Genomic DNA, 56,854 nt, shown 5'->3' on the forward strand with positions numbered 1-56,854 from the left:
CCGTTCGGCCCGGGACGACCACACCTATGTGCGCGACCGCGAATGGGAAGCAGCCCACACGGTGTGGCTTTGGGCCGACCCATCGCCCTCCATGCTCTACAAATCGACTGGCGCCAGCGTTTCCAAGGAATCGCGCGCGCTGGTGCTGGCACTGGCCATGGCCGAATTACTATCTCGCAGCGGCGAGCGCATCGCCTGGCCCGGCCTGACCGATCCGTTCACCGCCCGCAACGGCGCCGAGCGCATCGCGGCGCAATTGATGCACGCCGCCGACCCGCCGGCAAAGCCTGACCTGTCCGCCATCCGCCGCTTCTGCGACATCGTCGTCGTCAGCGATTTCCTCGACCCGGTCGAGGAGACCATGGAATGGCTCGATGTGCTGGCGCGGCATGGCGTGCGTGCGCATCTGATCGAGGTTGCCGATCCGGCGGAGGAGACCTTTCCCTATGCCGGCCGCACCGAATTCACCGATCCCGAGACCGGCGACAAGCTGACCGCCGGCCGCGCCGAAATGCTCGGCGACGAATATCGCCTGCTCTACACCGCCCGCCGCCAGGAGCTGGCCAGCTGGTGCAAGCGCCTCGGCTGGAGCTATACCGTCAACCACACCGACCGCCTCGCTTCCGAGGCGCTGGTGCGCATCCACATGGCGATGACCGCCGATGGCGCATTCGTGGGAAGGGCCGGCGCATGAGCTGGCTGCCGCTCTCCTTTGGCGCTCCCATGGTGTTGTGGGGCCTGCTGGCGCTGCCGGTGATCTGGTGGCTGCTCAGGCTCACACCGCCCAAGCCGCAGTCCGAAATGTTTCCGCCGCTGAAGATCCTCGCTCGCGTGCTGAAGCGCGAGGAAACGCCGCAGCAGAGCCCGTGGTGGCTGACGCTGCTGCGGCTGTTGATGGCAGCCCTTGTCGTCGCGGCATTAGCCGAACCCGTTTTCAATCCGCGCGAAAAATTGCCGGCCGAGGGCGCCGCCCTGGCACTCGTCATCGACAATGACTGGGCGAGTGCTGCCGACTGGGGCAAGCGCGTCGCCACCGCCCAGCGGCTGATCGCCGATGCCGGTTCGAACGGCGTACCGGTCGTCATCGCCTTCACCGCCGAAAAGCCGAACGCCGAGATCGGCCCCTTCGATGGGGCGGCTGCCCTCGACCGGCTGCGCGCCGCCAAGCCGAGGCCGATCCCGACCGACCGACCCGCTGTCTATGCCCGCGTCGCCGGCGTGCTGGAAACCTTGCCCGGCGCCAGCGTTGCCGTTCTCACCGACGGCCTTGCGGCAAAGGGCGACGAGGCCGCCTTCAACACCCTGCTGTCGAAAAGCGCCGCCCGTGTCGTCTGGGCCAATTCCGACCGGCTGGCGCTGACTGGGCTCACTGGCGCCGAAAATCAGGTCGACGGCTTCGCCCTGACCGCCATCCGCGCGCCCGGCGATCCGGCGCCGGCCCAAGTCACCGCCGGCGCCTTCGACGATAAGGGCCGCCGCATCGCCGACGCGACGCTGACCTTCGCGCCGGGTGAGACCACCGCCACCGGCACGATGGCGGTGCCGTTCGAACTGCGCAACGACTTCGCCTCGATCGCGCTCGACGGCGAACGCCAGGCAGGTGCGGTGCGCGTGCTCGACGAAAGCTCCAAGCGCCGCCGCGTCGGACTTTTATCGCAGGCCGAGGCCGACCAGGCGCAGCCGCTCCTGTCGCCGCTCTATTACATCAGGCGCGCGCTGCAGCCTTTCGCCGATCTGGTCGAACCGTCGAGCGTCGATCTCGCCGACGCCATCCCGCAGCTTCTCGACCAGAAGCCGGCGATGATCGTCATGGCCGATATCGGTACCATTCCGCCGCAGGTCCATCAGCGGCTGGTCGACTGGGTCGACAATGGCGGCACGCTGGTGCGCTTTGCCGGTTCGCGGCTGGCCGCCGCCGGCAATGACGATGATCTGTTGCCGGTCAGGCTGCGCACCGGCGAGCGCTCGCTTGGCGGCGCGCTGTCATGGACGACGCCGCAAGCGGTGACCGAATTCCCGAAGAACGGCCCGTTCGCCGACCTCGCACCGCCGGCCGAGATCACGGTGAGCCGGCAGGTGTTGGCCGAACCGACGCCGGACATCGTCGAACGCACCTGGGCAACCCTTGCCGATGGCACCCCGCTGGTGACCGGGTTGAAGAAGGGCAAGGGCACGCTGGTTCTGTTCCACATCACCCCGGAAGCGACATGGTCGACGCTGCCGATCTCCGGCAGCTTCGTCGAGATGCTGCGGCGCATTGTGCAGCTGTCGCGCCACCAGGGTGCGGCGGTCGCCAACGCTGAAGCCGCTGCTACGTCGCTGGCGCCTTATCGCATGATAGCCGCCGACGGCACTTTGGTGCCGCCGACGCCGGACGCACGACCGCTGGTCCCCGGCGCCGGCTCGCTGCCGGTGACGTTCGAGAACCCGCCCGGCCTCTATGGCTCGGAAACCGGCGTTTTCGCCCACAATCTGCTCGACCCGGCCACCGCCTTCGCGCCGCTGGTGCGCCCGCAATTCACAGTGCCGGTGACCAATATCCAGTACGCTTTCGATGAATCGCGCGACCTCAAGGGATCGCTGGTCACAGCGGCACTTGTGCTTATGCTGCTCGACACGCTGGCGGTGTTCTGGATGGGCGGGCTGATCTCGCGCCGGCCGCGCCGCGCCCGCTCGGCTGCGGCAACGACGGCTGCGCTGCTGCTTGGCCTCGGCATGCTGTTTGGCCATGCCGACCTCGCCCGCGCCGACGATGCCAAGCCCGGCGATGCCGCGGCTATCGAGGATATTGCCAAGACCCGCATCGCCTATGTGCTGACCGGTGTGCCCGGTGACGATTCGATCAGCCGCGCCGGGCTCGAAGGCCTGACCCGCTTCCTGATCGAGAAGACCGCGCTCGAGCCGGGCGCGCCGGCGGGCGTCGATATCTCGAAGGACGAGCTTTCCTTCTATCCGCTGATCTACTGGCCGATCGACCCCTCCGCGCCGATGCCGAGCCAAGCCGCGATCGCCCGCATCGACGCCTATATGCAGCAGGGCGGCACGGTGCTGTTCGACACGCGCGACCAGTTCGCCAACGGCATCGGTGCGGATTCGGCGAGCCCGGCGACGGAACGGTTGCGCGACATTCTCGGCAATCTCAACGTGCCGCCGCTGGAGCCGGTGCCCGCCGACCATGTGCTGACCAAATCCTTCTTCATCCTGCCCGAATTTCCCGGCCGCTTCTCCGGCAGCCCGCTCTGGGTGGAAGCCTCGCTCGAGGCCAGCAATGCCGAGAATCGGCCGGTACGCGTCGGCGACGGCGTCTCGCCGATCCTGATCACCGCCAATGATTTTGCCGGCGCCTGGGCCGTCGACGAGAATGGTGACCCGCTTTTGCCGACCGTGCCATCGGATCCGATGCAGCGCATCTATGCGCTGCGCGCCGGCGTCAACATCATGATGTACATGCTGACCGGCAACTACAAATCCGACCAGGTGCACGTGCCGATCCTGCTCGAACGGCTGGGGCAGTAAGCCTATGAACTGGTCGGTTTCCTTCGAACCGCTGCTGTCCTGGCCCTTGCTGGCTTTGGTGCTCGCACCGCTGCTGGTGCTGGCGGCTGTCGGCTTGTGGTTTCGCCAGCGCGGCGCGATCTTCCGCTTCGCGGCGCTGATTGCGCTGGGCGCAGCACTCCTCAATCCGGTCTTCCTCGATGAGGAGCGCGAGGCGCTGAAGAGCGTCGTTGCCGTCATCGTCGACCGCAGCCAGAGCCAGGATATCGGCGACCGGACCAAACAGACCGACGAAGCGCTTGCCGGTTTGCAGCAGCGCCTTGGCCGCTTCAAGCAGTTCGACGTCCGCGTCGTCGAGGCCGGCAAGTCGGAAGCTGCCGACGAGCTCACCGAGACCAAGCTTTTTGCAGCGCTTGAAGGCGCCTTCCGCGACGTGCCGCCCTCGCGCATCGGTGGCGCCATCATGATCACCGATGGCGAGGTGCATGACGCACCGGCCGCCCCCGACTTCAATGCGCCGCTGCACGCGCTGATCACCGGCAACGAGCACGAGAAGGACCGCCGCATCCGCTTCGAGAACGCGCCGCGCTTCGGCCTCGTCGGCAAGCCGCTCGACATGACCTACCGCGTCATCGCCACCGACGGCGAAACCGGCCCGGTCGATGTCCGCGTCTCGGTCAATGGCGAGCAGGTCGCGGTCGAAGAGGCGACCATCGGCCAGGCGATGCCGCTGCAGGTGACCATCCCCGGCGCCGGCCGCAACATCGTCGAACTCTCCATTGACCGCGAGCCGGGCGAACTGACCGACGCCAACAACCGCGCCATCGCGCTGATCGACGGCATCCGCGAGAACTTGCGCGTGCTTTTGGTTTCCGGCGAACCGCATGCCGGCGAGCGCACCTGGCGCAATCTGCTGAAATCCGACGCCTCGGTCGATCTCGTCCATTTCACCATTCTGCGGCCGCCGGAAAAGCAGGACGGCACGCCGATCAACGAACTGTCGCTGATCGCCTTCCCGACCCGCGAGTTGTTCGTCGAGAAGATCAAGGATTTCGATCTCATCATATTCGACCGCTACCAGCACCGCGACGTGCTGCCGATCCTCTATTACGACTACATCTCCGAATACGTCGAAAAGGGCGGCGCGCTGCTGATCGCCGCCGGGCCGGAATATGCCGGCGACTCCTCGATTGCCCGCACCCCGCTAATGTCGTCGCTGCCGGCAATGCCGACCGGCGAAGTCATCGACAAGGCCTTCTATCCGCGCCTCACCGATCTCGGCCAGCGCCATCCGGTGACGCGCGGCCTCGACGGCTCGGCGACCGAGCCGCCGCGCTGGAGCCGCTGGTTCCGCACCATCGGCGTGCAGAACCCCGAAGGCGAAGTGGTGATGAAGGGCGCCGACAACCGCCCGCTGCTTCTGCTCGATCATAAGGGCGAAGGCCGCGTCGGCATGCTTCTGTCCGATCAGGGCTGGCTATGGGCGCGCGGCTTCGAGGGTGGCGGGCCGCATGTCCAGCTTTACCGCCGCATCGCCCACTGGCTGATGAAGGAACCTGAACTCGAGGAAGAGCGGCTGACCGCCGACGGCCGCGGCATGATGCTGGAAATCCGCCGCCAGACGATGAGCGACGATCCCGGCCCGGCGCAGGTGATCACCCCTTCGGGCAAGGCGCTGATCGTCAAGCTGGAGAAGTCCGAACCCGGCGTTTTCCTGGGCAGCATCGAGACCAAGGAGATCGGCCTCTACCAGATCGGCAATGGTGACCTGACCGCACTCGCCCATGTCGGCCCGGTCAACGCGCCGGAATTCTCCGACGTCGTCTCTACCGAGGACCGCTTGAAGGCTCCGACTGAGGCCACGGGCGGCAGCGTGCGCCGGCTGGCGGCCTCCTCCACCCTTGGCCAGCTCACCGGCAGCGTCGCCCTGCCCTCCATCGTCCCGGTCCGCGCCTCCGGTGCGGCCTCGGGCGCAGACTGGATCGGCCTGCGCAGCACCGACGACAGCGTGCTCAAAGCCGTCTCGCGCGTACCCCTGTTCGGCGGCTTCCTCGGCCTTTGCCTGCTGCTGCTGGCCATGGGCGCGATGTGGTACAGAGAGGGAAGGTAAGGATCCCTTCTCCGTCACTATACGGGGAGAAAGACGCTCAACCTACTCCTCCGGCTCCGTCGTAAACAGCAGCGGGTACCCCTTGGCCTTGGCCGCGTCGACGGCCCGTGTCGCCTTGGTCTCGGCGACATCCCTGGTGAAGACGGCAACGACGCAAACGCCGAGCCGGTGCGCGGTGATCATCACCCGGTTAGCCTGGTCTTCGCTGAGCTTGAACTCGCCCTTCAGCACCGTCACCACGAATTCGCGCGGCGTAAAATCGTCATTGATGAGGATGACCTTGTAGAGCTTCGGCCGCTCGGTCCGCGGCTTGGTCTTGGTGCGGGGTTTGGAACTGATTTCAGGCATCGGGAACCGGTATCGCGCGAGGGGTCGCTCTCACTTTGTCATGGGGGAAAGCCGTCGTCCATTTTGATCGGCGCGCCAAACCGGCTTCCCGGAAGTGCTGCCGTTCACAAATTTAGGAACTGTACGCTGCGGTTCAACGGCTCTGGCGATCGGCGACGCGACGAGCCTGGAATTGCCGTGCGCTGGATGCCGCATCCGGCCTTGATCCGGCCGCCTTGTATTCGACCCAGGCGACCGCGAGCCAGCCGAAGAAGCAGGCCAGCGCCGCGCCGGTGATCACGGTAAGCAGCAGGCTTTGCCATGGTGTGATGTATTGCCAGCTGCTGGAGATTGCCGGTGCAAACAGCGACGGCTCCGTGCGCCCGCTCACCGGATCGGGCACCGGGCTGGCGGTGAACTGGATCAGCACCCTGACCATTGCCGAGGCCACAAGGCCGCCGATGGCCATCGAGCGCAGAATGGATGAAAGCCGCTTCTTCATGCGGGCTATCCTACCGGACCGGCATTGCAAACGGGTTAAAGTCCTGGGTGGCCGGCACCCATCAACGGGTAATCATGCACTCACACGACAAGGCCGCTCCAGCCGGGGGGGTGCTGGAGCGGCCTTGTTACAGACAAGCCTGTTGGCTGTCTGGATCAGGCCTTCGGGGCGTCCGTCTTGACGACCTTCTTCGCCTTCTTGTGCTTCTTGACGGGCTTCTTGGCGACGACCTTCTTCACCGGGGGCTTGGCGGTCGTGGTCGCCGGAGCGGTGGTCGTGGAAGCAGCCGGAGCAGCGGTCGTGGTGGCAGCGGCATTGCCCAGAGCCGGCATTGCGAAAGCGAGAGCGACGGCGAGACCGGTGGCGGAGAGGATGGACTTTTTCATGGCTTCATTTCCTTCTTTGTGCGGGTCGAGTTTCGAGTGTCACTGAACCGGGTCGATCGGTGTCACTCCAAGCAGCTTCAAAGCGTTCGCGAGCATCCGGATACCCTGTGCCTGTTTCTTGTTGGCGCAGAACCGGTTTCCCTTTCTTTGCAGTGCTTTCGCCGCGGTGACCTGCGTTGCCGCGGCATGGGTTTCAAGGGCTTCGTCTACCTGGCGATTGAGATCGATGCAGCGCTCGCTCCTTGTGATCGGCGTCACCTTTGCGGTTGTGGCTCCGACCGCGGCTGTGACGAGCGGAATGCTGAGCAGCGCACCCATCAAGCTGATCGTGAACCTGTGCATTGGTGATGTCCGTTACTCCGGAGACTTCGCGTCGCAGCCGATGTCCTGACCGCCACGGCACCTTTTATGCCCTTGATTTTTTTCGGGAGTTTTTCCGGACTATAGAATTTTGTTTCTGGATTGTTTCTGGCAAATCGGCTTTGCGGGCGATCATCGCCGCTGGCCAACATGTGGCCAGAATTCTATCGTGTGGGTGACGCCACAGAAGCAGACTCAGAAGGCAGCCGCCGACCGGCCGCCAGCAATGACAGGATCGCCGTGAAATCCGATGCGCACATACTGATCGTCGACGACGACAAGGGCATTCGCGACCTGCTTCAGGAATTCTTCCAGAAGCGGGGCCTGCGCACTACGGTTGCCGCCGACGGCGTCGAGATGGAAGACATACTGCGCCGCACGCAGGTAGACCTGATCGTGCTTGATGTGATGCTGCCGGGAAAGAGCGGGCTGGAGCTCTGCCGCGACCTGCGCGCCAGCTACTCGACGCCGATCATCATGCTGACGGCGGTGACCGAGACCACCGACCGCGTCGTCGGCCTGGAGATGGGCGCCGACGACTATGTGCCCAAACCCTTCGATCCGCGCGAGCTGCTGGCCCGTATCCGCGCCGTTTTGAGGCGCAATGGTGCTGCCGAGCCGAAGCGCGCCACCACCAAGCAGATCTATCATTTCGCCGGCTGGACGATGGACTGCTCGCGCCGCCGGCTGATGGCGCCGGGCGACGTCAGGGTCGAGCTGACGATGGCGGAGTTCAACCTGTTGCAGACCTTCGTTAAAAGCGCGCAGCGAGTGCTCACCCGTGACCAGCTCATCGAGCTTTCCGGCGGCGACAGCGACTATTCCTTCGATCGCAGCATCGACATCCTGGTCAGCCGCCTCAGGCGCAAGATGGAAGACGACCCCAAGACGCCGAAACTGATCCTGACCGTGCGCAGCGGAGGCTACCAGTTTCTGCCCGAGACCACCTCCGAATGAGACGTTTCCTGCCGCAAACCCTGCCGGTCTGGGTTTTGCTCATCGTCATTGCCGGCCTGCTGATCAGCCAGGTCGCTACGCTCTATATCGTCTCGCGCGATCGCGCCGTCGCCAATGACGAGGTCGATCTCTACCGGCTTAACGACCGCGCCTATTCGCTGGTGCAGCTGATGCATGACGACACGCCGGAGCAGCGCAAGCTGACGGCCTCCGGTCTGTTCAACGCCACCTATGCGCTCACCGTTTCGGACACGCCCGCGGTCACCTCGTCGATCGCCGGCGACGACGAACTGGCCGAACTCGAGGACATCCTGGTCGGGCGGCTGTCGAAATTCGGCATCACCGACGCCCGCGTCCGGCGCGATCCGGCAACCCAGGCAGCCAACGCGCCTGGCGGTGTGGCCGTGACCAAGGATGTCGGCGCGGTGGAGCGTGACCTGCTATCGCTGGCGGCCAGCTTCGCCCAGAGCGACAAGCTGACGGCATCTGTCCGCTTCGCCGACGGCCAATGGCTGAATTTCACCGAGCCCAACACGCCGGTCGGACCGATATTGAGCTTCGACAGCCTGCCGCTCTATTCGCTGATCGCGGCCCTGGTGGTGATCATGTCGATCTGGTCGCTGCGCCGGCTGACAGCGCCCTATCGGATGATGGAAACGGCGGTCAACCGGATCGGCACGGACCTGAAGAGCCCGCCGATCGCCGAGACCGGCAGCCGCGAAATCCGCGCCGCGGCCAAAGCCGTCAACGCCATGCAGGTCCGGCTGCGCGACTATGTCGAGGACCGCGAACATCTGGCCGCCGCGCTCGCCCACGATCTGCGCACGCCGCTGACCCGCATGCGGCTGCGCCTCGAACTGTTGCGCAGATCGACGGCCCGCGAGGCGCTGGCCCACGACCTCGCCGACATCGAGAGCATCGCCAGCTCCGTCATCGACTTCGCCACCTTCGAAGTCACCGAGGAGAAGAGCGAGCGGATCGATTTCTGGTCGCTGGTGGAATCGATCGCCGACAGTTTCGAGGACGTCACGTTCGACCATGACGGCGCCAGGCCGCGTGGCATGATCTGCATCGCGCGACCGGTGGCGCTGAAGCGCTGCGTCAACAATCTGGTCCAGAATGCCGTGACCTACGGCAAGAAAGCCCATGTCAGCCTGCGGCAGTCGGACGGCACGGTCACGCTGGTCATCCGCGACGAGGGGCCGGGCATACCGCAGGCGCAGCTCGACCAGGTGTTCGGTTCCTTCGTGCGGCTGGAGCAATCGCGCAACCGCCAGACCGGCGGTCTCGGCCTCGGCCTGACCATTGCCCGCAACATTGCGCGTGCCGCCGGCGGCGATGTCAACCTGTCCAACCGTCCCTGCGGCGGCCTGCTGACGGAGCTCAGCCTGCCGCTGGCGGCATGAGGCAGCAGACTAGCGTCTCGATGGGCACCGGGGGTGGATCAGCCAACCCAACCTTGCAATAGTGCAGCCGCTCGAACAGGAGGAGATCGCCGCATGTTTTACGCCATCCTGGCCTATCACGTCGAACAGACCATCCAGTCCCTGACGCCGCAGCAGGATGCGGCGCTGATGCACGACCTGCTCGAAGTCAACGCCAGGCTGACCCGCGAAGGCAAGCTCGGGCCGGCGGCAAGACTGGGCGCGACCGCCGACGCCGTGACGCTGCGCGGTCCGGGCGAAGGCATCGTCATCGACGGGCCGTTTGCCGAGACCAAGGAACAATTGCTGGGTCTTTATGTCCTCGACTGCGCCACGCAGGAGGCGGCGATTGCAGCCGCGCGCGACTTGCGCCGCGTGAATCCCTCGGCAGTCTACGAAATCCGGCCGATCACATTTTACCTTCCCGGCCTGGCGTTCCCCGTGACGAAGGGCGATTTCCAGGAGGCCGCCAGCGGCTGAGAGCCGCTTGCTCTACCCCATGGCCGGTCAGGCAGAAGCGATCTCGTTGCCCAGGCGGACCGTTTCGGCGACGAGAAGGTCGAGATCCTCGCGCCGGGTCCGGTGGTTGTTGATCGCCACCCTGAGGCAATGCCGGCCTTGCACCGTGGTATCGGAAATGGCGGCGGTTCCGTCTTCCTGAAGCCTCAGCATGATCTCGGTGTTGAGCGCTTTCGCGCGCTCGCCATCGAGACCATCCGCGCGATAGCGGAAGCAGACGATGTTGATGCTGGTCGGCGCCGTCAGTTCGAGCGCTGGTTCGGCCGCGATCAGCCCTGAGAGATACTGCCCCTGCGCAATGTTCTGGTCGATCAGGCGGCCGAATTTTTCGACGCCGTGTTCTCGCAATGCCATCCACACTTTGAGTGCCTTGAAGCCGCGTGACGTCTGCAGGCCGTAATCGTGCAGCCATTGGCCGGAGGCGAGGCCGCGCGGTGTCGACTCCAGATATTCCGGCGTCACCGCGAAGGTCTTGCGATGCGCCGAGGCATCCCGCACCAGCGCGCAGCCTGCCTCGAAAGGCGCATGCAGCCATTTGTGCGGATCGAGCGCGATGGAATCGGCCCATTCGATGCCGGCGACGCGATGTGCATTCTCAGGCGCGATCGCGATCAGCGCGCCGATGCAGCCGTCGACATGGAACCAGAGGTCCTCCTCATGCGCCAGCTTGACCAGCGCCTGCAGATCGTCGATGGCGCCGGTGTTGACAGTGCCGGCGTTGCCGATGATGCAGGCCGGCTTGAACCCGGCCGCGCGATCTTCCGATATCGCAGTCCTCAAACCTTCAATGTCGATGCGCAGGCCGGCGTCGCTGGCAATGCGGCGCAGCGCCTTGTTGCCGAGACCGAGCGCTTCCATCCCCTTGCGGTGACAGGAATGGACCTGGTCCGAGCCATAGAAACGCAAAGGCTTTTCGATTGCTCCAACGCCGTGCTCGCGCACGCCGATGCCGGCCTTGGTGTTGCGCGCCACGGTGAGCCCGATGATGTTGGCCATCGAGCCGCCGCTGACCAGCGTGCCGCTGGCCGAAGCCGGCATGCCCATCATCTGCTTGCACCAGTCGACCACCTGGCCGTCCATCAGGGCGGCGGCATGGTTGCCGCCGCCGAGATTGGAGCCCTGGATTGCCGCCAGGAAATCGCCGATCGCGCCGGTAAAATTGCTCGACCCCATATACCAGGACCAGAAGCGCGGATGGATGTTGCCCATCGGATAGGGCATCACCTTGTCCACGACATCGCCATAGATGTCGGCAAGCGCGGTCGGCGATTGCGGCAGCGAGGCGGTGAAGAAATCCCTCACATCTCCAGGCATCTCCTGCCACACCGGCCGTTGCCTGACATCGCGCAGGTAAGCGACGGCATCGTCAACGATCCGATGCGACAGGCTTTGCACATCGGCCCAGTCCGAGGGGTCAAGCGTTTCCTCGGTACTGGTAGCCGAGTGTCCAGGCATCGCGTCCATGCAATTTGCTCCCGCGTCATCATGCCGGGAACTGGCAACCGGGCGTCGAGCGCGAGAGAGCAAGCTCTTCCGCATTCATCTCGGCCTCGATGCCGTCGAACAAAGGCGTGGTCATGTAGCGTTCACCGGTATCGGGAAGCATGCACAGGATCACCGATCCGGCCGGCGCTGTGCCGGCGATCTGGCGCGCCACGGCAAAAGCCGAACCGCCGGAAATGCCGGTGAAGATGCCTTCCTGCTGCGCCAGCGCCTTGGCCCATTTCATGCCCTCCGGCCCGGCGATCGGCATCACCTCGTCATAGAAGTTGCCATCGATGGCCTCCTGCAGGACGTGCGGGATGAAATCCGGCGTCCAGCCCTGGATCGGGTGCGGTTCGAAAGCCGGATGGCTGGCGGCCGGCGCTCCGCCGGCGCCACGCATCTGCCGCTTGCCGCTGCCGACAAGCTGCGCGTTGGCCGGTTCGGTGAGCACGATCCGGGTCTCAGGCCGCTCGCGGCGCAGCACCCGCGCCACGCCGACGACGGTGCCGCCGGTGCCGTAGCCGGTGACGAAATAGTCGAGCCGCGAGCCGGCGAAATCGTTGACGATCTCGCGTCCCGTGGTAGCTTCATGAATGTCGGCGTTGGCCTTGGTCTCGAACTGGCGGGCCAGGAACCAGCCATTCGCTTCGGCCAGTTCCACCGCCTTCTTGTACATGCCGAAGCCTTTCTCGGCGCGCGGCGTCAGCACCACCTTGGCGCCCAGCATCCGCATCAGCTTGCGGCGCTCGACCGAGAAACTGTCGGCCATCGTCACCACCAGCTTGTAGCCCTTCTGCGCACAGACCATGGCAAGACCGATGCCGGTGTTGCCGCTGGTCGCCTCGACAATGGTTTGTCCAGGCTTGAGCGCGCCGGTGCGTTCACCTTCCTCGATGATGTTGAGCGCCAGCCGGTCCTTCACCGACGCCGCCGGATTGAAGAACTCGGCCTTGACGTAGATGGTGGCGTGCGCCGGTCCGAGATTATTGACGCGGATGACCGGCGTGTCGCCGATGGTGTCGAGAATGCTGTCGAACAGGCGGCCGCGGCCGGCCGTGGTTCTGATTTTCTGCTGATGCAACATGGTAGACTCCTGGTTCTTGCTCACGGGCCGGTTACACACCGGCGGTTTGGGCGGCGAGATTTCGACACCTTGCCGCACTACAGGTCCTTGACGTGCGGCACTGTGGTAAACACCACATTCGGCGCACAAATTTTGCGAGCCGGGTGCACTTTGTCGTGCTCGGTGGTAAAGCAGGGGCCGGCAGGTCAGCGTGGGAGCAGGCGTGGTATCTGGCGTGGAATCGAGCCTGGCGAGCAGCCATCAAGGTGTTGTCGTGCGCCTGTTTGGGCCGCCGACGATTGCGCGCGACGGCGTCCCGGTGGTCTTGCCGGCATCGCGCAAGCTGCGCGCGCTGCTGGCCTATCTGGCGCTGGCGCCCCATCCGGTCGGACGTGGCAGGCTCTGCGAGTTGCTGTGGGATGTTCCAAATGATCCCAGGGGTGAGCTGCGCTGGTGCCTGAGCAAGCTGCGGGCCGCGCTCGACGAACCGGGCCGCTGCAGAATCGAAACATCGGGCGATACGATCGCGCTCGATCTCGACGGCATCTCAGTCGACGTGCTGGATGTCGCGGCGGCGGCTGCCGCAGGCATCGAAACGCTCGAGCCGATGCGACTGCAGTCGCTCTCCGGCCTGTTCGTCGGCGACTTCCTCGAAGGGCTGGAGATCGACCGCAGCCCTCTCTTCAACAGCTGGCTGACCGCGCAGCGCCGCCGTCTCGGTTCCTGCCACGCGGCTATACTGGAACATTTGGTCAAGACGCTGCCGGCCGATTCCGAAGCCGTCTCCGCCCATCTCGAAAAATGGCTGGAACTGACCCCGTTCGACAGCAGCGCCCATGTCGCACTCCTGGTGAGGCTGGCGCGGCGCGGCCAGTTCGGCGCCTGCGAAGACCATCTTGCCGCTGCGGCGCAGTTGTTCCAGTCGGAAGAGCTGGATTTCGGCCCGGTGCGCGAGGCATGGCTGTCCATCCGCAGCGAACGGCCCTGCGCGATTTTGCCGGCACAACCGGCAGCTCCGCCCGGGCCGAACCAGGCGTCAGTCATGCTTGCCGGTTTAGAAGCCGCGACGCCGCACAAGGCTTCGCTGGCCGTGATGCCATTTGCCGAAGACGCCGGTAGCGGCGCTCGTGGCGGGCTGGCCGATGGCTTGACCCACGACATCATTACCCGCCTCGCCAAGCTCAGGGACTTCTTTGTCATCGCCCGGGGCTCGGTCTTTGCCCTGGCGGAAAGGAACATCGCGCCGGAAGATGCCGGCCGAAGGCTGAATGTCGACTATGTCGCCACCGGCACGGTGCGCAGCGCGACGGGTCGCCTGATCGTCACTGTCGAGCTTGTCGAGGTTCGCACGGCCAGGATCGTCTGGGCCGAGACCTTCGAGCGCAAGGCCGAGGACATCTTCATTGTCCTCGACGATATCGGCAACAGCATCGTGGCCTCTATCTCATCCGAGATAGAGATGGTCGAGCGCAACCGCGCCATGCTGAAGGCGCCCAATTCGCTCAATGCCTGGGAGGCCTACCATCGAGGACTCTGGCATATGTATCGCTTCACCCGCAGCGAAAACGAGCAGGCCAGGCATTTCTTCGGCATCGCACTGCAGCAGGATCCGACCTTTACCCGCGCCTATGCCGGCCTGTCCTTCACCCATTGGCAGAGCGCCTTCCAGCGCTGGGGCGACCGCGACCAGGACAGCGCGCTTGCCTTTGAGGCGGCCGGCCAGAGCGTTTTGGTCGACGATCATAATCCCGCCGCGCACTGGGCGATGGGCCGGGCGCTGTGGCTGCGCGGCGAGGGTGATGCGTCCGTGCTAGAACTGCAAAGAGCCGTCGACCTCAGCCCGAACTTCGCGCTTGGCCACTATGCGCTGTCGTTCGTGCATTCGCAGTCGGGCGACCCGCAAGCGGCGATCGGGTCGTCGGATCATTCGCGCCATCTGTCGCCGTTCGACCCGATGCTGTTCGGCATGCTGGGCGCACGCGCCATGGCGCATGTCCGCCTCGGCCAGTTCGACGAAGCAGCCGATTGGGCACTGAAGGCGGCCGCCCGCCCCAACGCACATGTCATCATCCTGTCGATCGCCGCCCACTGCCTGGCGTTGGCTGGGCGGCTGGACGAGGCGAAAAACTTCGCCGCCGCCATCCGCAAGACGCTTCCGGATTACCGAGCCGACGACTTCATCGACACCTTCCGCTTCGACCGGGATGCCACAGCCCTGTTCAAGCTCGGGGCCACGCGCATCGGTCTGGCTTAGAGCATGATCCCAAAAAGTGGGTACCGGTTTTTGGAAAAGATCATGCTCCAACAAAGGGTTAGATCATGATGAGATTTCAACCAAATCTCATCATGATCTAGCGCCGCAACACCGCGCTCAGCACATCGCGTATCCCGATCGCGCCGACAAAGCGGGACTGGTCGTCGAACAGCGCCACCGGTGCCGTCTGCGAGCGGTGCATGGCCAGCATCACCGTCTTCAGCGACGTGCCGGGGTTGGCCCAGAACACTTGCGCCGTCTCCTCCGGCTGCGCCTCGACATCGGCGCATGAAACCCATACCGCCGGTTTGCCGTCGCGTTCCGCCGCCGCCACCAGCCCGTGCTCGTCGATCTTAAAGCGCGTCGTCTTGCGCCGGTCGAGCCACACCCAGCCATTATCGCCGTGCTCGAGGTCGCGGCTGTCGCGCATGACGTTCCAGGCGGTCAGCACCGACAACGGATTCACATTGGCGATGAAGTCGCGGACATAGTCATTGGCGGGCTTGAGCACGATGTCTTCCGGCGCCCCGGTCTGCACGATGCGACCGCCCTCCATGATGGTGATGTGGGTGCCGATCTTCAGCGCCTCTTCCAGATCATGGCTGACGAAGATGATGGTCTTCTTCAGCTCCGCCTGCAGCTGCAGCAATTCGTCCTGCAGCTTGGTGCGGATCAGCGGATCGAGCGCAGAGAACGGCTCGTCCATCAGCAGGATCGGCGCCTCGGTGGCGAAGGCACGGGCCAGGCCGACGCGCTGCTGCATGCCGCCGGACAGCTCATGCGCGTATTTCTTCGACCACTGGTCGAGATTGACCAGTTTCAGCTGGCGTTGCACGCGCTCCTTGCGCTCTTGCTCCGGCACGCCGGCGAGTTCGAGGCCGAGGCCGACATTCTCCTCCACCGTACGCCAAGGCAGCAGGCCGAACTGCTGGAACACCATCGCCACCTGCTTCTGGCGCAGCCGCCGCAGCGTCGCCTGATCGCAGGTCACGACATCGACGATATTGTCGCCGTCCTTGACCAGCACCTGGCCGCGCGACACCACGTTGAGCCGGTTGACCGCCCGCAGCAGCGTCGACTTGCCCGAGCCGGACAGGCCCATCAGCACCGAGATTTCGCCCTCATGCACGGTCAGGCTGGCGCCGGCGCAACCCAGCACATTGCCGGTCTTTTCGAGGATTTCGGCGCGCGTGGCGCCGCCGTCGATCAGCGCCAGCGAACCGGCCTGGTCGGACCCGAAGACGATATCGACATTTTTGAAATCGACGGCGACGGTCATTTCTTGCCTCCAACGCCGATACGCGTCATCCGGTCGAGCACGATGGCGAGTACGACAATCGCCAGGCCCGCCTCGAGCCCGAGATCGATGCGGCGCGAGCCGAGCGCGCGGTTGATTTCAGTGCCGAGGCCGCCGGCGCCGATCAGTGCTGCAAACACCACCATCGACAGCGACAGCATGATCGATTGCGTCAGCCCGGCCATGATGGTCGGCAAGGCCGAGGGCAGCTCGACCTTCCACAGCAGCTGCTGCTTGGTGGCGCCGAACGCCTCGCCGGCCTCGATGATCGACTTCGGCACCGAGACGACGCCGAGATGGGTGAGCCGGACCGCGGTCGGGATGACAAAGATGATGGTGACGATGAGGCCGGGCGCGTTGCCGAGACCGAACAGGGTCAGAACCGGGATCAGGTAGACGAAGGTCGGCAGCGTTTGCATCAGGTCGAGCACCGGCAGCATGATGCGGTAGACCTTCGGCTTGTGCGCGGCCCAGATGCCGAGCGGCACGCCGATGGCCATCGCCATGGCGGCGGCGGCCACGACCAGCACCAGCGTCTGCACCGTCTGCTTCCAGAGGTTCTGGTTGATGATGAAGATCAGGCCGAGAAAGACGCCTATGGCCAGCGGGCGCGAGCGCTGCAGCAGCCAGGCGATGATGGCGATGATCAGCGCCAGCAGCACCGGCGGCACCATCAAAAGGATGCCAACCAGCCCGTCGAGCAGGAAATTGAGGCCATTCGAGAAGGCCCTGAACACGGTGTCGAAATTGTCGGTGAGGAAACCGAAGAACGCCTTTCCCCAGGCGCCGATCGGTATCTTGTGATCGACCATGAATTTCGAAATCGGATCCATATCGCCCCTCTCATGCGAGAGACCGCCTGCTTCCGGCCTCCGCTCTCATTAGGTCATCTTCTCACAGGATATGAAAAAGGGCAGCCTTTTCTAGATTGGCTGCCCTTCCTGGTTCGGCTTGGCCGAATTAGTCGGCTCAGCTTCCGAGCGCGGTCTTGACCGCCGCTGCCGCATCGCCGCCATCGAAGGTGGTGACGCCGGCAATCCACGGCGCAACCGCGTCAGGGTGCTTCTTCAGCCAGTCGGCTGCGACCGTGTTGGCGTCGCCGCCCTTCAGGATCGCGTCCATCATCTCGCCTTCCATGTCCAGGTTGAACTTCAGGTTGGCGATGAACTTGCCGGCATTCGGGCATTCGGTGGTGTAGCCCTTGCGCACATTGGTGTAGACGGTGGCGGCGCCGAAGCCGCTGTCGCCCATGCCGTCGAGATAGGTGAGCTTCATGGCGCCCATCACCGGATGCGGCGTCCAGCCGAGGAACGCGATCCACTCATTGTTCTTGATCGACTGCTCGGCCTGCGTCAGCATGCCGGCTTCCGAGGACTCGACCAGCTCGAAGCCTTCGAGATTGTCCTTCGGGTTCTTGATCATGTCGAGGATGATGCGGTTGCCGTCATTGCCCGCCTCGATGCCGTAAATCTTGCCGTTGAACTTGTCCTTGAACTTGCCGATGTCGGTCAGCGACTTGACGCCGGCCTCCGCGACATAGGTCGGTACGACGATGCCGTAGCCGGCGCCGGTCAGGTTGGTGCCGATCGTCTCGACCGAACCATCGGCGGTGTAGTCCTTGATGTCGTTGGTCATCGACGGCATCCAGTTGCCGAGGAAGACGTCGAGATCCTTGTTTTTCAGCGACGCCATGGTCACCGGTACCGATAGCTGGATCGTCTGCGGCTCGTAGCCGAGCGCGGTGAGCAGCACCGAAGCGACGCCGGTGGTTGCCTGGATGTCGGTCCAGCCGACATCGGAAAGGCGCACCGCCTTGCAGCTCTCCGGATCGCCGGCAAGTGCAGCGCTCGTGGACAGAAAAGTCGCCAGGCCGAGGCCGGCGACGAAGGTGTTCATACGCGACATTGGCAGTCTCCCATTGTGATTCTTTGGCGAAGCGTAGTTACGGTTTCTCTGCCCGCCTTGTTTCGTCAGCCAAACACCATTCTGGTGTGGTTTCAAGCGCTAAGACAATCACGATCAACGGCGCGGACTGGCCAAACAGCGACACGCCCGCCGCTTTTTCGATTGCAGACGGCTTTTCCCATGAAATGCAGCGGTGCCCTCTCCCCGCGCCGCGCCAACTCGGCTTAAAAGGACGGCATGGCCAAGCTCTACTTCCACTATGCGACGATGAATGCCGGCAAAACGACAATGCTGCTGCAGGCGTCCTACAATTATCGCGAACGCGGTATGACGACGATGCTGTTCGTCGCCGGCCACTACAGAAAGGGCGACACCGGGCTGATCTCGTCGCGCATCGGCCTGGAGACCGAGGCCGAGATGTTCCGCGACGGCGACGATCTCTACGCTCGCGTCGCCGAGCATCACGAACATACGACGGTGCATTGCATCTTTGTCGACGAGGCGCAATTTCTCGAGGAAGAGCAGGTCTGGCAGCTCGCCCGTATCGCCGACCGGCTGAACATCCCGGTGATGTGCTACGGCCTGCGCACCGATTTCCAGGGCAATCTGTTTTCCGGTTCGCGAGCGCTTCTGGCCATCGCAGACGATCTGCGCGAAGTGCGCACCATCTGCCGCTGCGGCCGCAAGGCGACGATGGTCGTGCGTCTCGGCGCTGACGGCAAGGTGGCCAGACAAGGCGAACAGGTGGCGATCGGCAAGGACGTCTATGTCTCGCTCTGCCGCCGCCACTGGGAAGAGGAAATGGGCCGCGCCGCGCCCGACGATTTCATTGGCTTCACCAGAGGCTGAACGCCGGGCAACATGAAAATTCTGCAGTTCACAGTCGATTGCCCGTTTCCGCCGATCTCCGGCGGCGAGATCCGGAACGCCGTCAATGCACGCGCTTTGGCAACGATGGGCGAAGTCCTGACGGTAAGCCTGACTGGCGCCCCGGCACCCTCCACACCGCCGAACATCCGTCACCGGATCATCGAGGCAGCGCGCGGCAGGGCGCCTTGGGGCAGGCGCAGCCCGCACCCGACCGTGCATATGATGCCGGACGACGAGCTGGCCGAAGCCGACGCCATCTGGAGGGAATTCGCGCCCGATCTCGTGGTGATCGAGGAAATTGTGCTTTCGCAGCTGCTGACGCTGGCGCCGAAGCATCGCGCGCGCACCGTCCTTGACCAGCACAACATCGATTCCCGGACGGTGTCCGACCGGATCGCCGGCCTGACGCTGTGGCAGCAAATTCGAGACTGGCGCCAAAACAGGCGAAGGAAGGCAGAGGCGCGCGAAGCCGACAGGTGTGCGGCTGCCCTGGCCGACCAGGTCTGGGTTTGTTCGCGGGCCGACGAAGCGCTTCTGTCCGCTCTCGGCCCCGTCAACGACGTCAGGTTCGTCGCCAACCCCATTCCAGACGAGAGCGTGCTTTCCCTGCCGATTGCTGCCGAGCGCTTCAGTGAGCTCAGCCTGTGCTTCATCGGGCATCTCGGCTACTTCCCAAACATCGACGCCGTCAAGCAGATCGGCCGCGCGATGGCGCCGCGCCTCGCCGCCTCCGGCCGGCCCTGGTCGATCACCGTCGCCGGCAGAAACCCGCGCGATGTCGTGCGCGGTCTATGCACCAGGCATGGTCTGCGGTTGATCGAGAACCCACCGCATCTGCCGGAATTGCTTGGGCGTGCCGGCTATGCGCCGATCCCGCTGCGCTTCGGCGGCGGAACCCGCATCAAGGTGCTGGAGGCGATGGCGGCGGGCCTTGTCGTCGCCGCCACCGAAAAGGCCGTCGAAGGGCTTGGCCTGCAGGCGGGCAGGCATTTCCTGTCCAGCGACGATGCCGGCAAGTTGGCATTGAAAATCATCGATCTCGCGACACGCCCGCAAGCGGCCGCCGAGATGGCGGAGATCGGCCGCGCTTTCGTGCGCGACAATCATTCGTCGGCGGCGATTGAAAAGCAGGTCAAGCAGGCGGTCGCGGCGATCCCGCGCACGGATTGAGCCCGGCTGCTATCCACCGGCATACGGCGTTTGTTAAGGCCTGCAGCCTATTTTGCCCTCAGCCAGAGCCAGCCGGGAACCGCCATGCTTCGAGCCATTTCATCAGGCCTTGTCATTTACTTGGCCGGTATCCTCGCCGCGCTGGCCGATGGCGATGCAGCACTTGGCAAGAAAGTGTTCTACCGCTGCATGGCCTGTCACGAGGCGGCAAGCGACCGCGACAAGGTCGGCCCGCATCTCCTCGGTATCGTCGGCCGCACCGCCGGCACCGCCCAGAACTTCAACTATTCGCAGGCCATGAAGGACGCCGGCGCGGCCGGCCTCGTTTGGGACGAAGCCAACCTCAAAGCCTATCTCGGCGCTCCCAAGCTGAAAGTACCCGGCAACAGGATGGGCTTCTCCGGCCTGAGCAGCGACGAGGACATCGCCAACGTCATCGCCTATCTGAAGGCCGATCCGAAGCCTTGAACAGCGCGATGCGTAGCGTGATGGCGACGGCTTCCGCCAGCTGTCTCGCACTTGCAACTCATTGAGCCCTCTGTCGAATTCAGCACACCCACACTGTCCGAGATCGACTTCTTCGCAGCCGTCAAAGTTCAATGACAATTGAACAATACTTGGCCGGCTGGTTAATCACGCCATGACCCCGCCTTCATTGCCTTTCAAGACGACCAGGCATTTTTTTGTTTTCGGGGCGGGTCTTGTCTTGCGTCTTTCAATCCCCTGATACCCCACATATATTCGCCGCTGTTCGCAGCCAGCGACCGGAAGCCGAAGCGGGAGGCCCCTATGGCGACATTGCAGAATTTCGATGCCGAAATTGCCAAGACCAGGCAGGTCGTGCAGGACATGCGCTCCAAGATCGAGCAGTCGGGCACGGTGCTTGATACGCTGGCCACCGCCGACAAGAAGATCGGCGACGCCAATTTCGACATCGAGAATGCCCGCATTGAGGACGTGCTGAAGCAGCAGAAGGTGATGGAAGGCAACATTGCCGACCTGATCATCGGGCTGGAAGACGCCACCAACGTCTTCGGCACTGAATTCGAGAGCATGAAGAACTACACCGGCTGGGAAAGCTTCGTCGGTGTCTTCTCGGCGCAACGCAAGCAGCGCATGCGCACCGACCGCGTCCGCAACATGTCGCTGGCCGGCAATCTGCAGGAGCTTCTGGTCAAGTCCGACACCATCGTCGGCATCCTGAAAGCGCAGAAAGAGGTCCTCGACCAGCGCTACAAGACCTCGGAAAACAGCCTGTCGCAGGTGATCGAGCGCCGCAAGGTCACCATGACCAACCTCGAGGCGGTGCAGAAGCGCATCGAGGAGGTCAATCCGCTGCTGCTCGACATCGAAAACAAGATCGCCGCTTCTACCAGTCAGAAGGAGCGCACGCAGCTTGAGGGCGAGCGCTCGAAACTGGCGACCGAATACAATGAAAAGCAAGCCAAGGAGCAGGAGCTTCTGGCCGAGAGCCAGACGCTGGAACGCTACACCTCGATGTTCCAGACCTTCGTCGATTCGCTCAACAATCAGATCGCAGCGCAGTCGACGCTTATCAACAAGCTGACCATCGATACCGAGCAGCGCATCGTGCTCTACAAGGCACTGGAAGATTCCTTGAAGACCGCCGCCCAGCAGGATGTCGCCCACAAGATCAACACGCTGGGCAGCCAGGTCGACAACACCGCCGAAGAGACCATGGCCGGCATTGGCGCCGCCTCGCAAAAGCACATCGGCGATCTTCTCGAAATGCACGAGAAGAACATGGTCGCCAGCTCCGACATCCAGCGCCGCAAGAAGCTCGCCGACGACGCCTTCGCCCGCCGTTTCGACGACGTGATGAAGAAGCACAATTCGGCCAACTACGTGCAGTCGTAAGGAGCGGCTGCACGCGGGCACACCGGCATGACTCCCGAAAACGAAGCGGCGGCGCGCTATTTTTCCGCCATCACGGCGGCACTCAGCGGCCTCGAAGTGTTCATGCGCGACGACCGCTCGCCGCTTTACCGGCACGGCATCGTCGCCAAGATTGTCGCCGAATACATTGCCCGGCTGGACAAATCGTTTTCCTGCTGGCGCAACCGGCTCGGCTTCATGGACACGTTCCGCATTTCGCGCGCCGACAGCGGCTATCCCGTCTTCCAGAACCTGCTCGAACTGGAAAACGACCGCCGCCAGGCCGAGGCGCGGCTGGCCAACATTCCGCTGGCCGGCGAATTGCGCGAGGAAATGGCCGACTTCATCCTGCGCCACAAGGAATTCCCCGAAGCGCTGCAGAAGTCGATGGCCGAGCGGCTCTATCTCGAGGACGTCAAGAGCGAACAGACTTTTGGCCCGTTCTCGCTGGCGCAGACGGCCAAGGTCTCGGTCAATCCAAAGACCGGGCGCCCCTATTACCTCGTGCACTGGGCGAGCTTCGACGGCAGCGCCAACCTGCCGCTGGTCTACATGGTGACGGTGGAGGATTCCTCCGAAAGCATGATCCGGCAGCTCGTTGACAGCAGCGGCAAGCTCAATGAACGGGTCGACATCCCGCTGCCGGTGGACGGCCTGCTCAACCCCGAACTCGCCCATCGCTTCGACGATTTCACCGAGAAGAATTCCGCCTACACGCTTTCGCCCGCAACGATTGCGGTCAATCTCGACAAGGATTTCGAGCCGCTGCACCCTAAGCAGCTGCGCCGCGTCGTGCTCGGCCCCTTTTATTCCGCAGGCATTACGGACAACAATTCGACCGTGACCGAGGTGCTGGCCAAGGTGCGCAAACCGGAAAATGCCTGGCTGCTCACCTGGACCATCCAGGAGGTCTACTCCAAGGGCGAGAAACCCGGCCGCAAGGGCCTGTTTTCGAGCGAGAAGACCACGCAGGAATTCTTTATCAACACCGACGATCTCGAAGCCGCGCGCCAGGGTGTGTCGAGCTACGAGAACCACGCCCTGATCCCGCACGAAGCCTATCAAGCACTCTACGCCGCCGGCGAAGCTCAAAAGATCTTTTCCGGCTACAAGGTTCACATCCTGTCAAATGGGCAGGTGATTTCAGATGTCTGACCGTCACATCGCGGAGCATCCTTCATGGACACCGGCCTGACCACCATTCCGGAAGCGGCTATCGAAAAGCACCGCGCAACCGCGCAAAGCTTCATCACTCGCGTCGTCGTGCTGGAGGATCCTTCACGCGAATCCGGCACCGCGCTTGCCGGCACCAACCGCCGCTTCGTCTCCACCGTCTCGGTCGGCTCGGTGCGCCGCACACGCGAGGTCGAGCTTACCAAGACCGTCGCCGCGATCCATCCCGACGACCAGTTGATGAGCATCCCGCAGCACACGCTTTTGTTTCGCGCCCGCCGCGGCCTGGCGATTGCGCTCGCCATTTCCGATGTCTTCGCCGAAGGCTCCGACCTTGAAAGCCTGCAGGCCAAGAACACCCGCGCACCGCTCGAAGGCGATGAAGCCGCGACCTTCAAGAAGCTTCTGTCAGCCTCTGCTTACGTTTCGGCCTTCAGCCTTGCCTCCTATCTGTTCCAGCTGATCGACAGCGATGGCGAGGCGCCCAACGATATCCCCGAACCCGACTTCCTGCTCGACACGCCGCAGGACGCGGTGAAGTCGATCGTGGCTGGGTTGGACAGGGCGATCACCGGGTCGAAGGACGATGGCGACCTGACGACCCGGGCGCGTGCTTTCGCCCGTGTTGCCATTGATGGGCTGCTGGCCCGCAAGGGCCGCTTCGACGGCATCGGCCCGTTCGAGAACGCCCATATCCGCATCGACGCCGACGATTTCACCCTCGACGGCTTCGACGTCGCGCCCGGCAAGCGCTCCAAGCCGCTGGTGATGACCTTCAAGAAGCCCGAAGAGGTCGTCGGCAACCACATCGCCAAATACCAGTCGGTCAAGCTCGCCAAGATGCTGATGGCCTATGATTTCGAGCGCGAGCTGAACCCGTTCGTCGAGCTCGGCGGCTTCCTCTTCACCTTCATCGGCGATGGCGCGCCGGGCACCGGCAAGACGACGCTGATCCAGATGATCGCCGGCCTCGTCAACAATTATTGCCAGGTTGCCGGCTATCCCTTCGCCTATGAGAATTTCGGCGTCGACCAGATCTCGTCCTACCAGGGCAAATCCGGCCAGAACTGCCGCCAGTTCATCAACAATGTCTTGAACCCACGCGTCATCGGCTTCGGCACCGTCGACGACATCGACCAGGTGGCGGCCCGCCGCTCCGACGACCGCGCCTCGGCCGGCCAACAGGAAATCACCGGCGTCTTGATGGACGCCTTTGCCGGCGCCGGCACGGTGGTGCGCGGCAATTGCTCGTTCGGCATGTTTTCCAACTATCCCGAAAATGTCGACGATGCGCTGCGCCAGCGCGCCGGCGCCCGCTGGCTGGTCGACGGCCCACAGAGCCGCGACGACTATATCGACATCTTCGTCCTGCTTGCCGGCAAGAACCACAAGATCCCACTCGGCGACCACAAGCTCTACGCCGCGCAGGAGATCCAGCGCGCGGTGACCGAAGCCTATGAGGAGCACGAGAAGCCTCAGGAAGACGGGCTGATGAAGGTCTATGAGCGCTACATGAAGGAGAATGGCGCGCCGAAATCGATGGCCGACATCGGCACTTATCTGCACCTGATCAAGGATGCCGAGCCGCGCTTCACCGGCCGAGCCATCAAGAACGTCACCGACGCCATCAAGATGCGCGCCATGGACATCGAGCTGCCCGACGACTGGTTCGAGAAGCCGGAAGCCTTCATGCACAAGGGTTACAACGAAAAGAAAGCCATGATCGAGGAACTGCGTGGGCCGTTCTCGATGGACATGGTCATGCAGGAGATCAACCGCTACGCCGACTCGGAGTTCCGCTATTCCGACAAATCCGACGACGCCGCGGTGGAGAAGCTGCTGCGCGACGCACGCCTGCGCGAACGGGCGGGACGCGAGATGGAGGAGATGAAGAAGAAGGGGCTCTGGAATGCGTGAGCTTCCTTCGCTGCCCGCGGGTGCTGAAAGGCTTGGCGCTAACGCTGACGCCCCCCTCTCCCCGTCCTTNGCGTGAGCTTCCTTCGCTGCCCGCGGGTGCTGAAAGGCTTGGCGCTAACGCTGACGCCCCCCTCTCCCCGTCCTTCACGGGGAGAGGGTAAGGGTGAGGGGCGGCGCATGCGTGGACCAGAGATCGCTACGACCATACTGGCAGCTATCGAACAGCGCCTCGATCGGCACATCCGGACCAATGATCTTCGATTTATTGACGCCAAAGGCCATGGGGAGACATGTCCTTGAATGCTAGCGCTGCCCCTCACCCTTACCCTCTCCCCGTGAAGAACGGGGAGAGGGAGGCGTCAGCGTTGGCGCTTCGCCACAACAGGCAACGCCACTCGNTGCGTGAGCTTCCTTCGCTGCCCGCGGGTGCTGAAAGGCTTGGCGCTAACGCTGACGCCCCCCTCTCCCCGTGAAGAACGGGGAGAGGGAGGCGTCAGCGTTGGCGCTTCGCCACAACAGGCAACGCCACTCGGAACGTTCTGCATGAGCCACGCCAAAAAGCCCGACCTTCTCCGCGACAATGAGCTGATCTACGGTCGCTTGCTCACCGTCGACGAGTCGCACCTCATCCAGCGCTACAACAAGGCGCTTGTTGCCTTCGGCCTCAAGCCCACCAAGCTGAAGAGCTTCCAGATCGACCGCACCGGCTTCTCGCCCGAAGTGGCCGAGGAATGCGGCGATTACGATTATCTCGACCCCAATGAGGTCAACCGCCGCTTCATCATCCTGACGCCGTCGCAGATCGATCTGCCGGTGGTGCACACCGCCTTTTCCAACACCTCGCAGCTGATGTTCGAGTTCATGTCCAAGAACCAGCGCGCCATCGATGCGCTGACCATCAAGGATGTCATCTACGGCGAGATCGAGGATTCCGTTCCCCTGGTCAACGACATCGAGGATCTGCTGTCGATCAGCCAGGTCGAGTTCAGGGTGCTTTCGGCCGAGGACGTGCTGGGCAAGGCCGCCGAACTCGGCAAGCTGGTCGACCGGCTGAAGCAGGAGCCCGATGCCTGGCGCGACAACACCATGCTGAGCCGTATGGTGGAGCTGGCGAAGGTCTGCGGCGATATCCGTGAGAATGCGCTGGTGCCCGACCAGGTGATCTTCCGCCACAACGCCTACTGGACCAGCCATTTCGGCGGCGTCTACGTCTTCGTCGATCCTGATATGACTACCGTCATCGGCGACCCGGCCGCCCCCGGCTTTCGCCGTTCGCGGCCTTGGCAGGTCAGCTATCTCTCGATCAACGATGCCGACAAGGTGTTCAAGTTCCTGGCCAGCACCGGCCGCATCGAATTGCCGCGCGCGTCATGGGTCGAAAGCTCGGGCTATCTCGAGCATCGCGCCGAGATGGTGGTGCGCTCTCTCATCCGCGACACAGAGCCGAACCGCAATTTGACCGAGGTCGACAAGGTCTGGCTGCAGACCTGGATCCATGGCCATGCCGATCTGATCACCAAGGACGGCAATTTCCCCTTTCTCAACGCCGCCAAGCGTGAGATCGCCCAGCTCGGCCATCTCAAGATCGAGGATGTGTTTCCGCAACAGCGCTTCCTGGTCGTGCGTGGCAAGCCCGACCATCCCGACGCCTGGCTGACCAACCAGCTGATCTCGGATTTCGTGCCGCAGGACTTTGTCTCGCGTTACGTCTTCAACAAGCCGGGCTTCTACAAGGACTATGACGGCTACAGCGACGCCTGGCGGTCGCATGTTGTGGACGTTCTGAAAACCACATATTTGAAAGACAAAGTGGCGTTTCGCACGCGCCTTTACGGCCTGACTGACTGAGGGGTGAACGAGAGCCATGCTTGATCCGATCGTGAATTTCTTCACCCGCATCTTCCAATGGATAGGCCGCGGCATCGGCCTCGTCATTGGCGCGATCCTGTGGCCGTTCCTCTGGGCTGGGCGCTGGTATACGCAGCGCGGCTGGATCCTGAAGGCTGTGGTCGGCCTCGCGCTTCTGGTGTTGATCGGTCTCTACGCCAATTTCTTCTACGCCACCCAGTGGTGGAACAAGTTCGATCCCAACTACGTCGACAAATACACCTTCGAGAACCGCAACATTTCCGCCGGCGAACAGGTCGCGGCCGGCGCCGGCACCGACACCGCCAAGACCTGCGGCAATTCGGGCATCGCCCAGGTGGCGGCCGACCTGACGGACTTCAACGTCAACCAGAATGCCTGGATCTCGTCGATGATCCTCTACAAAATCGGCCTGTTCGGCATCGACTGGGACAACACGCCGTTCATGGACAACAAGGCCTCGTTCCAGCGCGGCATCAACCAGGCGGTGCGGCGCACCGCCACCGAGCTTGCCGACAATCTCGGGCGTGTTCGCACCACATCGCAGATCGACGGCGACCTGCAGGATGCGCGCGGCAATCTGCAGTTCGACGAGGAGACCTGGTATTTCGGCCTCAACCCGTTCGGCCCCAAGACGCCGACGCCGAGCTATTATCGCGATGCCGTCACCAAGCTGCGCTCCTTCAACGCCCGCCTCGGCAGCTGCCAGGCGACGTTCGATGCCCGCGCCGACAATCTGAAGCAGTATATCGACCGCATCTCCTCCGACATCGGTTCCACCTCCGCGATCCTCAAGGAGCGCGCCGAAAACCATAACAATGGCTGGTTCGACTTCCGCGCCGACGACCGCTTCTGGTTCGCCTATGCCCAGCTCTATGCCTATTACGGCCTGATGAAAGGCGCCCAGGCCGACTTCGAGGACGTCATCAAGGAAAAGCATCTCGGCAATCTGTGGGACACGATGGATGCGCAATTCGTCTCGGCGCTGCGCATCCAGCCCTTCATCATCGCCAATGGCCGCGAGGATGGCTGGATCATGCCGACGCACCTGACGACGATGGGTTTCTACGTGCTTCGCGTGCGCTCCAACATGGTCGAGATCAGCAACGTCCTGACTCAGTAGCGTTCACAGCTTTCCCGGCGAGCGATGGCGAATTTGCGCCGTCGCCTCTGTCGCATTCCGTGCATTGGGCGGCTGTTTTGAGACGGCGGAACGTCGCGTCCTCTGGCTTCTATACGGCGCGGCAACGGAGCCAGGAAGAACCGGCGACAGGTCGGCCGGCCGCGGAGACACTTTCTTCATAGGAAACATAGTTGCATGCAAGTTGACGCCTCGGGAGCGACAGGGTTAGAACATGCCCGCGCCCGGGTTCAACATGCCTGCGAGTGAGATCAAACCCGTCCCCTCCACCGTCCAATCCGAAGGAAAGCCGTCATGGCCGAAGTGAAGTCCGACATCGAGATCGCGCGCGGCGCCAAGAAAAAGCAGATCCAGGAGATCGGCGCCAAGATCGGCATCCCGACCGAGCACCTTTTGCCCTACGGCCACGACAAGGCGAAGATTTCGGCCGAATTCATCAAATCGGTGAAGGCCAACAAGGACGGCAAGCTGATCCTCGTCACCGCCATCAACCCGACGCCGGCCGGCGAAGGCAAGACGACCACCACCGTCGGCCTTGGTGACGGTCTGAACCGCATCGGCAAGAAGGCGATCGTCTGCATCCGCGAGGCTTCGCTCGGCCCGAATTTCGGCGTCAAGGGCGGTGCTGCCGGCGGCGGCTACGCGCAGGTCGTGCCGATGGAGGACATGAACCTCCACTTCACCGGCGACTTCCACGCCATCACCACGGCGCACAACCTTCTGTCAGCGCTGATCGACAACCACATCTACTGGGGCAATGAGCTCGGCATCGACACCCGCCGCGTCGCCTGGCGCCGCGTCATGGACATGAACGACCGGGCGCTGCGCGAAATCATCTGCTCGCTCGGCGGCGTCGCCAACGGCTATCCGCGCGAGGCCGGCTTCGACATCACCGTCGCCTCGGAAGTCATGGCTATCCTGTGCCTTTCCACCGACCTCAAGGATCTGGAAAAGCGCCTTGGCGACATCATCGTCGCCTACCGCCGCGACAAGACGCCGGTCTATGCCCGCGACCTCAAGGCCGACGGCGCCATGGCGGTGCTGCTGAAGGACGCCATGCAGCCAAACCTGGTGCAGACGCTGGAAAACAACCCGGCCTTCGTCCATGGCGGTCCGTTCGCCAACATCGCCCATGGCTGCAACTCGGTCGTCGCCACCACGACGGCGCTGAAGCTCGCCGACTACGTCGTCACCGAAGCCGGCTTCGGCGCCGACCTCGGTGCTGAAAAATTCTTCGACATCAAGTGCCGCAAGGCGGGTTTGAAGCCGGCGGCTGCCGTCATCGTCGCCACGGTGCGCGCCATGAAGATGAATGGCGGCGTCAAGAAGGAAGACCTCGGCAAGGAAAACATCGAGGCAGTCAAGAAGGGCTGCCTCAATCTGGGCCGCCACATCGAGAATGTGAAACAGTTCGGCGTGCCTGCGATCGTGGCGATCAATCATTTCACCACCGATACCGAGGTGGAAATCCAGGCGATGAAGGATTTCGTCGCCTCGCTCGGCGCCGAGGCGATCCTGTGCAAGCATTGGGCCAATGGCTCTGCCGGCATTGAGGAGTTGGCGCGCAAGGTCGTCGAGATCGCCGAATCCGGCGCCTCGCAGTTCGCGCCGCTCTATCCCGACGCAATGCCGCTGTTCGAGAAGATCAACACCATCGTCCAGCGCATCTATCGCGGCGACGAGGCGATCGCCGACAAGTCGGTGCGCGACCAGCTGCATGCCTGGGAGCAGGCCGGCTACGGGCACCTGCCGGTCTGCATGGCCAAGACCCAATATTCCTTCTCGACCGACCCGAACCTGCGCGGCGCGCCGACCGGGCACACCGTGCCGGTACGCGAGGTCAGGCTTTCGGCGGGCGCCGGCTTCGTCGTCGTCATCTGCGGTGAGGTCATGACCATGCCCGGCCTGCCCAAGGCGCCGTCCTCGGAAAAAATCTTCCTCAACGAGATCGGCCAGATCGAAGGCCTGTTCTGAAAATTTCGAGATCGTTGCGAGATCCAAGAAGGGCGGCCACTGGCCGCCCTTTTGCTTTTCGGGGACAGATTTGCCTATGCAGCGTTGCGCGCCAGCGCGCGCTGGTTGGACGCATAGGGCGTGTCGCGTTCGGGCAAAGCACCGGTCTTCAGGCAATCGATCCATTCGGCGGTCTCGAGCACGGCCGCAAAGCGCGACTGCAGGATGATGGACACCACGCGGTGGATCTCCTCGGCCGAGGCGTAGCCGGCGCCGTTGGCGTAAGGCAGCGAACCGGTGGCGTCGGACAGGAACTCGACCGCAAAGCCGACATGCGCGGCGTGGATGATGCTCGACAGGTCGCAATTATGCGTGTAGCCGATCACCGTTATCGTATCGATGGTATTGGCGCGCAGCCACGCCTCGAGGTCGGTGCCGGCAAAGGCGCTAGGCAGTGACTTCTCGACATAGTGGTCGCGGCTTCGCCGGGCGATCTCGGGATGCAGTTCGCCGCCATGGCTGCCCTTGGCGAAGACTGGCGAGGTCTCGGGCGCCATCTGCTTGACGACCACCACCTTCACGCCGGCCGCAGCGGCGGCATCCATAGCGCGCGCGACATTGACGACGCTGTCGCGGAACGGTGGATACTGGATGGCGAGGTTGCCGCCATCATAATCATTCTGGACATCGATAACGATGAGTGCGCGGCGCGGCGTGATATTGGCGGACATGGTGTTCTCCTTCGGGCTTGAATGGGACAGGTCGAAAATAGACGGATCGCCCGACTGCCAAAAGTGGCCCGATTGACATCATTCGAAAGAATTGGGACAATTCGCTTTTCGCTTGCTGGAAACACGCATGGCCGACCCGATCATTGCCGTTCTCGCCTTTGACGGCATCAGCCCGTTCCACCTCTCCGTGCCGTGCGTGGTGTTCGGCACCGACCGCACCAAGCTTGGCTTGCCGCGTTTCGACTTTCGCGTCTGCGCGCTCGACGATGGAGCGATCCACACCGATGCCGGGCTGACCATCGCGGTGCCGTATGGCCTTTCCGCATTCGACGATGCCGACATCGTCATCATTCCGAGCTGGAAGGATCTCGAGGCCCCACTTCCGCCGCCGCTCCTGGCAGCGCTCACCCACGCGCACCGGCGCGGTGCGGTGATCGTCGGCCTCTGTCTCGGCACCTTCGCCATTGCCGCCGCCGGGCTGCTTGCGGGCCGGCGTGCGACGACACATTGGGCCTCCACCGACCGGCTGCAAACATTATACCCGGACATCGAAGTCGACGCCGACGTGCTCTATGTCGACGACGGCGACATCGTCACCTCGGCCGGCGTCGCCGCCGGGCTCGATTGCTGCCTGCACATTGTGCGCGCCCGCTATGGCGCAGAGGTAGCGCTGCGGCTGGCCAGGCACATCGTGCTGTCGCCGCACCGGCAGGGTGGGCAAGCGCAGTTCATCGAGCGCCCGCTGGCGAAAACCCCGGCCACCGACCGCTTCACCCTGGCGCTCGACACGGTGCGGGCAACGCTCGGACAAACGCACAACCTCGACCGCGTCGCGGAGGCCGCGGGCCTGACCCGGCGCACTTTCACCCGCCGTTTCCAGAAATCGATCGGCACCAGCTTTGGCGAATGGTTGGCCGGCCAACGCATCGAACTGGCGCAACGGCTGCTGGAGGCGACGGAAAAATCGATGGACATGGTGGCCTTCGAAGCCGGCTTCGGCAGCGCCACCTCGCTGCGCCAGCATTTCGCCGCACGGCTCAAGACGTCACCGGCCCAATACCGGCGTGAATTCTCGCGGCGAGCCGGTCCGGACGAGCGCATGGCACGCATGGCTTCATACTGACCGCCCACGACGAGTTCAGCCCCGCTTGACCGCCCGCGCCGGATTGCCGACCACCGTGGTGTTGTCAGGCACGTCGCGCGTCACCACCGCGCCGGCGCCGACTATGGCGCCATCGCCGATGCTGATGCCGCCGAGGATGATGGCGCTGCCGCCGATCCAGGCGTCATTGCCAATGGTGACCGGCCGGGCAATCTCCAGTCCCGCCTGACGGCCCGCGGCCTCCTTGTGGTGCTCGGCGCAGTAGATCTGCACATTGGGCCGAGAAGCGTCCGCCTGCCGATACGCACCGGCGCGGTGTCGAGGATGGTGCAGCCGGCATTGAGGAAGGCGCCGTCGCCGAGATGGATGTTGAAACCGTAGGCGCAGTGGAACGGCGCCTCGATGCGGCCGCCCTCGCCCGTGCTGCCGAGCAGCACCGACAGCGCTGGACCGATATTGCCGCGTTGCTGGGGCGGTATCGTATTATGCTCGAACACCGCATCGCGCGCGATCACCCGCAGCGCCTCCAGTTCGTCGTCGATGCAGGTGTACCATTCGCCTGCAATCATCCTTGTGCGTTCGCTATCGGCCATCACAGCGACTCCGTCCCTTCGTCGTGTTCGACTGTTTACCAAAGTACAATGCTCACTGATGGAAGAAGCACCATCGCCTACTCTCGTCAAACGCAGGACCTATGCTAGCTTGCCCTCGTGGCCCAGTCCCGGGCCTGCTTTCGAGGGGATCGACATGCTCTATTTGCTTGCACTTCTGATCGGCGTCATTGCCGGTCTTCGCGCCATGACCGCGCCGGCCGCGATCGCCTGGGGCACTTATCTCGGCTGGCTGCCGGTGGCCGACACCTGGGCAAGTTTCATGGGCCATTGGGCCGCCGTCGGTATCTTCACCATCCTCGCCATCGTCGAACTGGTCACCGACCAGCTGCCCTCGACGCCGAGCCGCAAGGTGCCGCAGCAATTCGGCGCCCGCATCCTGCTTGGCGCCTTCAGCGGCGCGGTGATCGGCGCCACTGCCGGTTCCACCATTGGCGGCCTGATTGCCGGCGCCATCGGCGCCGTCATCGGCACCTATGGCGGCGCCGAAGCGCGCGGCCGGTTGGCCGCCGCCTTCGGCAAGGATTTGCCTGCCGCCCTCATCGAGGACGCGGTGGCGATCATCGGCGGCCTGCTGATCGTGGCGGCGGTGGTATGACTGCCCAAGCCTCAGACGCCAAGACATACGACGCCATCATCATCGGCGCCGGACAGGCCGGCCCTCCTCTCGCCGGCCGGCTGACGTCAGCCGGCATGAGCGTGGCGCTGATCGAGCGCAAGCTGGTCGGCGGCACCTGCGTCAACACCGGCTGCATGCCGACCAAGACCATGGTCGCCAGCGCCTATGCCGCGCATCTGGCGCGGCGTGCCGCGGACTACGGCGTGACGTTCTCAGGCCCTGTCGGCGTGAACTACAAGAGGATCAAGGCGCGCAAGGACAAGGTCACAAACGACTCCCGCAGCAATCTGGAGACGTGGATCGCCGGCATGAAGGGCTGCACGCTTTATCGCGGCCATGCCCGCTTCGAATCCGCCAACACCGTGCGTGTCGGCGACGACCTTCTGACCGCCGAAAAGATCTTCCTCAACACCGGCGGCCGCGCCTCAGTGCCCGACCTGCCCGGCGTCAACGACGTCGACTACCTCACCAACTCCTCGATGATGGACCTCGACGTTTTGCCGCGCCATCTCATCGTCGTCGGCGGCAGCTACATCTCTCTTGAATTCGCGCAGATGTTTCGCCGCTTCGGCTCTGAAGTCACCGTCATCGAGAAGAGTTCGCGCCTGACCGGCCGCGAGGACGAGGACGTGTCGGCGGCCATCCTATCGATCCTCCAAAACGAAGCCATAGAAGTCCATGTCGGCGCCGACGACATCCGCTTTGCCAGACAGGGCAAGGACATCGCCGTGACCTTCTCGTCCGGCAAGCCGCCGGCGGTCGGCTCGCATGTGCTTCTGGCACTCGGCCGCACCCCCAACACCGACGATCTCGGTCTCGACAAGACCGGCATCGCGGTCGATCTGCGCGGCTTCGTCACCGTCGACGACCAGTTGCGCACCAGCGTGCCCGGCATCTGGGCGATGGGCGACTGCAACGGCAAGGGCGCCTTCACCCACACCTCCTACAACGACTATGAGATCGTCGCCGCCAATCTGCTCGACGACGATCCGCGCAAGGTCAGCGACCGCATCGAGGCCTATGCGCTTTACATCGATCCGCCGCTCGGCCGCTGCGGCATGACCGAGGCGGCGGTGAAGAAATCCGGGCGCAAGGCGCTGGTCGGCCAGCGACCAATGACCCGCGTCGGCCGCGCCATCGAAAAGGGCGAGACGCAAGGTTTCATGAAGATCCTGGTCGATGCCGACACCAGGGAAATCCTCGGCTGCTCCGTGCTCGGCCCCGGCGGCGACGAGGCAGTGCACTGCGTGCTCGACCTGATGTACGCCAAGGCGTCGGTCGATACGCTGGCGCGCGCCGTGCATATCCACCCCAACGTCTCGGAGCTGTTGCCAACCATCGCCCAGGAGCTGAAGCCGCTCGCCTGACATAGCCCCGCGTCAAGCTCAGCGCTTTCTGCATTGGTGCGTTGCAGCAATGTGCATTGCGCGCGGCAAGGCTTCTCGTTCAGTCTGAATTGAACCGATTCAGTCTGGATTTTCCATGCCTTTGCCGATCCTTGCGCTTGCCATTGCGTCCTTCTGCATCGGCACCACCGAATTCGTCATCATGGGCCTGTTGCCGGAGGTTGCGGCCGATCTCGGCGTGTCGATCCCCTCGGCCGGCCTGCTGGTCACCGGCTATGCGCTGGGCGTCGTCTTCGGCGCACCCATCGTCGCCATGGCCACCGCGCATCTGCCGCGCAAGCCAGTGTTGGTCGCGCTGACGGCGATGTTCGTCGTCGGCAATCTGCTCTGCGCCATTGCGCCCAATTACTGGCTTCTGATGGCCGCGCGCGTCTTCACCGCGTTCGGTCATGGCGCCTTTTTCGGCATTGGTTCCGTCGTTGCCGCCAGCCTGGTGCCGCGCAACAAGCGCGCCAGCGCCATGGCGATGATGTTCGCGGGATTGACGCTCTCCAACATTCTCGGCGTTCCTGCCGGCACCGCGCTTGGCGAAGCCTTCGGCTGGCGCTCCACCTTCTTCGCCGTCGTCGGCATCGGCCTGATCTCTGTTGCGGCCATCGCCTGGCTGGTGCCATCCAATGTCGCCGAACCGAGCGGCGGCGGCCTGCGCAGCGAACTGCGCGTGCTGGGCAAGCTGCAAGTCTGGCTCGCCATGCTGATCGCCTCGCTGGCCTCGGCCAGCCTGTTTGCCGTCTTCACCTACATCAAGCCCTACCTTACCGATGTCTCCGGCCTGTCGACCTCCGCGGTCACCTGGGTCCTGCTGCTGTTCGGCGCCGGCATGACCATAGGCAACATCATCGGCGGCCGGCTGGCCGACTGGAAATTGATGCCGACGGTCATCGGCACGCTGCTTTTGATGGCAGTTCTGTTTGTCGGCTTCACGCAGTTCGGCGCTATCGCCAGCGTCGCCATCGGCGTCGTCTTCTTGTGGGGACTGCTGATCTTCGTCGTCGTGCCGCCGCTGCAGATCCGCGTCGTCGAAGCGGCTTCGGAAGGGCCGAACCTCGCCGCCACGCTCAACCAGGGCGCATTCAATATCGGCAATGCCAGCGGCGCCTGGATCGGCGGCGTGGCTCTGTCGGCCGGCGTTTCCTATGCTCATTTGCCGCTGGTCGGCGCGGTGCTGGCCCTGCTGGCGGTCAGCGTAGCCGTTGTCTCGCAGGCGCTCGAAGGATCGGCGCCGATAACGACGGTTCCGGCCGCCGCCGAATAATTCCATTGCGCCCATGGCGGCGCGAACTGGACCAATCGACAGCCCTTCGGCAAAAGTGCATGTGTTCTGCCTCTTATCCTGGAGGCATCCCATGCAGAAATCGATCGAACGCATCGCCGGCGATACCGAAGGCGTTTCCTACGAATTCCCGGTGTTCCGCTTCGCCGGCGCCGACAAGGCAGCACCTTCGGCCTATCTCCAGGCAGCACTCCACGCCGGTGAACTGCCTGGTGTCGTCGCCATCGACGCGCTGATGCCGGCGCTGAACAAGGCCGAAGCCGAAGGCCGCATCAAGGGCAGCATCACGGTCGTGCCCTGGGCCAATCCGATCGGCCGCGCCCAATATCATTTCGGCGAGCACCAGGGCCGCTTTCATCTCGGCACCCGCAACAATTTCAACCGCGGCTTTCCGTTGCTCGCAGCACCGGACGCCAAGCTTTTGCCCGACACCACGCTTGGCACCCCCGACCAGCGATTGAAGACCCGTCTGGTGCAGCTGTCGCTCGGCCACGACATCGTGCTCGACCTGCATTGCGACGACGAGGGCCTTGCCTATCTCTACGTCCACGCCAGCCTGTGGCCGGCGATGGCCGATTGCGCCGCCGCCATGGGTATCGACGCCGTGGTGTTGTGGAGCGAGGACACCGACGGCACCTTCGAGGGCGCCACGATCATGCCCTACCAGAACGTCCCCGCCAACGTGGCGAAGCTCGACCGCCGCGTTGCCACCACGGTAGAATACCGTGGCATGCTGGATGTCGACGGCGCGCTGGCAAGTTCCGATGCCGAAGGCCTCTACCGGCTGCTGGCGGCGCGCGGCGTCATCGCCGATACCGCCCTTCCCGCACCCGGCGCGTTCAAGGGCCTCGTCGCGCCGCTGGAGAACATCGACATGATGCCGGCGCCCCGGGCCGGCGCCATCCTCTACGACGTCAAGCCCGGCGACCGCGTCGCCGAGGGCGCGCGCCTCGCCACCATCGTCCACACACCGGGCGAGGCCGGTGGCCGCACCGAAGTGCTGGCGCCGCAGGACGGCGTCATCCTGACCCGCCGCTCACGCCGCATCATCCGCGCCGGCGAGGATCTCTTGAAGCTGGTCGGCAACAAGAAGAGCGCCGACGCGAGGTCAGGCACGCTGGAGGACTGAGCTAACCCGAAATCGCCAGCCGCGCCTTGGCCTCCAGCCATTCGGCCATTTGCCGGTACGGCACCGGGCCGTGGCTGACACGGGCGACACCAAGCTCGGCCAGGCGCTGGCGCGGCGGCACATGCGCCAGCGCGATGATGTTGACCGGCAGCACGGTGGCCTTGCACAGCGCCTCGATCAGAGCCTCGTCGCCGAGCCCCGGCGCAAAGAAGCCGCTCGCTCCTGCCTTTTCATAAGCGTGCGCCCGCTCGATGGCCTGGTCGAGCAGCACGCTGTCATGCACATCCGGCTTGGCCTTGAGGAAAATGTCGGTACGGGCGTTGATGTAGGCGGGAATGCCGGAAGCCTTCACCGCCGCCGCTGCCGCCTCGATCCGCTTCACCTGTATGGCGATGTCGTGCAGGCCGGCGCCGCCGACGATCTGGTCCTCGAAATTGAAACCGATGGCGCCGGCCTGCAGGGCACGTGTCACCGTCTGGGCGACAGTCTCCGGCTCGACGCCGTAGCCGCCTTCGAGGTCCATGGTCACCGGCAGGTCGACTGCCGCGACGATGCGCCTGATGTTGTCCAGCGCCAGCTCCAGCGGGATTTTCTCGCCATCGGCATAACCAAAAGCAGCCGCGACCGGCCAGCTGCCGGTGGCGATCGCCTTGGCGCCCGCCCTCTCGACGATCTTGGCCGAGCCCGGATCCCAGGCATTGTAGAGAACGATCGGGTTGCCCCTGACGTGGAGCGCATGGAACCTGCGTGCGCGCTCGATCTGCTCGGTCATTGCTGTCTTCCCGTCTTTCCGATGTTGGACGAACAGTCTAGGCAGGACCCCAAGCCTTGGCGATGTGCCATGGGCTGCAGAAGCGGCGGCCACAAACAGGCCTTTCAAACCTGTTGCGCATCCGGCTATTCGCCGCTATGGATTTCGCCCATGAACATGCGCTCGATCAAGACCATTTGGTGGTGGGCTCGCTGACAGCGGCCTGTTCGAACGCGTGCGCGTGAAAATAGAGGGTGGCCGCAACGGAATGTCCGGGCGGCCATTTGTTTTTTCAAAGCCATTCCCGGGTCCGTTGCCCCAACAAGCCATATGGAGACGGCAATGACGATGAAGGCTCTGGAAAACGGCGCGGAAAGCTTCGTGACCGCAGGTGGTGTCACCATCACCCGCGAACGCCACGACAAGCCTTACGCCGGTGCGATCGACGCTTATGTCGATGGCTTGAACTCGCGCCGTGGTGCGGTGTTTTCTTCGAATTACGAATATCCGGGCCGCTACACACGCTGGGATACGGCCATCATCGATCCGCCGCTGGTGATTTCCGCGCGTGGCCGCGCCATGCGCATCGAGGCGCTGAACGGCCGTGGCGAAGTGCTGCTGCCGGTGATCGGCAAGACGCTGGCCGGCATTACCGAGGTGACGATTGCTGAAACCTCGAAAAAGCTGATCCGCCTCGATGTCGCCAAGCCCGGCCGCGTCTTCACCGAGGAAGAGCGCAGCCGCGTCCCCTCTGTGTTTACTGTGCTGCGCGCCATCACCGCTTTGTTCAAGACCGATGAAGACGCCAATCTCGGCCTTTACGGCGCCTTCGGTTACGACCTCGCCTTCCAGTTCGATCCAGTCGACTACAAGCTCGAGCGCAAACAGAGCCAGCGCGATCTCGTGCTGTTCCTGCCTGACGAGATCCTGGTCGTCGACCATTATTCGACCAAGGCCTGGACCGACCGCTACGACTATTCCGGCGACGGTTTTTCAACCGAGGGGCTGCCGCGGGACGAAATTGCCGAACCGTTCAAGACCGCCGACCGCATCCCGCCGCGCGGCGACCATGAGCCGGGCGAATATGCCAATCTGGTGCGCAAGGCGATGGACAGTTTCAAGCGCGGCGACCTGTTCGAGGTCGTGCCCGGGCAGATGTTCTACGAACGCTGCGAGACGCAGCCTTCCGAAATCTCGCGCAAGCTGAAGTCGATCAACCCGTCGCCCTATTCCTTCTTCATCAATCTCGGCGAAAACGAGTATCTGATCGGCGCCTCGCCCGAAATGTTCGTGCGCGTCAACGGCCGCCGCGTAGAGACCTGCCCGATCTCCGGCACCATCAAGCGCGGCGACGACGCCATTTCCGACAGCGAGCAGATCCTGAAGCTGCTCAATTCCAAGAAGGATGAATCCGAGCTGACCATGTGCTCGGACGTCGACCGCAACGACAAGTCCAGGGTCTGCGATCCGGGCTCGGTGCGCGTCATCGGCCGCCGCCAGATCGAGATGTATTCACGCCTGATCCACACCGTCGATCACATCGAAGGGCGCCTGCGCGAAGGCATGGATGCCTTCGACGCCTTCCTGTCGCATGCCTGGGCGGTCACCGTCACCGGTGCGCCGAAACTGTGGGCGATGCGCTTCATCGAGCAGAACGAAAAGAGCCCGCGTGCCTGGTATGGCGGCGCCATCGGCATGGTCAATTTCAACGGCGACATGAACACCGGCCTGACGCTCCGCACCATCCGCATCAAGGACGGCATTGCCGAGGTGCGAGCCGGCGCCACATTGCTCTTCGACAGCATCCCCGAGGAAGAAGAAGCCGAAACCGAACTGAAGGCATCCGCCATGCTCTCCGCCATTCGCGACGCCAAATTGGGCAATGCCGCAGGCGCCGAACGCACCACCGCGCGCGTCGGCGACGGCGTCAACATCCTGCTCGTCGACCACGAAGACTCCTTTGTCCACACACTGGCCAACTATTTCCGCCAGACCGGTGCCAATGTCTCGACCGTGCGTTCGCCGGTGCCGGAAGAAGTCTTCGAACGGCTGAAGCCCGATCTCGTCGTGCTGTCGCCCGGACCGGGCACGCCGAAGGATTTCGACTGCGCCGCGACCATCAAGAACGCCCGCGCCCGCGACCTGCCGATCTTCGGTGTCTGCCTTGGCCTGCAGGCGCTGGCCGAGGCCTATGGCGGCGAACTCAGGCAGTTGCACGTGCCGATGCACGGCAAGCCGTCGCGCATCCGCGTCTCCAAGCCCGGAATCATCTTCTCCGGCCTGCCCAAGGAAGTGACCGTCGGCCGCTACCACTCGATCTTTGCCGATCCGGTGCGGCTGCCCGACGATTTCATCGTCACCGCCGAGACCGAGGATGGCATCATCATGGCCTTCGAACACCGCAAGGAGCCGATCGCCGCCGTCCAGTTCCATCCGGAATCGATCATGACGCTCGGCCACAATGCCGGCATGCGCATCATCGAAAACATCGTTGCGCATCTGCCGCGCAAAGCCAAGGAAAAGGCCGCTTAGAAACGATGGCGGCGACGGACAACATGGCGGCGATCGCAGCGAAGGCAGCGGCCAGGCAAAGGATCGCCAGCCTTGCCTTCTGGTCGATTGTCATCGCCTGCGTGGTGCTCGCGCTCAAGCTTGCCGCATGGTACGTCACCGGCTCCGTTGCGCTCTATTCGGATGCGCTGGAGTCGATCGTCAACGTCATAGCCTCGGCCGCCGCCTATTGGGCGGTCCTGGTCAGCTACAAGCCGGCCGACCAGGACCATCCGTTCGGCCACCACAAGGCCGAGTATTTTTCGGCGGTGCTGGAAGGCGTGCTGATCGTGCTCGCCGCGCTTTTGATCCTCAACGAGGTCTGGCGCTCCTGGCAGACGCCGACCCCGCTCGAACAACCCTGGGAGGGCTTGGTGATCAACGGCGTCGCCACCGTCATCAACGCCTTCTGGGCCTGGACGCTGATCCGCGCCGGGCGCAGCGCAAAATCACCGGCGCTGGTCGCCGACGGCCGGCACATCATGACCGATGTCGTGACCTCGGTCGGCGTCTTCGGCGGCCTCGTCGGCGCTATCCTGACCGGTTGGCAGATCCTTGATCCGGCGCTTGCCGTCATCGTCGCGCTCAACATCCTGTGGCAGGGCTGGCACGTCATCGGCTCGTCGATGAACGGGCTGATGGACCGCGCAGTGGACACGACCGAACACATGCACATTCGCGACATCATCTCGGCCAATTGCAAGGGCGCGCTGGAGGTTCATGACCTCAAGACCCGCATCGCCGGCCGCGCCACCTTCATCGAGTTCCACCTGGTCGTCGACGCCGACATGACGGTCGGCGCCAGCCACGTCATTTGCGACCGCATCGAGGACGCGCTGAAGGCCGAAATCCCCTCGGTGCGCGTCACCATCCATGTCGAACCGGACGACGAGGCGAAGCTGCCGAAAGGCACGACGGCGGTGCCGTTCGCGTGAGGCGAGTTACCACGTTTCGATAGTGAGATCTTTGATCCGCTCGAATTCCCGGATATTGCGGGTTATCAGCGTGAGGTCCCGAGCACGTGCCTGCCCGCCAATCAGCGCATCGTAGGGACCAATCGGGGTTCCCAGTGCCGCAAGCCCAGCACGAATCTCACCGGCATGTCTCGCGTCGTCTCGGTCGAATTCAAGTACCGGGAACTGCAAGGCTTCGATGCGCGCCAGATTTTGGACCTTTCGCTGGCTCTTTTCAGCGCCGTAGTACAGCTCATGCAAAACGACCGCCGAGAGAGCAAAGTCTTGTGGTGCATGCCGTTTGAGCAAAGCCAGCAGACCCTCGTCGCCCGCGATGACCGCTATGACGGCATTGGTGTCGAGCAGGTAGGTCACTTAAAGAGGTCATCCAAAGCAGGTCGATCCTGACCATCCTGACGCTCCAGCGCTCCCTGGACGAAATCGTCGTCAACCGGTCCGATGACCTGGTCGAGCCATGCCCAATCCTGCGCAAGCGGCTCCAAGATGACAGTTTGCCCATGACGACGGATCGAAACCTCGTCTGCCTCGAACCGAAACTCCTTAGGCAAGCGCACAGCCTGTGACCGGCCTGACCAGAACACCTTTGCCTTGTCCATGTGCTATCCTCAAATGAGATATAGCAAAGATATATACCATGGTAGCGTCATAGACAAGATCGAACTCAACGAGTGCAGGTCGACTGCGGCATAGCCTCCAACCGGTAGACCTTGTCATCGGACTTGGTCTTGCCATCCGCCGAGCACAAATCGACGATCGCCAGGCTGCTGTTGGGATTGGCGAGCATCATGGTGCCGTTGGCCCCGCGCTTGAGGAAGATTTCCTTTTGCGCGATATCGCAGGAAAAGTTGCTCATCTTCGAACTGGCCGCGCAGCGCCATTGATCCGCTTCACCCTGGCAGGAATAGGTCTGCGTGACCTTCGTCCCGTTCTTCCTGGTGGTCACCGAAACGGCGACATCGGAGCCGTCGGGCCAGTTGGCGACATCGCCTGAGGCAAAGGAGGCGAGTTCGACCGGCCCGCGGAAGACCCGGATCGACTGCGTCACCTGGTCGGGATGCGAGGAGAGATGCGCGGCATCGTAGTCTCGCCCGAAACAGAAAGGCTGGTCCGGCTTCAGTCGCTCGCGCAAGGGAGCCCCAAGCGCCGGATCGATCGGGTCGATCTTGGCGAATTCAGCCTGGCAGGTTGCGGCCGGCATCGGGTCGAGGCGGAAATTGTTGTCCTCCGAGCCCAGAGCCTGCCGGTCATATTCGGCTTCGCCCAGTTCGTCTTCCGATCCGGCGTCGAGATAGAGATCGGACGAGACGTCGGTGAGGATCAGGCGGCCTTTGTCATCGAGCTTCAGCGACGCCATGGTGCGGTCGCAGTCCATGCCGCAGCGGATCGGACCTGACTTGCCGTCCTCGGACTCGTGATTGCACCAGCCGCCGGCCCATTGCGGCGCCTTGGCGCCGCGCACCATGGTGGTGAGAAAACCGTTGTAGGAGGTGTCGGCGTTTGCCATCGGCTCCTCGTTCGGATGGCTCACCGGATCATGGCCATAGAGGAAGAAGATCCGCGCCACCTTCTGCTTTGGATGCGCCTTGAGGTGCGCCGCATCATAGACGCGGCCGAAACAGGCATCGGCGCCATTCGGGCTGAGTTCGGGTAATTTAAGCACATCGTCGGCCGCGGCCGAACCCGCAAGCGCGCCGAGCAGCACGGCGCCAAATCCAGCGCTGGCAACAACCTTCCACTTCCTGAACGCCATGTGACCCCCTCCTCGCATCGACAGGACGTAACGTGAATTTATGCTAGTATCATGGCCGCAGCCACGCAATCTGCGGGGAGCGCCAAGCCGAGAGGATGCCATGCGTCGACGCGACATGTTCCGGGCCAGCCTTGCCGGTGCCGCCGGCCTGTTCGGGCTGAGCCGGGCCGCCGCCGCTGAAGACAGACCGAAGGTCGCTTATCACCTCAGCGACCTCGATAAGGTCAACTTCGTGCTCGGCAACATCAAGAACCACTATGAAGGCACCGGCGGCAATGTCGACATCGTGTTGGTCGTGCATGGTCCGGCCCTTGCCGGCTTCAAGTCGAAAGGCCTATCGGCGGCGATCTCGGGACGCTTTGCCGGCCTTGTCCAACAGGGCCTTGAGCCGCATGCCTGCGGCAACACCATGCAAGGCATGGAGATCACGCTTGCCGACCTGCTCGAGGGCTTCCACGCCGCCGACAAGGGCGGCGTCGTCAAGCTCGCCGAACTGCAGCGCCAGGGCTACGCCTATCTCCGGCCCTGAGCCGCCACGGGCTTGAACGTGAAGGCCATGAGAGCCTACGAAGGGTGGCCAAACAGCCCGAAGGAAAGTGCTCATGACTGCGACCACCCTCGTCATCCCCGATCTTGCCGGCAAAGCGGTGCTGGTCACCGGCGCTTCGACCGGCATCGGTGCCGCCCTTGCACTGGCCTACGCCGCCCAGAAATGCCGGGTCGCGCTGCACTACAATTCGAGCCGGAAGGCCGCAGAAACGCTGGCCAAAACCATCCGCGACAGCGGCGGTGAGGTGTTCCTGACACAGGGCGACTTCTCACAGGCAGCCGATGTCGAGCGGGTAGTCGAGGAGAGCGCCGAAAAATTCGGCCGGCTCGACGGGCTGGTCAACAATGCCGGCGGCATGCTCGGCCGCGTGCCCTATGCTGAGCAGACCGAGGCGCACTACGACGCGGTGATGGACCTCAACGCCCGCTCGGTGCTGACGGCCTCGCGCAAGGCGATGCCATGGCTGAAGAAGCAGGGCGGCTTCATCGTCAACACCTCGTCGATCGCGGCGCGCAATGGCGCTGGCGGCGGCGCCGGGCTGTACGGTTCGGCCAAGGCCTTTGTCTCCAATGTGACGCGCGGCATGGCCAAGGAACTGATCGGCTTCGGCATCCGCGTCAACGCGGTGGCGCCGGGCACCATCGCGACACCCTTCCATGAGCGCTATTCCACCGACGAGCAGATGAAGGGCATGGTCGCCACCATTCCTCAAGGGCGTGCCGGCACGGCCGAAGACTGCGTCGGCGCCTATCTCTTCCTGTCCTCCGATCTCCTGAGTGGTTACATCACCGGCCAGGTGATCGAGGTGAACGGTGGCCAGTTGATGCCGTGAGCCGGCAATTGCATACTGCGTCTCGCAACCATGCATGTCGTGCGCACGTTTGCTGAGGTTGGAAGAAAGGGGAGAGGCAATGTACGGATTGATCGGAAAGATGCGGGCGGCGCGCGGCCAGCGCGACGCGATCATGGATGTGCTGCTCGCCTCGACCGGCGCCATGCCGGGTTGCCTGAGTTATGTCATCGCCCGCGACCCGGCCGATGCCGACGCGATCTGGGTGACCGAAGTGTGGACCGACGCCGCAAGCCACAAGGCTTCGCTGCAGCTGCCGGAGGTCCAGGCAGCGATCGCCAAGGCCCGACCGATCATCGCCGGCTTCGAATTCCAGGTCGAGACCCATCCGGCCGGCGGTTTCGGCCTGCCCGCCATCAAGAACGAGTGAATCCCAACGCGGGGTCGGGGTCGTGAATTTCGTCCGAGACAGCGTTCGCATTTTTCTCTTCCAGGTCTAAGACCCAAACATGGACTCTTCGCCAGACCAACCGGCCGTCGAACGCATGGCGCGCATGCGTCCGGTTCGGCAGTGGCTGGTGCTGCTGATCGTCTCGCTGCTGTTCGCCGGCGCGCTGGAATACGCCGCACTGCCGGCGGCGCTGCTGATCGGCCCGATGCTGGCGGCGATCCTTTCCGGCACCAATGGCGCCACGGTGCGCGTGCCGCGGCCGCTGTTCGCCGCCGCCCAGGCCTTGGTCGGCTGTCTGGTCGCGGCGTCGATCTCCACCGACATTTTTTCGGTGTTCTACAAGGAATGGCCGCTGGTCCTTGTCGTGGTGCTGGCGACCCTTGCGGCGTCCAGCCTGCTTGGCTGGTTGATCAGCCGCTGGCGCATCCTGCCCGGCACCACCGCGGTCTGGGGCTCGTCGCCGGGTGCTGCCACTGCCATGGTGCTGATGGCCGGTGCCTTCGGCGCCGATCAGCGCCTCGTCGCCTTCATGCAGTATCTGCGCGTCATCTTCGTCTCGATGACGGCAGCACTCGTCGCCAAGATGTGGGTCGACACTTCGGGCATCGAGGTACCAGCCATCGTCTGGTTCCCGCCGATCGAACCGGCAGCCTTTGCCGCCACGCTCGGCGTGGCGCTGGTCGGCGGCCTGCTCGGCCGGTTGTGCCGGCTGCCGTCACCCTTCTTCCTCGGCACCTTCATCATCGGCACCATCGTCCATCTCGGCTTCGGCGTGGCGATGCAATTGCCGCCATGGCTGCTGGCGCTCTCCTATGCGATGGTCGGCTGGTCGATAGGGCTGAATTTTACCCGGGCGATCCTGCGTCATGCGACACGGGCGCTGCCGCAGATCGTCGGCTCTATCGTCGTGCTGATCGCCTTTTGCGGCGGGCTAGCCTGGCTGATCAGCCACGTCCTTGGTATCGATCCGCTGACCGCCTATCTCGCGACCAGCCCCGGCGGCATGGACAGCGTCGCCATCATTGCCGCCGCCGCGCAGAACGTCGACATATCCTTCGTCATGGCCTTGCAGTCGACCCGCTTCCTGGTCGTGCTCATCGCCGGGCCGAGCATAGCGCGGCTGGTGGCGAGAGCCGTCAGGGACTGAGATTCAAATATCCAGGGAAGAGGAAAAGTGCCCATGAAACGTCGTGTGAATGCCGTCGATCTCTCAGGCCGGGTCGCCGTGGTGACCGGCGGCGCGCAAGGCATCGGCCTTGCTGTCGCCCGGCGACTGCTGTCATCGGGCGCCAGCGTCGCCATCTGGGATGTGGACGAGACCGCAATGGCGAAGGCCGTTTCCGAACTCGCCCCGCTCGGCCGGGTCGAGGGTTTGCTGTGCGATCAATCGCTGATGGAGGCCGTCGACAGCGCCGCGACCGAAACCGAGCGCTCGCTTGGTCCGGTCGATCTGCTGGTAAACAATGCCGGCATCGCCGGACCGGCAGCGACGGTGGCGGATTATGATCCTGCCGCCTGGCGCCAGATAATCGACATCGACCTCAACGGCGTCTTCTACTGCTGCAAGCGCCTGGTGCCCGGCATGATCGCGCGCAGCTACGGCCGCATCGTCAACATCGCCTCGGTCGCAGGCAAGGAAGGCAATCCGAATGCCGCCGCCTATTCCGCCGCCAAGGCCGGCGTGCTCGCGCTGACAAAATCGCTCGGTAAGGAGTTGGCTGGCCACGACATCGCCGTCAACGCGCTGACCCCATCGCCCGCCCGCACCCGCATCCTCGAACAGCTCACTGAGGCCCAGGTCGCCTACATGCTGGGCAAGGTGCCGCGAGGCCGGTTCGTCGAAGTCGAAGAGGCGGCTGCGATGATCGCCTTCATGCTATCGGACGAAAATTCCTTCACCACCGGCGCAACGTTCGATCTCTCCGGCGGCCGCGCCACCTACTGAGAAGCGCCGCTGTTCCTTGCTGTCGCCGTCGCTGTCGGCCGCGAAGGACTAATTCAAGAGCCGCTCAGCGTCGCGGCAAGCCGGTCGGGAAGAAAGTCGACGAAGGCGCGAACCTTTGGCGACAAATGGCGATTGGACGGCCAAAGCAACCGGAACTGGCCGCGGCCGTCGACATGGTCGTCCAGCACCGTGCGCAGCAGGCCGTCACGCAGCGCCTCGCGGACCAAGAAATCGGGCATCGAGCTGATGCCGAGCCCGGCCATCGTGGCGCCCTTCAGCGCCTCCGTGTTGTTGCAGGTCAGCATCGAGCGGACCTGCGGCTCGGCGCTGCCGCCGATGAACGGCCAGCCTTGCAGCTCGCCGCTGTTGGGAAAGCGGAAGCGGATGCCGTAATGGTTCACGAGATCGTCCGGGCGGCTCGGGTTGCCGTGCTGCTCGATATAGGAGGGTGCCGCACACAACAGCAGCCGGAAGGGTGCAAGCGGCCGCGCCACCAAGCGCGAATCCGGCAGGTCGCCGCTGCGGATCGCGATGTCGACGCCTTCGTCGATGAGGTCCACGATGCGGTCGTTAAAGTCGATGTCGAGTTCGATTTCGGGATAGCGCGCCATGAACTCGGACAGCACCGGGAACAGCAAATGATAGGTCACGATCGGCGTCGAAACGCGCAGCCGCCCATGCGGTGTTTCGCGGCTCCGCGACAGCATCGCCTCGGCATCGTCGATGTCGTCGAGGATGCGCCGCACCCGCTCGTTGAACAGCTTGCCCTCTTCGGTCAGGCCGATGCGGCGCGTGCTGCGCTGAAGCAACCTTACGCCGAGATCCTGCTCGAGCCTGGCGACGCTCTTGCCGACGGCCGATGCCGAGATGCCGAGCGTGCGGCCCGCAGCGATGAAGCTGCCGAACTCAGCCGTGCGGGCAAAGGCCAGGAGCCCATTGAGGCGTTCCATCGCATCTCTCCATTCGAGCGTTTCAGTCCGGTATATCTGGAGATTTAACACTATTTTTCTCGAAGTGTCGCGAGCCTATCTTCCCGTTACGACCGGCGCAGCAAGCTTGCGGCAGGCCGGCGGATCCTGGTTCAGATAGGAAATCCATGACCTCGAAGACCACAAACGGCGCGGTCGCGCCATGGCTTGTCCTGTTGTCGGTATGCCTTGCCGCCATGACAATGCCCTTGACCTTCACCGGCCCGGCCGTCGCGCTTTCCCGCATTGCGGCCGACCTCGGCGGCAGCCCGATCGCGCTCAACTGGGTGACCAACGCCTTCATGCTGACCTTCGCCGCCACCTTGATGGCATCAGGCGCGCTGGCCGACAATCATGGCCGCAAGCGGCTCTTCCTTGTTGGCCTCGCCACCTATGTGCTGGCATCGCTGGGATCGATGTTTGCCCCTGATATCGTCTGGTTCGATGTGCTCAGGGCTGCGCAAGGGCTCGGCAGTGCCGCCGCCTTTGCCGGCGGCGCCTCCGCTCTTGCCCAGGAATTCGATGGGCCATTGCGGCTGCGCGCCTTCTCCTTCCTCGGCACCAGTTTCGGCATCGGCCTCGCTTTTGGGCCGATCGCGTCGGGCCTGCTCATAGATGCTTTCGGCTGGCGATCGATCTTCGTCTTGGTGGCAGTGCTCGCGATTGCAGCCGCTTTGCTCGGCCTGCGCACCATCAGGGAATCGCGCGATCCGGATGCGACCGGCCTCGACTGGGCGGGAGCCGGCACCTTTACGATCGCGCTGGCATCGCTGACCTACGGCGTGCTGCAAGCGCCGCAGAGCGGCTGGACCGATCCCCTGGTGATCGGGCTTCTCGTGGCGGCCGCCCTTTGCTTTGCCGCTTTCGTCGTCGTCGAGCGGCGCGTGCGCCGGCCGATGCTCGATCTCTCGCTGTTCCGCTTTCCCCGCTTCGTCGGCGTCCAGTTCCTGGCGGCCGCTCCCGCCTATGGCTTCGTCGTCCTGCTGGTGCTGTTGCCTATCCGCTTCATCGGCATCGAGGGGATGAGCGAGATCAAGGCGGGGCAGTTGATGATCTGCCTGTCGGGACCGCTGTTGATCCTGCCACTGCTCGCCGGCCAGGTAGCGCGCTGGATCGCTCCGGCAACGATCTGCGGTGTCGGCCTGCTTGTGGCCGCCGGCGGCCTTGTCTGGCTGAGCCTGACACCGCCTGTCGTCGCAGCGCTGGTGGCGCCGCTGATCCTCATCGGCGTCGGCATCGCCTTGCCCTGGGGGCTGATGGACGGACTTGCCGTCGGCGTCGTGCCGAAAGAGCGTGCCGGCATGGCGGTCGGCATCTTCAACACCACCCGCGTCGCTTGCGAAGGCGTGGCGCTGGCGATCGTCATGGCAGTCCTGTCGGGTTTCACGGCAGCCCAACTGGCGGCTCAGGGAACGGCGTCTTCCCTGGATGCAACCGCCGCCGCGCAGCTGCTGGTGACCGGCAACATCGGCGAAGCGGCAGCCCGCTTGCCGGGTGCCGGAGCCACGGTCCTGGTCCAGGCCTATGAGATCGCGTTCGACAGGCTGCTGATCGTGCTGGCGGCAATCACCATCGTCACCGCCCTTGTCGTCTTTCTCGGCTTGCGCCGTGGATCGGCGGTGGAACACGAGACCATTGCTCTGCCGGTTTGCCAGGAAGGGTAGCTGAGCCGCGTCAGGAGATGACGAGGCTCGCTATGCGGTGGCCGTCCAGCACGAAGGTCATGTCACCCTCGCCGTTGAAGCCATTGCCTTTCACGGCAATGCGGACGCGGTAGCTGCCCTCGACCTCGGCGATGCGGACAATGCGAAGATTGGACTTCACGCCGATATTGTCCGACTGGTTCCAGCGCGCGATCTGCTGGCGGCCTTGGAAGGACCGCCCCCAGTCGGTCAGGGACGCGTCGGCTGTGAACGTGTGGAGAACGGCTTCGCTATCACCCGCATTGGTGGCCTCGATAAAGCGGCGGATAGGTTCGGGTGTGGTCATCAATCGAGCCGGTGCATCAGATCATCATCCAGCCAGCGGCCGAAGAAATAGACCAGCTGCTTGTGCCACCATGGCCAGTCATGACTGACATCGCCGCCCCAATAGTCGACCCAGGCGGGAATGGATTTGTCGCGCAGGATCTGTTCCAGCCTGCGGGTCTCGACCAGCATCCGCTCTTCCCAGGCGCCCTGCCCGCAGCAGAAGATCATCCTCAGCGACTTCAGCCGGGCAAGCAGTTTTGGGTCTACGATGCCGGGCAGATAGTCGAGCGGCGAATTGTAGAAAATGTCGCCTTCCAGCACCTTGCCGAAGAAGTCGCCCGCCGAATAGACGCCCGACAGCGCGATGACGCCGCTGGCGAGTTCGGGAAAGCGAAAGACGAAGTTCGAGGAATGATAACCGCCCATCGAACAGCCGGTGAACAGCGGCTTTAATTTGCGCCCGCCATTGGCTTGCTCGGCGGTCGCCAGAAACTCCGGCAGCGCCTCCTNGCCTCCTCGCGCACATATCGGAAATAAGCCTCGTGGCGACCGATACGGTGGGCGGCGCCGGCATGCTTGTTGAAGAACGATTCCGAATCGACGCCGTCGACCGCGAACAGCTGGATGCGGCCGGTATCGATGAATTCGGCCAGCGCTCCAACCCCTCCGGAATCCTCGAATTGGTAGAACCGCCCCTGCGACGTCGGGAACACCACCACCGGCCGGCCGGCATGGCCGTAGCGCTTGTATTCCATGTCGCGGCCGAGATTGCCGGAGAAATGCTTGTGATAGGAGATGTCCATCGCGTTCAAGCCTTTTCCGCGTGGATGTAGGCGACGGCCGCGCGCAGTGCTGCTTCGTCTTTCGAGCGCATCTGGTAGGCGTAATTTCCCATGGCGCGGCTGAAAACCTCTTCAATTGGCTGATGATGGACGATCTTGTCGCGATGCGCGGCTATCACGTCCTCATGGCTGTGCAAATAGTGGAGGTGCTGCTTGCGGCTGGCATAAGCGGTGAAATACTTGCCCTCATAAGGACCACCGGCGGCATCCTTCACCACCATGTCCGCCCAGGCCGCGTAGACGTCGATGTCGAACGTGTAGTTGATCGCATCGGTCATCCAGGCGCCGGGCGGCCGCATGTTGACCTCAAGCGCGATGACGCGGTCGTCCTTGGTTTCGAACAGCTCGATGTGGAAGAAGCGCTCGCGCACGTCGAACGCCTTGAGGATTTTGCGGCCGGCCTCTTCGATCGCCGGTCGGACCTTGGGAAAGCAGGTGTAGCTCATGTGGCGATCCTTGTTGACCACTTCCATGATGCTCTGGTCGTAGCGGTGGCTGGCCGCCAGCACCACCTCGCCGTCACGGTTGACCAGCCCATCGAAGGTCACCACCAGCCCCTCGATGAATTGCTCCATGACGAAGGTCACGTCCTCGGGCTTGTCTCTGAAGAACTGGTCAAGCTCCCTGGCGTTGGAAATCTTGAAGGTGTTCGAGGCGCCGGACCCGGAATCGGGCTTCACCACCACGGGATAGCCGACGCGGCGGATGAAGGTCATGGCGCCGGCCCGGTCGGAGCATTTGCGCTGGGCGATGGTGTCGACGCCGCTCTTGCGGAAGAATGCACGCATGCGGCTCTTGCGCTTCAAATTCTTCACGAAATCGAGCTTGGTGCCGTAGATGTTGAAGTCGGTGCGGATGTTGGCTTCCAGCTCCAGCCAATGCTCGTTGAGTGACTCGAAGCGCTCGATCCGGCCCCATTTGTGGATGAAATGACCCATGGCCCGGAACACCGGATCGTAGTCCTCCATGTCGGCGATGCGGTAATATTCCGACAGGGCCACCTTCAGCTTCCCGTCCAGCGCCTCATAAGGCGCATCGCCAATGCCCAGCACCGTAGCGCCGGCCTTTTTCAGCCGGTCGCAGAAATCGGCGCCGTTGGCGGGAAAATGCGGCGAGAAGAAAACAAAATTCACGGATGATCCCTCCGACGGCGAAGCATTGCGGCCTCGGCCACACGCAAGTCTGGCGCATTTGCCGCGCATGGGGAAGAGTGCTCGCGAGTGGTGGAATGGCAGCCCACTTGCCTGTCCATGGCGGCTCCTGTATGAACCCCGCCATGAACACGCGCGTCTCCTCCGTCGCTTCCCGTCCGACCGGCTTTGCCGGCGAGACCGTGCGCGCGCTGGCATCGACCCTGCTTCTTCTCGGCCTTATCGGCGATCGCCGGGTTCGCTGAAGGAGCGCCCGGCGGTCGAACCGCCGCTTACGCGCACGCTCCTTGGCCAGTTCAGAAATTGGCAATTCACATCAAGCGAACGAAAATCTGATAAGGCGCTGCTCGCCCTGGAATCCGTCCGAAGACCGATCCGCGAGCCGCCGGGAGAACAAGACGATGAACGCACGAGAAGACATCCGCGCCGGCGAAGCCGAAAGCGTAAAACGCGCGGCCGGCCACATGCCGGGCGCGGCCCGAAAATACCAGCCCTACCCGACGGTCGGTCTCACCGACCGCACCTGGCCCAACAAGGTCATCGACAAGGCACCGATCTGGTGTTCGGTCGATTTGCGCGACGGCAACCAGGCGCTGATCGATCCGATGGGTCATGAGCGCAAGGCGCGCATGTTCGCCCTGTTGCTCGACATGGGCTTCAAGGAGATCGAGATCGGTTTCCCCTCGGCCTCGCAGACCGATTTCGATTTCGCCCGCTGGTGCATCGAGGAAGGCAATGTGCCGGCTGATGTTTCGCTACAGGTGCTGGTGCAGTGCCGTCCCGAACTCATCACCCGCACCTTCGAATCTCTGAAGGGCGCCACCAACCCGATCGTGCATTTCTACAATTCGACCAGCGAGTTGCAGCGTCGCGTCGTCTTCGAGAAGGATGTCGGCGGTATCAAGCGCATCGCCACCGACGCGGCCAAGATGATCACCGACATGGCGGCCAAGGCCGGCGGCGGTTATCGCTTCGAATATTCGCCGGAGAGCTTTACCGGCACCGAACTCGACGTGGCGCTGGAGATCTGCAACGCCGTCACCGAGATCGTCAGGCCGACGCCCGACAACAAGCTGATCATCAACCTGCCCTCGACGGTCGAGATGTCGACGCCCAACATCTACGCCGACCGTATCGAGTGGATGTGCCGTAACCTCGACAACCGTGAAAACTTGTTGATCTCGCTGCATCCCCACAATGACCGCGGCACCGGCATCGCCACCACCGAGCTCGGCCTGATGGCGGGTGCGGACCGCGTCGAAGGCACGCTGTTCGGCAATGGCGAGCGCACCGGCAATGTCGACATCGTGACGCTGGCGCTCAACATGTACACGCAAGGCGTCGATCCCCACCTGGATTGCTCGGACATCAACCGGATGAAGGACGTCTACGAATATTCCAACCAGCTGAAGATATCCGAACGCCATCCTTATGTCGGTGAACTGGTCTACACCGCCTTTTCCGGCTCGCACCAGGACGCCATCAACAAGGGCATGAAGGCCTTGAAGAAGGCCAACACGCCGGTCTGGGAAGTGCCCTATCTGCCGATCGATCCGGCCGATGTCGGGCGCAGCTACGAGGCGATCATCCGCATCAACTCACAGTCAGGCAAAGGCGGCATCGCCTATGTACTGCAGGCCGATTACGGCCTCAATCTGCCGCGCAACCTGCAGATCGAGTTCAGCCAGGAGATCCAGGCGATCACCGACGCCGAAGGCAAGGAAGTGCCGGCAAAACGCATCCATGACCGCTTTATCGAAACCTATGTCGACCAGCCCGGCGCACGACTGAAGTTCCTCGACCATCACACCTATCCCGATACCGAGAAAAAGGGCCGGCGCGTGGTCGAGGCGGTGATCCTCGACAACGGCAAGGAGACGACCATCGCCGGCTCCGGCACCGGCCCGATCGACGGCTTCGTCGATGCGCTGTCGCGTCATGTTGGCGTCGACATGTCGGTGCTTGATTATTCCGAACATTCGCTCCAGCGCGGCTCGAACGCCTCGGCGATTTCCTATGTCGAGATGGAATATCCCGGCGGCAAGCTGTTCGGTGCCGGCATCAACACCAACATCGTCGCCGCCTCGCTGGAAGCCGTTGTTTCGGCCGCCAACCGGATAATCGGCCGCAAGGCCGGCTGATATTTTCCCGGGCGCCGAATGTCCGCGGCGCCCGGAAATCCCCCATTTGCCGAGGGAAATTCCGGTCTTTTGTGTCAACCACCGGCAACTATCCGGTGTGTTACGCGATCGCATAACATAAGCATGCTTGTATGGAAGTGCAGGCTCTATATGATTGCGCCTCAACCTGTGCCGACTTCGAGAGGATCGACACTTGCAGCATGCCACGCCTGCCGCCCCCGCAGTGCGCGAGACACTGGAGCGACTGCTCGCCAGCGAAACGTTCGGACGTTCCGAGCGCGCGCGCAAGTTGCTGCGCTATCTTGTTGAGCGCGAGCAGGCCGGCGAAGCCGACAGGCTCAAGGGTTTCTCCATCGCCATGGACGTCTTCGGCAAGGACGGCGATTTCGATTCGTCGACCGACGCCGTTGTCCGGGTGCAGGCAGGCCGGCTGCGCGAACTTCTCCAGCATTATTTCGCCAATGAAGGCATAGCCGAACCGGTTCGCATTGCCATTCCGCGCGGCGGCTACGTGCCGTCCTATGAGCTCAACGCCATACGCCTGCCGGTTGGGCAGGAGCCGCTTGCGGCGGCGGTAGCCGCCTTGCCCGGATCGCCCGACCAGGCGGCTCTTGACGCCGTTCCCGCTGCCGCGACAGCTTCGGGGGTTACAGAACCTGGGCCTTCGCTGGCGCGCCATCTCCAGTTCTTCTGGGTCGCCATGACGCTGGTCATTCTCATGCTGGGCGTGCTCATCCTGCGCCAGGGCAGCGGCGCATTGCTTGCCAGCAGCGATCCTACCGCGGTGGTCGAGACCGCAGGCGTAACGAGCAGCATCGCATCGCCGTCGATGGAGGCCCTGCCCCTCGTCTACATCGCGGTGAAGGCCACCGGCCCCGAGGCCGGCCGCGTCGCCGCTTCGCTGCGCGCCGGCCTTGCCGGTTTCGACACGATCGACTTCATCGGCCGCGACGCCGACAGCAAGCGCGATCCGAGCACCGACCCGACCAGCTTCGTTTTCGATGTCCTGCCGGGACCAATGGCAGGTGACGTGACGCTCGAACTGCAGAGCGTGGCGACCGGCCGCGTGCTTTTGTCCCGCAGTCTGACGGCCGCCGACAGCGCACCTGGCACCGTCGAGGATCGTATCGCCGCCATCCTCAGCTCGACCATTCCCGCCTCCGGCCCGCTCTACAGCTACATCGAACAGAACGGCATTCAGACCGGGCTGACGAGCTGCCTGATCCTCAACGACAGATACTATCTCGACCAGAGCACCAGGACGCACGAGGCCGCCTATCGCTGCCTGGACAACCTCGTCGGCCAGGGTGCGAAATCGTCGTTGGTCTATTCGGAACTGGCCTCCCTGACCCTTGAGGCCGCCACCGATCATTACGCCTATCCGCCTGGCGCGACGGTCGAACAGGCAATGTCTTTCGCCCATCGCGCCATCCAAATGGGACCGACCAGCCCCTATGCGCACCGCGCCTATGGCTACCTCAATTCGCGCCTCGGCAACACCGAGGAATCGATCCGCTGGATGCGCAAGGCCTATGAGCTCAACCCCTACGACCTCGGCATGGCTGCCGCTTACGGCTATGGCCTGATCTTTGCCGGCAAATATGCCGAGGGAACACCCATCCTGACCCATGCCGTCGAGACGTTCAGCGGCCATCCGACATGGTGGGATTTTGGGCTTTTCGCCGGGCAATTCATGCTGGGCGACATGAACAAGGCCGCGATAGCCAGCGAGTCGCTGCGCACGACGGCGATGAAATCGCATTATCTGGCGGCGCGGCTGATCGGCGCCAAGGCTGCCGGCCGCGAACAGCTGGCAGCCAAGCTTCTGGATGAGCTGACCACCAAATTCCCGAAATTCGCCGCCGATCCGCGCGCGGCCTTCGCCGAGCGCAAATATCCCGCCGATCTGACCGACCGGCTGGTTGAGGCGCTGCGCGCCGCGGGCCTCGGCAACGCGAGCTAGTCTTTCCGGATCGCGAAAACTTTACTGGCCATCGGTCTGGACTGGGAGCAATCCAGCCTCGATTCGAATTTCCTCTCCAGTCTTGCAATAATCGCACATTTTCATGGTCTCATCCCTCTATGTTGCCGAGCGGGGCGCCGGGCCGAAGACGGTCGTCCTGCTGCATGGCTTCGGTGGTTGCCATGATATCTGGCGCGAGGTGACCGCGTCGCTAGGGCCCGATGTCAGGACCTTGGCCTACGATCTTCCGGGACACGGACTGTCTCTCGAATTTCCTGGCAGCGGCCCGGCCAAAACAGCGGCGCGAGCGGTTCTCGCCGATATCGCCGCACGCGGGATAGCAAGGGTGCATGTCGCCGGTCATTCGATGGGCGGCGCGGTCGCCTCCCTGATGGCGCTTGCCGAGCCTGAAAGGATAGGCTCGCTGACGCTTCTGGCGCCGGGCGGTGTTGGCCCCGAGATCAACGGACCGCTGTTGCGCCGCTACGCCGCGGCCGCCGACAGACGGGAAATCCGCGCCTGCCTTGCCGCCATGTCGGGACCGCGAAGCCCGCCGCCCGAACGCATCGTTGGCGTCCTGGCGGACCTACGCCGTCGCCCCGGCCAGTTGCGCAAGCTGATTGAGATATCGGCCGTCATGACCAGGAACGAGCGGCAGGGGGTCATACCCCGCGAACAGCTGGACACCCTCGACATGCCGGTGATGGTGGTTTGGGGAACGGACGATCCGGTGCTGCCCTTTACCCAGGCTGATTGTCTGCCGGCGCATTTTCATATTCATCACGTGCTCGATGCCGGCCATATGCTGGTCGAGGAAGTGCCTGATGTGGTCGCCCAGGCCGTGCGCCGAAACATGGCACGCCGCGGCAGGCGCCTGCGTCCGACATTCGAGGCCGCGGCGAGCTAACTTACTTGCGCCCCGCATCTCGCCAGTGCATTTTGCCGCCGCCTGTGTTAACTCGCAATTAACCATATCAGCGAGGCGACGCCGATGAAGGACACTGGCGAAAACATCACCCTCATCGACACCTCCCGCAAACTGTCCGACGCCGTTCGCGATGTGAAAAATGCCTTCGCCGATCGCGACGATGTCGTGGTCGACATGCGCGAGGCGCAC

At 63.6% G+C, this 56,854-nt stretch carries 51 protein-coding genes and 2 pseudogenes (2 of these 53 only partly in view); 33 read left to right on the plus strand and 20 right to left on the minus strand.

The window, feature by feature from the left end:
• The 3 genes in view from X728_RS154310 to X728_RS154300 are tightly spaced (at most 4 nt apart) and all read left to right on the plus strand, a layout consistent with a single transcriptional unit that may run on beyond the window.
• Positions 1-694, plus strand: partial view of a DUF58 domain-containing protein gene (locus X728_RS154310; RefSeq protein ID WP_023701554.1) — the 3' portion only. Its footprint begins 221 nt before the window's first position; only the last 694 of its 915 coding nucleotides appear in the window; its start codon lies beyond the left edge, outside the window; it ends in the stop codon at positions 692-694.
• Positions 691-3,516: a DUF4159 domain-containing protein gene (locus X728_RS154305; protein WP_023831433.1), complete on the plus strand. Its 2,826-nt coding sequence runs from the start codon at positions 691-693 to the stop codon at positions 3,514-3,516. Before X728_RS154310 ends, X728_RS154305 begins: the two co-directional genes overlap by 4 nt.
• Before the next feature lie 4 nt (positions 3,517-3,520).
• Complete coding sequence (locus tag X728_RS154300) at positions 3,521-5,605, plus strand: membrane protein (RefSeq protein WP_023691601.1); 2,085 nt, start codon at positions 3,521-3,523, stop codon at positions 5,603-5,605.
• Positions 5,606-5,647: 42 nt separating this feature from the next.
• On the opposite strand, the gene clpS is transcribed toward X728_RS154300, so the two are convergent.
• From clpS to X728_RS154280, 4 genes are all read right to left on the minus strand, one after another.
• Positions 5,648-5,953: an ATP-dependent Clp protease adapter ClpS gene (gene clpS, locus X728_RS154295; RefSeq protein WP_023670006.1), complete on the minus strand. Its 306-nt coding sequence runs from the start codon at positions 5,951-5,953 to the stop codon at positions 5,648-5,650.
• A 133-nt stretch (positions 5,954-6,086) separates the two neighbouring features.
• Positions 6,087-6,434 (minus strand): hypothetical protein, encoded by a 348-nt coding sequence (locus tag X728_RS154290; RefSeq protein WP_023670005.1) that lies wholly within the window; start codon positions 6,432-6,434, stop codon positions 6,087-6,089.
• A gap of 155 nt (positions 6,435-6,589) precedes the next feature.
• Positions 6,590-6,820, minus strand: coding sequence for a hypothetical protein (locus X728_RS154285; RefSeq protein ID WP_023670004.1), 231 nt, complete (start codon positions 6,818-6,820; stop codon positions 6,590-6,592).
• Positions 6,821-6,859: 39 nt separating this feature from the next.
• Positions 6,860-7,162 (minus strand): hypothetical protein, encoded by a 303-nt coding sequence (locus X728_RS154280; RefSeq protein WP_023683677.1) that lies wholly within the window; start codon positions 7,160-7,162, stop codon positions 6,860-6,862.
• Positions 7,163-7,420: 258 nt separating this feature from the next.
• Here X728_RS154280 and X728_RS154275 point away from each other — a divergent pair, with 258 nt between their 5' ends.
• The 3 genes from X728_RS154275 to X728_RS154265 all read left to right on the plus strand — a co-directional run bounded on the left by X728_RS154275 (position 7,421) and on the right by X728_RS154265 (position 10,041).
• Positions 7,421-8,137: a response regulator transcription factor gene (locus X728_RS154275; RefSeq protein ID WP_023670002.1), complete on the plus strand. Its 717-nt coding sequence runs from the start codon at positions 7,421-7,423 to the stop codon at positions 8,135-8,137.
• Entirely contained in the window at positions 8,134-9,543 is a 1,410-nt protein-coding gene (locus X728_RS154270; RefSeq protein ID WP_023686151.1) for an ATP-binding protein, read from the plus strand. The genes X728_RS154275 and X728_RS154270 overlap by 4 nt, the downstream gene beginning before the upstream one ends.
• 93 nt (positions 9,544-9,636) lie before the next feature.
• Positions 9,637-10,041, plus strand: coding sequence for a YciI family protein (locus X728_RS154265; RefSeq protein ID WP_023686152.1), 405 nt, complete (start codon positions 9,637-9,639; stop codon positions 10,039-10,041).
• Positions 10,042-10,068: 27 nt separating this feature from the next.
• Here X728_RS154265 and X728_RS154260 read toward each other — a convergent pair whose 3' ends face one another.
• Both X728_RS154260 and X728_RS154255 read right to left on the minus strand, forming a co-directional pair.
• Positions 10,069-11,544, minus strand: a complete 1,476-nt coding sequence (locus X728_RS154260) for an aspartate aminotransferase family protein (RefSeq protein ID WP_023831434.1) — start codon at positions 11,542-11,544, stop codon at positions 10,069-10,071.
• 19 nt (positions 11,545-11,563) lie between these two features.
• Positions 11,564-12,649 carry a pyridoxal-phosphate dependent enzyme gene (locus X728_RS154255; protein ID WP_023831435.1) on the minus strand — a complete coding sequence of 362 codons (1,086 nt, stop codon included), beginning with the start codon at positions 12,647-12,649 and terminating at the stop codon, positions 11,564-11,566.
• A gap of 202 nt (positions 12,650-12,851) precedes the next feature.
• Here X728_RS154255 and X728_RS154250 point away from each other — a divergent pair, with 202 nt between their 5' ends.
• Positions 12,852-14,882 carry a transcriptional regulator gene (locus tag X728_RS154250; protein ID WP_050589892.1) on the plus strand — a complete coding sequence of 677 codons (2,031 nt, stop codon included), beginning with the start codon at positions 12,852-12,854 and terminating at the stop codon, positions 14,880-14,882.
• A 97-nt stretch (positions 14,883-14,979) separates the two neighbouring features.
• Here X728_RS154250 and choV read toward each other — a convergent pair whose 3' ends face one another.
• From choV to X728_RS154235, 3 genes are all read right to left on the minus strand, one after another.
• Positions 14,980-16,161, minus strand: a complete 1,182-nt coding sequence (gene choV, locus X728_RS154245; RefSeq protein ID WP_023669996.1) for a choline ABC transporter ATP-binding protein — start codon at positions 16,159-16,161, stop codon at positions 14,980-14,982.
• Positions 16,158-17,012, minus strand: coding sequence for a choline ABC transporter permease subunit (choW, locus tag X728_RS154240; RefSeq protein WP_023669995.1), 855 nt, complete (start codon positions 17,010-17,012; stop codon positions 16,158-16,160). Before choW ends, choV begins: the two co-directional genes overlap by 4 nt.
• A gap of 136 nt (positions 17,013-17,148) precedes the next feature.
• Entirely contained in the window at positions 17,149-18,084 is a 936-nt protein-coding gene (locus X728_RS154235) for a choline ABC transporter substrate-binding protein (protein WP_023686157.1), read from the minus strand.
• Between the two features lie 237 nt (positions 18,085-18,321).
• Between X728_RS154235 and X728_RS154230 the strand changes: the two genes are divergently transcribed.
• The 6 genes from X728_RS154230 to X728_RS154205 all read left to right on the plus strand — a co-directional run bounded on the left by X728_RS154230 (position 18,322) and on the right by X728_RS154205 (position 25,110).
• Entirely contained in the window at positions 18,322-18,933 is a 612-nt protein-coding gene (locus tag X728_RS154230) for a thymidine kinase (protein ID WP_023669993.1), read from the plus strand.
• 12 nt (positions 18,934-18,945) lie between these two features.
• Positions 18,946-20,124 (plus strand): glycosyltransferase, encoded by a 1,179-nt coding sequence (locus X728_RS154225; protein WP_023831437.1) that lies wholly within the window; start codon positions 18,946-18,948, stop codon positions 20,122-20,124.
• An 84-nt stretch (positions 20,125-20,208) separates the two neighbouring features.
• A complete protein-coding gene (locus X728_RS154220; RefSeq protein ID WP_023669991.1) occupies positions 20,209-20,592 on the plus strand; it encodes a cytochrome c family protein in 384 nt (127 codons plus the stop codon).
• A 321-nt stretch (positions 20,593-20,913) separates the two neighbouring features.
• The gene (locus tag X728_RS154215; protein ID WP_023669990.1) at positions 20,914-22,002 is read left to right on the plus strand and encodes a hypothetical protein; all 1,089 of its coding nucleotides are present in this window, start codon (positions 20,914-20,916) and stop codon (positions 22,000-22,002) included.
• A gap of 27 nt (positions 22,003-22,029) precedes the next feature.
• Positions 22,030-23,175: a hypothetical protein gene (locus tag X728_RS154210; RefSeq protein ID WP_023669989.1), complete on the plus strand. Its 1,146-nt coding sequence runs from the start codon at positions 22,030-22,032 to the stop codon at positions 23,173-23,175.
• A 24-nt stretch (positions 23,176-23,199) separates the two neighbouring features.
• Positions 23,200-25,110 carry an ATP-binding protein gene (locus X728_RS154205; protein WP_023831438.1) on the plus strand — a complete coding sequence of 637 codons (1,911 nt, stop codon included), beginning with the start codon at positions 23,200-23,202 and terminating at the stop codon, positions 25,108-25,110.
• A 144-nt stretch (positions 25,111-25,254) separates the two neighbouring features.
• Here the strand turns inward: X728_RS154205 and X728_RS1000000170295 are convergent, their stop codons facing one another.
• On the minus strand, positions 25,255-25,392 hold the full coding sequence (locus X728_RS1000000170295) for a hypothetical protein (protein WP_023749803.1): 138 nt from the start codon (positions 25,390-25,392) through the stop codon (positions 25,255-25,257).
• A gap of 261 nt (positions 25,393-25,653) precedes the next feature.
• On the opposite strand from X728_RS1000000170295, the gene X728_RS154200 reads away from it, so the two are divergent.
• The 3 genes from X728_RS154200 (at position 25,654) to X728_RS154190 (ending at position 30,091) form a co-directional block, all read left to right on the plus strand.
• Positions 25,654-26,958: a DUF6638 family protein gene (locus tag X728_RS154200; protein ID WP_023683664.1), complete on the plus strand. Its 1,305-nt coding sequence runs from the start codon at positions 25,654-25,656 to the stop codon at positions 26,956-26,958.
• 16 nt (positions 26,959-26,974) lie between these two features.
• Positions 26,975-28,099, plus strand: a complete 1,125-nt coding sequence (locus X728_RS154195; protein WP_023831439.1) for a DUF2333 family protein — start codon at positions 26,975-26,977, stop codon at positions 28,097-28,099.
• A gap of 312 nt (positions 28,100-28,411) precedes the next feature.
• Positions 28,412-30,091: a formate--tetrahydrofolate ligase gene (locus X728_RS154190; RefSeq protein ID WP_023831440.1), complete on the plus strand. Its 1,680-nt coding sequence runs from the start codon at positions 28,412-28,414 to the stop codon at positions 30,089-30,091.
• A gap of 74 nt (positions 30,092-30,165) precedes the next feature.
• Here X728_RS154190 and X728_RS154185 read toward each other — a convergent pair whose 3' ends face one another.
• Positions 30,166-30,801, minus strand: a complete 636-nt coding sequence (locus X728_RS154185) for an isochorismatase family protein (protein WP_023831441.1) — start codon at positions 30,799-30,801, stop codon at positions 30,166-30,168.
• Between the two features lie 127 nt (positions 30,802-30,928).
• On the opposite strand from X728_RS154185, the gene X728_RS154180 reads away from it, so the two are divergent.
• Positions 30,929-31,924 (plus strand): helix-turn-helix domain-containing protein, encoded by a 996-nt coding sequence (locus X728_RS154180; protein ID WP_023831442.1) that lies wholly within the window; start codon positions 30,929-30,931, stop codon positions 31,922-31,924.
• Between the two features lie 15 nt (positions 31,925-31,939).
• Here X728_RS154180 and X728_RS01000000166670 read toward each other — a convergent pair.
• Positions 31,940-32,496, minus strand: a pseudogene (locus X728_RS01000000166670) (sugar O-acetyltransferase).
• A gap of 154 nt (positions 32,497-32,650) precedes the next feature.
• Between X728_RS01000000166670 and X728_RS154175 the strand changes: the two are divergent.
• The 4 genes from X728_RS154175 to X728_RS154160 all read left to right on the plus strand — a co-directional run bounded on the left by X728_RS154175 (position 32,651) and on the right by X728_RS154160 (position 36,941).
• Entirely contained in the window at positions 32,651-33,112 is a 462-nt protein-coding gene (locus X728_RS154175) for a membrane protein (RefSeq protein WP_023831443.1), read from the plus strand.
• The gene (locus tag X728_RS154170) at positions 33,109-34,500 is read left to right on the plus strand and encodes an FAD-containing oxidoreductase (RefSeq protein WP_023831444.1); all 1,392 of its coding nucleotides are present in this window, start codon (positions 33,109-33,111) and stop codon (positions 34,498-34,500) included. Before X728_RS154175 ends, X728_RS154170 begins: the two co-directional genes overlap by 4 nt.
• Before the next feature lie 115 nt (positions 34,501-34,615).
• Positions 34,616-35,794, plus strand: coding sequence for an MFS transporter (locus X728_RS154165; protein WP_023831445.1), 1,179 nt, complete (start codon positions 34,616-34,618; stop codon positions 35,792-35,794).
• Positions 35,795-35,885: 91 nt separating this feature from the next.
• The gene (locus X728_RS154160; RefSeq protein ID WP_023804790.1) at positions 35,886-36,941 is read left to right on the plus strand and encodes a succinylglutamate desuccinylase/aspartoacylase family protein; all 1,056 of its coding nucleotides are present in this window, start codon (positions 35,886-35,888) and stop codon (positions 36,939-36,941) included.
• A gap of 1 nt (position 36,942) precedes the next feature.
• On the opposite strand, the gene X728_RS154155 is transcribed toward X728_RS154160, so the two are convergent.
• Entirely contained in the window at positions 36,943-37,713 is a 771-nt protein-coding gene (locus X728_RS154155) for an isocitrate lyase/phosphoenolpyruvate mutase family protein (RefSeq protein WP_023669978.1), read from the minus strand.
• A 321-nt stretch (positions 37,714-38,034) separates the two neighbouring features.
• Here X728_RS154155 and X728_RS154150 point away from each other — a divergent pair, with 321 nt between their 5' ends.
• The gene (locus X728_RS154150) at positions 38,035-40,224 is read left to right on the plus strand and encodes an anthranilate synthase (RefSeq protein WP_023686176.1); all 2,190 of its coding nucleotides are present in this window, start codon (positions 38,035-38,037) and stop codon (positions 40,222-40,224) included.
• Between the two features lie 5 nt (positions 40,225-40,229).
• Positions 40,230-41,177 carry a cation diffusion facilitator family transporter gene (locus tag X728_RS154145; RefSeq protein WP_023831446.1) on the plus strand — a complete coding sequence of 316 codons (948 nt, stop codon included), beginning with the start codon at positions 40,230-40,232 and terminating at the stop codon, positions 41,175-41,177.
• Positions 41,178-41,183: 6 nt separating this feature from the next.
• Here the strand turns inward: X728_RS154145 and X728_RS154140 are convergent, their stop codons facing one another.
• From X728_RS154140 to X728_RS154130, 3 genes are all read right to left on the minus strand, one after another.
• Positions 41,184-41,570 carry a type II toxin-antitoxin system VapC family toxin gene (locus X728_RS154140; RefSeq protein ID WP_023744268.1) on the minus strand — a complete coding sequence of 129 codons (387 nt, stop codon included), beginning with the start codon at positions 41,568-41,570 and terminating at the stop codon, positions 41,184-41,186.
• The gene (vapB, locus tag X728_RS154135; protein ID WP_023724992.1) at positions 41,567-41,812 is read right to left on the minus strand and encodes a type II toxin-antitoxin system VapB family antitoxin; all 246 of its coding nucleotides are present in this window, start codon (positions 41,810-41,812) and stop codon (positions 41,567-41,569) included. The genes X728_RS154140 and vapB overlap by 4 nt, the downstream gene beginning before the upstream one ends.
• A gap of 65 nt (positions 41,813-41,877) precedes the next feature.
• A complete protein-coding gene (locus X728_RS154130; RefSeq protein WP_023751271.1) occupies positions 41,878-42,966 on the minus strand; it encodes a hypothetical protein in 1,089 nt (362 codons plus the stop codon).
• Positions 42,967-43,066: 100 nt separating this feature from the next.
• Between X728_RS154130 and X728_RS154125 the strand changes: the two genes are divergently transcribed.
• From X728_RS154125 to X728_RS154105, 5 genes are all read left to right on the plus strand, one after another.
• A complete protein-coding gene (locus X728_RS154125; protein ID WP_023683648.1) occupies positions 43,067-43,495 on the plus strand; it encodes a DsrE family protein in 429 nt (142 codons plus the stop codon).
• Positions 43,496-43,568: 73 nt separating this feature from the next.
• Positions 43,569-44,348, plus strand: coding sequence for an SDR family oxidoreductase (locus X728_RS154120; protein WP_023669971.1), 780 nt, complete (start codon positions 43,569-43,571; stop codon positions 44,346-44,348).
• A 79-nt stretch (positions 44,349-44,427) separates the two neighbouring features.
• On the plus strand, positions 44,428-44,736 hold the full coding sequence (locus X728_RS154115; RefSeq protein WP_023691624.1) for a putative quinol monooxygenase: 309 nt from the start codon (positions 44,428-44,430) through the stop codon (positions 44,734-44,736).
• A 79-nt stretch (positions 44,737-44,815) separates the two neighbouring features.
• Positions 44,816-45,904 (plus strand): AbrB family transcriptional regulator, encoded by a 1,089-nt coding sequence (locus X728_RS154110; protein ID WP_023831447.1) that lies wholly within the window; start codon positions 44,816-44,818, stop codon positions 45,902-45,904.
• A 45-nt stretch (positions 45,905-45,949) separates the two neighbouring features.
• Positions 45,950-46,702, plus strand: coding sequence for an SDR family NAD(P)-dependent oxidoreductase (locus X728_RS154105; RefSeq protein WP_023669968.1), 753 nt, complete (start codon positions 45,950-45,952; stop codon positions 46,700-46,702).
• A gap of 53 nt (positions 46,703-46,755) precedes the next feature.
• Here the strand turns inward: X728_RS154105 and X728_RS154100 are convergent, their stop codons facing one another.
• The gene (locus tag X728_RS154100) at positions 46,756-47,652 is read right to left on the minus strand and encodes a LysR family transcriptional regulator (protein WP_023831448.1); all 897 of its coding nucleotides are present in this window, start codon (positions 47,650-47,652) and stop codon (positions 46,756-46,758) included.
• Between the two features lie 146 nt (positions 47,653-47,798).
• Between X728_RS154100 and X728_RS154095 the strand changes: the two genes are divergently transcribed.
• Positions 47,799-49,334 (plus strand): MFS transporter, encoded by a 1,536-nt coding sequence (locus X728_RS154095; protein ID WP_023686183.1) that lies wholly within the window; start codon positions 47,799-47,801, stop codon positions 49,332-49,334.
• A 10-nt stretch (positions 49,335-49,344) separates the two neighbouring features.
• Here X728_RS154095 and X728_RS154090 read toward each other — a convergent pair whose 3' ends face one another.
• From X728_RS154090 to X728_RS154085, 3 genes and pseudogenes are all read right to left on the minus strand, one after another.
• Positions 49,345-49,659, minus strand: a complete 315-nt coding sequence (locus X728_RS154090; RefSeq protein WP_031192978.1) for a nuclear transport factor 2 family protein — start codon at positions 49,657-49,659, stop codon at positions 49,345-49,347.
• A pseudogene (locus X728_RS1000000172265) lies at positions 49,659-50,443 on the minus strand (hypothetical protein). Before X728_RS1000000172265 ends, X728_RS154090 begins: the two are co-directional and overlap by 1 nt.
• A gap of 5 nt (positions 50,444-50,448) precedes the next feature.
• Positions 50,449-51,615: an ATP-grasp domain-containing protein gene (locus X728_RS154085; protein ID WP_023821621.1), complete on the minus strand. Its 1,167-nt coding sequence runs from the start codon at positions 51,613-51,615 to the stop codon at positions 50,449-50,451.
• A 482-nt stretch (positions 51,616-52,097) separates the two neighbouring features.
• Here X728_RS154085 and leuA point away from each other — a divergent pair, with 482 nt between their 5' ends.
• From leuA to X728_RS154065, 4 genes are all read left to right on the plus strand, one after another.
• The gene (leuA, locus tag X728_RS154080; RefSeq protein ID WP_023744262.1) at positions 52,098-53,774 is read left to right on the plus strand and encodes a 2-isopropylmalate synthase; all 1,677 of its coding nucleotides are present in this window, start codon (positions 52,098-52,100) and stop codon (positions 53,772-53,774) included.
• A 193-nt stretch (positions 53,775-53,967) separates the two neighbouring features.
• Positions 53,968-55,737: a tetratricopeptide repeat protein gene (locus X728_RS154075; protein WP_023831449.1), complete on the plus strand. Its 1,770-nt coding sequence runs from the start codon at positions 53,968-53,970 to the stop codon at positions 55,735-55,737.
• A 103-nt stretch (positions 55,738-55,840) separates the two neighbouring features.
• Positions 55,841-56,644, plus strand: coding sequence for an alpha/beta fold hydrolase (locus X728_RS154070; protein ID WP_023686188.1), 804 nt, complete (start codon positions 55,841-55,843; stop codon positions 56,642-56,644).
• Between the two features lie 84 nt (positions 56,645-56,728).
• On the plus strand, positions 56,729-56,854 hold the start of the coding sequence (locus X728_RS154065; RefSeq protein ID WP_023831450.1) for a hypothetical protein. 492 nt of this gene lie beyond the right edge of the window; the window shows 126 of its 618 coding nt (coding positions 1-126); the start codon lies at positions 56,729-56,731; the stop codon falls past the right edge of the window.

Source organism: Mesorhizobium sp. L103C119B0, from assembly GCF_000502235.1.
Classification (GTDB): Bacteria; Pseudomonadota; Alphaproteobacteria; order Rhizobiales; family Rhizobiaceae; genus Mesorhizobium.

Excerpts from the sequence above, each read along its gene's own strand:
- leuA (WP_023744262.1), top strand. The coding sequence starts at position 52,098 with ATGCCGGGCGCGGCCCGAAAATACCAGCCCTACCCGACGGTCGGTCTC.
- X728_RS154200 (WP_023683664.1), top strand. The coding sequence starts at position 25,654 with ATGAGCCACGCCAAAAAGCCCGACCTTCTCCGCGACAATGAGCTGATC.
- X728_RS154120 (WP_023669971.1), top strand. The coding sequence starts at position 43,569 with ATGACTGCGACCACCCTCGTCATCCCCGATCTTGCCGGCAAAGCGGTG.
- X728_RS154265 (WP_023686152.1), top strand. The coding sequence starts at position 9,637 with ATGTTTTACGCCATCCTGGCCTATCACGTCGAACAGACCATCCAGTCC.
- X728_RS154280 (WP_023683677.1), bottom strand. The coding sequence starts at position 7,162 with ATGCACAGGTTCACGATCAGCTTGATGGGTGCGCTGCTCAGCATTCCG.
- X728_RS154255 (WP_023831435.1), bottom strand. The coding sequence starts at position 12,649 with ATGTTGCATCAGCAGAAAATCAGAACCACGGCCGGCCGCGGCCGCCTG.
- X728_RS154225 (WP_023831437.1), top strand. The coding sequence starts at position 18,946 with ATGAAAATTCTGCAGTTCACAGTCGATTGCCCGTTTCCGCCGATCTCC.
- X728_RS154215 (WP_023669990.1), top strand. The coding sequence starts at position 20,914 with ATGGCGACATTGCAGAATTTCGATGCCGAAATTGCCAAGACCAGGCAG.
- X728_RS154205 (WP_023831438.1), top strand. The coding sequence starts at position 23,200 with ATGGACACCGGCCTGACCACCATTCCGGAAGCGGCTATCGAAAAGCAC.
- X728_RS154285 (WP_023670004.1), bottom strand. The coding sequence starts at position 6,820 with ATGAAAAAGTCCATCCTCTCCGCCACCGGTCTCGCCGTCGCTCTCGCT.
- X728_RS154235 (WP_023686157.1), bottom strand. The coding sequence starts at position 18,084 with ATGTCGCGTATGAACACCTTCGTCGCCGGCCTCGGCCTGGCGACTTTT.
- choV (WP_023669996.1), bottom strand. The coding sequence starts at position 16,161 with ATGACCGTCGCCGTCGATTTCAAAAATGTCGATATCGTCTTCGGGTCC.
- clpS (WP_023670006.1), bottom strand. The coding sequence starts at position 5,953 with ATGCCTGAAATCAGTTCCAAACCCCGCACCAAGACCAAGCCGCGGACC.
- X728_RS154210 (WP_023669989.1), top strand. The coding sequence starts at position 22,030 with ATGACTCCCGAAAACGAAGCGGCGGCGCGCTATTTTTCCGCCATCACG.
- X728_RS154125 (WP_023683648.1), top strand. The coding sequence starts at position 43,067 with ATGCGTCGACGCGACATGTTCCGGGCCAGCCTTGCCGGTGCCGCCGGC.
- X728_RS154110 (WP_023831447.1), top strand. The coding sequence starts at position 44,816 with ATGGACTCTTCGCCAGACCAACCGGCCGTCGAACGCATGGCGCGCATG.
- X728_RS154220 (WP_023669991.1), top strand. The coding sequence starts at position 20,209 with ATGCTTCGAGCCATTTCATCAGGCCTTGTCATTTACTTGGCCGGTATC.
- X728_RS154155 (WP_023669978.1), bottom strand. The coding sequence starts at position 37,713 with ATGACCGAGCAGATCGAGCGCGCACGCAGGTTCCATGCGCTCCACGTC.
- X728_RS154090 (WP_031192978.1), bottom strand. The coding sequence starts at position 49,659 with ATGACCACACCCGAACCTATCCGCCGCTTTATCGAGGCCACCAATGCG.
- X728_RS154180 (WP_023831442.1), top strand. The coding sequence starts at position 30,929 with ATGGCCGACCCGATCATTGCCGTTCTCGCCTTTGACGGCATCAGCCCG.
- X728_RS154190 (WP_023831440.1), top strand. The coding sequence starts at position 28,412 with ATGGCCGAAGTGAAGTCCGACATCGAGATCGCGCGCGGCGCCAAGAAA.
- X728_RS154270 (WP_023686151.1), top strand. The coding sequence starts at position 8,134 with ATGAGACGTTTCCTGCCGCAAACCCTGCCGGTCTGGGTTTTGCTCATC.
- X728_RS1000000170295 (WP_023749803.1), bottom strand. The coding sequence starts at position 25,392 with ATGGCCTTTGGCGTCAATAAATCGAAGATCATTGGTCCGGATGTGCCG.
- X728_RS154260 (WP_023831434.1), bottom strand. The coding sequence starts at position 11,544 with ATGGACGCGATGCCTGGACACTCGGCTACCAGTACCGAGGAAACGCTT.
- X728_RS154230 (WP_023669993.1), top strand. The coding sequence starts at position 18,322 with ATGGCCAAGCTCTACTTCCACTATGCGACGATGAATGCCGGCAAAACG.
- X728_RS154175 (WP_023831443.1), top strand. The coding sequence starts at position 32,651 with ATGCTCTATTTGCTTGCACTTCTGATCGGCGTCATTGCCGGTCTTCGC.
- X728_RS154290 (WP_023670005.1), bottom strand. The coding sequence starts at position 6,434 with ATGAAGAAGCGGCTTTCATCCATTCTGCGCTCGATGGCCATCGGCGGC.
- X728_RS154070 (WP_023686188.1), top strand. The coding sequence starts at position 55,841 with ATGGTCTCATCCCTCTATGTTGCCGAGCGGGGCGCCGGGCCGAAGACG.
- X728_RS154195 (WP_023831439.1), top strand. The coding sequence starts at position 26,975 with ATGCTTGATCCGATCGTGAATTTCTTCACCCGCATCTTCCAATGGATA.
- X728_RS154165 (WP_023831445.1), top strand. The coding sequence starts at position 34,616 with ATGCCTTTGCCGATCCTTGCGCTTGCCATTGCGTCCTTCTGCATCGGC.
- X728_RS154115 (WP_023691624.1), top strand. The coding sequence starts at position 44,428 with ATGTACGGATTGATCGGAAAGATGCGGGCGGCGCGCGGCCAGCGCGAC.
- X728_RS154160 (WP_023804790.1), top strand. The coding sequence starts at position 35,886 with ATGCAGAAATCGATCGAACGCATCGCCGGCGATACCGAAGGCGTTTCC.
- X728_RS154300 (WP_023691601.1), top strand. The coding sequence starts at position 3,521 with ATGAACTGGTCGGTTTCCTTCGAACCGCTGCTGTCCTGGCCCTTGCTG.
- choW (WP_023669995.1), bottom strand. The coding sequence starts at position 17,012 with ATGGATCCGATTTCGAAATTCATGGTCGATCACAAGATACCGATCGGC.
- X728_RS154130 (WP_023751271.1), bottom strand. The coding sequence starts at position 42,966 with ATGGCGTTCAGGAAGTGGAAGGTTGTTGCCAGCGCTGGATTTGGCGCC.
- X728_RS154150 (WP_023686176.1), top strand. The coding sequence starts at position 38,035 with ATGACGATGAAGGCTCTGGAAAACGGCGCGGAAAGCTTCGTGACCGCA.
- X728_RS154145 (WP_023831446.1), top strand. The coding sequence starts at position 40,230 with ATGGCGGCGACGGACAACATGGCGGCGATCGCAGCGAAGGCAGCGGCC.
- X728_RS154095 (WP_023686183.1), top strand. The coding sequence starts at position 47,799 with ATGACCTCGAAGACCACAAACGGCGCGGTCGCGCCATGGCTTGTCCTG.
- X728_RS154185 (WP_023831441.1), bottom strand. The coding sequence starts at position 30,801 with ATGTCCGCCAATATCACGCCGCGCCGCGCACTCATCGTTATCGATGTC.
- X728_RS154170 (WP_023831444.1), top strand. The coding sequence starts at position 33,109 with ATGACTGCCCAAGCCTCAGACGCCAAGACATACGACGCCATCATCATC.
- vapB (WP_023724992.1), bottom strand. The coding sequence starts at position 41,812 with ATGGACAAGGCAAAGGTGTTCTGGTCAGGCCGGTCACAGGCTGTGCGC.
- X728_RS154305 (WP_023831433.1), top strand. The coding sequence starts at position 691 with ATGAGCTGGCTGCCGCTCTCCTTTGGCGCTCCCATGGTGTTGTGGGGC.
- X728_RS154100 (WP_023831448.1), bottom strand. The coding sequence starts at position 47,652 with ATGGAACGCCTCAATGGGCTCCTGGCCTTTGCCCGCACGGCTGAGTTC.